This window comes from Streptomyces sp. NPDC085524, from assembly GCF_044541755.1.
In the GTDB taxonomy this organism is placed as follows: domain Bacteria; phylum Actinomycetota; class Actinomycetes; order Streptomycetales; family Streptomycetaceae; genus Streptomyces.
Genome location: NZ_JBITTH010000017.1, coordinates 1 through 55182 on the forward strand (window position 1 = coordinate 1; position 55182 = coordinate 55182).

57 protein-coding genes (1 of these 57 only partly in view) are annotated in these 55182 nt (G+C 71.9%); 18 read left to right on the forward strand and 39 right to left on the reverse strand.

All coding sequences use genetic code 11. The annotated features are described in order from the left end of the window. Positions 1–1027: 1027 nt before the first annotated feature. The gene (locus ACIGFK_RS24970) at positions 1028–2143 is read right to left on the reverse strand and encodes an ROK family transcriptional regulator (RefSeq protein ID WP_400053743.1); all 1116 of its coding nucleotides are present in this window, start codon (positions 2141–2143) and stop codon (positions 1028–1030) included. Between the two features lie 85 nt (positions 2144–2228). On the opposite strand from ACIGFK_RS24970, the gene ACIGFK_RS24975 reads away from it, so the two are divergent. The 4 genes from ACIGFK_RS24975 to ACIGFK_RS24990 all read left to right on the forward strand — a co-directional run bounded on the left by ACIGFK_RS24975 (position 2229) and on the right by ACIGFK_RS24990 (position 6327). Then, positions 2229–3467: an MFS transporter gene (locus tag ACIGFK_RS24975; protein WP_376659856.1), complete on the forward strand. Its 1239-nt coding sequence runs from the start codon at positions 2229–2231 to the stop codon at positions 3465–3467. A gap of 102 nt (positions 3468–3569) precedes the next feature. Next, positions 3570–4982 carry a uracil-xanthine permease family protein gene (locus ACIGFK_RS24980; protein WP_400053650.1) on the forward strand — a complete coding sequence of 471 codons (1413 nt, stop codon included), beginning with the start codon at positions 3570–3572 and terminating at the stop codon, positions 4980–4982. A gap of 76 nt (positions 4983–5058) precedes the next feature. Continuing rightward, the gene (locus ACIGFK_RS24985; RefSeq protein ID WP_400053652.1) at positions 5059–5733 is read left to right on the forward strand and encodes a DUF5995 family protein; all 675 of its coding nucleotides are present in this window, start codon (positions 5059–5061) and stop codon (positions 5731–5733) included. Positions 5734–5742: 9 nt separating this feature from the next. Next, positions 5743–6327, forward strand: coding sequence for a hypothetical protein (locus ACIGFK_RS24990; protein ID WP_400053654.1), 585 nt, complete (start codon positions 5743–5745; stop codon positions 6325–6327). 90 nt (positions 6328–6417) lie between these two features. On the opposite strand, the gene ACIGFK_RS24995 is transcribed toward ACIGFK_RS24990, so the two are convergent. From ACIGFK_RS24995 to ACIGFK_RS25005, 3 genes are all read right to left on the reverse strand, one after another. Beyond that, on the reverse strand, positions 6418–8115 hold the full coding sequence (locus ACIGFK_RS24995) for a flavin monoamine oxidase family protein (RefSeq protein WP_376659852.1): 1698 nt from the start codon (positions 8113–8115) through the stop codon (positions 6418–6420). Positions 8116–8169: 54 nt separating this feature from the next. Then, positions 8170–8970, reverse strand: coding sequence for a carbon-nitrogen hydrolase family protein (locus ACIGFK_RS25000; protein WP_400053656.1), 801 nt, complete (start codon positions 8968–8970; stop codon positions 8170–8172). Positions 8971–9168: 198 nt separating this feature from the next. After that, on the reverse strand, positions 9169–9678 hold the full coding sequence (locus tag ACIGFK_RS25005; RefSeq protein WP_400053658.1) for a hypothetical protein: 510 nt from the start codon (positions 9676–9678) through the stop codon (positions 9169–9171). 406 nt (positions 9679–10084) lie between these two features. On the opposite strand from ACIGFK_RS25005, the gene ACIGFK_RS25010 reads away from it, so the two are divergent. Beyond that, positions 10085–10801 (forward strand): GNAT family N-acetyltransferase, encoded by a 717-nt coding sequence (locus tag ACIGFK_RS25010; RefSeq protein ID WP_376659849.1) that lies wholly within the window; start codon positions 10085–10087, stop codon positions 10799–10801. An 81-nt stretch (positions 10802–10882) separates the two neighbouring features. Next, positions 10883–11182 carry a WhiB family transcriptional regulator gene (locus ACIGFK_RS25015; protein ID WP_376659848.1) on the forward strand — a complete coding sequence of 100 codons (300 nt, stop codon included), beginning with the start codon at positions 10883–10885 and terminating at the stop codon, positions 11180–11182. Between the two features lie 50 nt (positions 11183–11232). Here the strand turns inward: ACIGFK_RS25015 and ACIGFK_RS25020 are convergent, their stop codons facing one another. The 3 genes from ACIGFK_RS25020 to ACIGFK_RS25030 form a co-directional block, all read right to left on the reverse strand. After that, positions 11233–11664, reverse strand: a complete 432-nt coding sequence (locus ACIGFK_RS25020; RefSeq protein ID WP_400053660.1) for a hypothetical protein — start codon at positions 11662–11664, stop codon at positions 11233–11235. A gap of 128 nt (positions 11665–11792) precedes the next feature. Next, on the reverse strand, positions 11793–12248 hold the full coding sequence (locus tag ACIGFK_RS25025; protein WP_030027017.1) for an Lrp/AsnC family transcriptional regulator: 456 nt from the start codon (positions 12246–12248) through the stop codon (positions 11793–11795). A 10-nt stretch (positions 12249–12258) separates the two neighbouring features. After that, positions 12259–13731, reverse strand: a complete 1473-nt coding sequence (locus ACIGFK_RS25030) for an amino acid permease (RefSeq protein ID WP_376659846.1) — start codon at positions 13729–13731, stop codon at positions 12259–12261. Between the two features lie 309 nt (positions 13732–14040). On the opposite strand from ACIGFK_RS25030, the gene ACIGFK_RS25035 reads away from it, so the two are divergent. From ACIGFK_RS25035 to ACIGFK_RS25065, 7 genes are all read left to right on the forward strand, one after another. Beyond that, positions 14041–14475 carry an SDR family NAD(P)-dependent oxidoreductase gene (locus tag ACIGFK_RS25035; RefSeq protein ID WP_400053662.1) on the forward strand — a complete coding sequence of 145 codons (435 nt, stop codon included), beginning with the start codon at positions 14041–14043 and terminating at the stop codon, positions 14473–14475. Then, positions 14472–15494, forward strand: coding sequence for a GDSL-type esterase/lipase family protein (locus ACIGFK_RS25040; protein ID WP_400053664.1), 1023 nt, complete (start codon positions 14472–14474; stop codon positions 15492–15494). Before ACIGFK_RS25035 ends, ACIGFK_RS25040 begins: the two co-directional genes overlap by 4 nt. A gap of 127 nt (positions 15495–15621) precedes the next feature. Next, entirely contained in the window at positions 15622–16557 is a 936-nt protein-coding gene (locus ACIGFK_RS25045) for an SCO0930 family lipoprotein (protein WP_386473268.1), read from the forward strand. Between the two features lie 108 nt (positions 16558–16665). After that, a complete protein-coding gene (locus ACIGFK_RS25050; protein WP_386473261.1) occupies positions 16666–17466 on the forward strand; it encodes a LytR/AlgR family response regulator transcription factor in 801 nt (266 codons plus the stop codon). A gap of 158 nt (positions 17467–17624) precedes the next feature. Further along, entirely contained in the window at positions 17625–17900 is a 276-nt protein-coding gene (locus ACIGFK_RS25055; protein ID WP_376659842.1) for a hypothetical protein, read from the forward strand. Between the two features lie 158 nt (positions 17901–18058). After that, complete coding sequence (locus ACIGFK_RS25060) at positions 18059–19873, forward strand: cation acetate symporter (protein WP_400053666.1); 1815 nt, start codon at positions 18059–18061, stop codon at positions 19871–19873. Further along, positions 19870–21105 (forward strand): sensor histidine kinase, encoded by a 1236-nt coding sequence (locus tag ACIGFK_RS25065; RefSeq protein ID WP_376659840.1) that lies wholly within the window; start codon positions 19870–19872, stop codon positions 21103–21105. The genes ACIGFK_RS25060 and ACIGFK_RS25065 overlap by 4 nt, the downstream gene beginning before the upstream one ends. Before the next feature lie 96 nt (positions 21106–21201). On the opposite strand, the gene ACIGFK_RS25070 is transcribed toward ACIGFK_RS25065, so the two are convergent. From ACIGFK_RS25070 to ACIGFK_RS25205, 28 genes are all read right to left on the reverse strand, one after another. Beyond that, positions 21202–22644, reverse strand: a complete 1443-nt coding sequence (locus ACIGFK_RS25070; RefSeq protein ID WP_376657710.1) for a GuaB1 family IMP dehydrogenase-related protein — start codon at positions 22642–22644, stop codon at positions 21202–21204. 137 nt (positions 22645–22781) lie between these two features. Then, on the reverse strand, positions 22782–23918 hold the full coding sequence (locus tag ACIGFK_RS25075; RefSeq protein ID WP_386471714.1) for an XdhC family protein: 1137 nt from the start codon (positions 23916–23918) through the stop codon (positions 22782–22784). Beyond that, entirely contained in the window at positions 23918–25234 is a 1317-nt protein-coding gene (locus ACIGFK_RS25080) for an IS701 family transposase (protein WP_400053669.1), read from the reverse strand. The genes ACIGFK_RS25075 and ACIGFK_RS25080 overlap by 1 nt, the downstream gene beginning before the upstream one ends. Positions 25235–25306: 72 nt before the next feature. Beyond that, positions 25307–25957 (reverse strand): TMEM175 family protein, encoded by a 651-nt coding sequence (locus tag ACIGFK_RS25085; protein WP_376657707.1) that lies wholly within the window; start codon positions 25955–25957, stop codon positions 25307–25309. 104 nt (positions 25958–26061) lie between these two features. Continuing rightward, the gene (locus ACIGFK_RS25090) at positions 26062–26403 is read right to left on the reverse strand and encodes a nuclear transport factor 2 family protein (RefSeq protein ID WP_376657706.1); all 342 of its coding nucleotides are present in this window, start codon (positions 26401–26403) and stop codon (positions 26062–26064) included. A gap of 38 nt (positions 26404–26441) precedes the next feature. Continuing rightward, positions 26442–27974, reverse strand: coding sequence for an ATP-binding protein (locus ACIGFK_RS25095; RefSeq protein WP_400053672.1), 1533 nt, complete (start codon positions 27972–27974; stop codon positions 26442–26444). Beyond that, complete coding sequence (locus ACIGFK_RS25100) at positions 27971–29227, reverse strand: MFS transporter (protein WP_376657704.1); 1257 nt, start codon at positions 29225–29227, stop codon at positions 27971–27973. Before ACIGFK_RS25100 ends, ACIGFK_RS25095 begins: the two co-directional genes overlap by 4 nt. Positions 29228–29253: 26 nt before the next feature. Further along, positions 29254–30084, reverse strand: a complete 831-nt coding sequence (locus ACIGFK_RS25105) for an FAD binding domain-containing protein (protein ID WP_386471707.1) — start codon at positions 30082–30084, stop codon at positions 29254–29256. Next, positions 30081–32525, reverse strand: coding sequence for a xanthine dehydrogenase family protein molybdopterin-binding subunit (locus tag ACIGFK_RS25110; protein ID WP_376657702.1), 2445 nt, complete (start codon positions 32523–32525; stop codon positions 30081–30083). The genes ACIGFK_RS25105 and ACIGFK_RS25110 overlap by 4 nt, the downstream gene beginning before the upstream one ends. Positions 32526–32529: 4 nt before the next feature. Further along, positions 32530–33042 carry a (2Fe-2S)-binding protein gene (locus tag ACIGFK_RS25115; protein WP_386471704.1) on the reverse strand — a complete coding sequence of 171 codons (513 nt, stop codon included), beginning with the start codon at positions 33040–33042 and terminating at the stop codon, positions 32530–32532. Continuing rightward, complete coding sequence (locus tag ACIGFK_RS25120) at positions 33027–33641, reverse strand: NADPH-dependent F420 reductase (RefSeq protein WP_400053675.1); 615 nt, start codon at positions 33639–33641, stop codon at positions 33027–33029. The genes ACIGFK_RS25115 and ACIGFK_RS25120 overlap by 16 nt, the downstream gene beginning before the upstream one ends. Positions 33642–33706: 65 nt before the next feature. Next, a complete protein-coding gene (locus ACIGFK_RS25125; RefSeq protein WP_376657699.1) occupies positions 33707–35191 on the reverse strand; it encodes an aldehyde dehydrogenase family protein in 1485 nt (494 codons plus the stop codon). A 34-nt stretch (positions 35192–35225) separates the two neighbouring features. Next, positions 35226–35966 carry a type 1 glutamine amidotransferase domain-containing protein gene (locus ACIGFK_RS25130; RefSeq protein ID WP_376657698.1) on the reverse strand — a complete coding sequence of 247 codons (741 nt, stop codon included), beginning with the start codon at positions 35964–35966 and terminating at the stop codon, positions 35226–35228. Between the two features lie 69 nt (positions 35967–36035). Further along, a complete protein-coding gene (locus ACIGFK_RS25135; RefSeq protein ID WP_376657697.1) occupies positions 36036–36800 on the reverse strand; it encodes a P-loop NTPase in 765 nt (254 codons plus the stop codon). Beyond that, a complete protein-coding gene (locus ACIGFK_RS25140; RefSeq protein ID WP_376657696.1) occupies positions 36800–38065 on the reverse strand; it encodes a PP2C family protein-serine/threonine phosphatase in 1266 nt (421 codons plus the stop codon). Before ACIGFK_RS25140 ends, ACIGFK_RS25135 begins: the two co-directional genes overlap by 1 nt. Then, positions 38047–38520 (reverse strand): ATP-binding protein, encoded by a 474-nt coding sequence (locus tag ACIGFK_RS25145; RefSeq protein WP_376657695.1) that lies wholly within the window; start codon positions 38518–38520, stop codon positions 38047–38049. The genes ACIGFK_RS25140 and ACIGFK_RS25145 overlap by 19 nt, the downstream gene beginning before the upstream one ends. Then, a complete protein-coding gene (locus tag ACIGFK_RS25150; protein WP_376657694.1) occupies positions 38517–38828 on the reverse strand; it encodes an STAS domain-containing protein in 312 nt (103 codons plus the stop codon). The genes ACIGFK_RS25145 and ACIGFK_RS25150 overlap by 4 nt, the downstream gene beginning before the upstream one ends. Position 38829: 1 nt before the next feature. Next, on the reverse strand, positions 38830–40977 hold the full coding sequence (glgX, locus tag ACIGFK_RS25155) for a glycogen debranching protein GlgX (RefSeq protein ID WP_386471697.1): 2148 nt from the start codon (positions 40975–40977) through the stop codon (positions 38830–38832). Continuing rightward, entirely contained in the window at positions 40974–41324 is a 351-nt protein-coding gene (locus ACIGFK_RS25160; protein WP_376657692.1) for an STAS domain-containing protein, read from the reverse strand. The genes glgX and ACIGFK_RS25160 overlap by 4 nt, the downstream gene beginning before the upstream one ends. 61 nt (positions 41325–41385) lie before the next feature. Further along, on the reverse strand, positions 41386–43206 hold the full coding sequence (locus ACIGFK_RS25165) for an AGE family epimerase/isomerase (protein WP_376657691.1): 1821 nt from the start codon (positions 43204–43206) through the stop codon (positions 41386–41388). A 1-nt stretch (position 43207) separates the two neighbouring features. After that, complete coding sequence (locus tag ACIGFK_RS25170) at positions 43208–43639, reverse strand: VOC family protein (RefSeq protein WP_386471691.1); 432 nt, start codon at positions 43637–43639, stop codon at positions 43208–43210. Beyond that, on the reverse strand, positions 43639–44253 hold the full coding sequence (locus tag ACIGFK_RS25175; protein WP_376657689.1) for a DJ-1/PfpI family protein: 615 nt from the start codon (positions 44251–44253) through the stop codon (positions 43639–43641). The genes ACIGFK_RS25170 and ACIGFK_RS25175 overlap by 1 nt, the downstream gene beginning before the upstream one ends. Further along, positions 44246–45850: a GMC family oxidoreductase gene (locus ACIGFK_RS25180; protein ID WP_376657688.1), complete on the reverse strand. Its 1605-nt coding sequence runs from the start codon at positions 45848–45850 to the stop codon at positions 44246–44248. The genes ACIGFK_RS25175 and ACIGFK_RS25180 overlap by 8 nt, the downstream gene beginning before the upstream one ends. 9 nt (positions 45851–45859) lie before the next feature. Further along, on the reverse strand, positions 45860–46237 hold the full coding sequence (locus ACIGFK_RS25185) for a nuclear transport factor 2 family protein (RefSeq protein ID WP_376657687.1): 378 nt from the start codon (positions 46235–46237) through the stop codon (positions 45860–45862). A 15-nt stretch (positions 46238–46252) separates the two neighbouring features. Next, positions 46253–46708, reverse strand: a complete 456-nt coding sequence (locus ACIGFK_RS25190) for a nuclear transport factor 2 family protein (RefSeq protein WP_376657686.1) — start codon at positions 46706–46708, stop codon at positions 46253–46255. A gap of 23 nt (positions 46709–46731) precedes the next feature. Next, positions 46732–47166, reverse strand: coding sequence for a nuclear transport factor 2 family protein (locus tag ACIGFK_RS25195; protein ID WP_376657685.1), 435 nt, complete (start codon positions 47164–47166; stop codon positions 46732–46734). A 32-nt stretch (positions 47167–47198) separates the two neighbouring features. Continuing rightward, complete coding sequence (locus ACIGFK_RS25200; RefSeq protein WP_386471683.1) at positions 47199–48851, reverse strand: thiamine pyrophosphate-binding protein; 1653 nt, start codon at positions 48849–48851, stop codon at positions 47199–47201. Between the two features lie 16 nt (positions 48852–48867). Then, the gene (locus ACIGFK_RS25205) at positions 48868–49692 is read right to left on the reverse strand and encodes a type 1 glutamine amidotransferase domain-containing protein (protein WP_376657711.1); all 825 of its coding nucleotides are present in this window, start codon (positions 49690–49692) and stop codon (positions 48868–48870) included. A gap of 281 nt (positions 49693–49973) precedes the next feature. Between ACIGFK_RS25205 and ACIGFK_RS25210 the strand changes: the two genes are divergently transcribed. The 5 genes from ACIGFK_RS25210 (at position 49974) to ACIGFK_RS25230 (ending at position 53422) form a co-directional block, all read left to right on the forward strand. After that, a complete protein-coding gene (locus ACIGFK_RS25210) occupies positions 49974–50246 on the forward strand; it encodes a UBP-type zinc finger domain-containing protein (protein ID WP_376657683.1) in 273 nt (90 codons plus the stop codon). Next, positions 50243–51967, forward strand: a complete 1725-nt coding sequence (locus tag ACIGFK_RS25215) for an FAD-dependent oxidoreductase (RefSeq protein WP_376657682.1) — start codon at positions 50243–50245, stop codon at positions 51965–51967. The genes ACIGFK_RS25210 and ACIGFK_RS25215 overlap by 4 nt, the downstream gene beginning before the upstream one ends. A 55-nt stretch (positions 51968–52022) precedes the next feature. Next, on the forward strand, positions 52023–52547 hold the full coding sequence (locus ACIGFK_RS25220) for a hypothetical protein (protein ID WP_376657681.1): 525 nt from the start codon (positions 52023–52025) through the stop codon (positions 52545–52547). Between the two features lie 72 nt (positions 52548–52619). Further along, the gene (locus tag ACIGFK_RS25225; protein WP_376657680.1) at positions 52620–52949 is read left to right on the forward strand and encodes a putative quinol monooxygenase; all 330 of its coding nucleotides are present in this window, start codon (positions 52620–52622) and stop codon (positions 52947–52949) included. Next, positions 52946–53422, forward strand: coding sequence for a group II truncated hemoglobin (locus ACIGFK_RS25230; protein ID WP_376657679.1), 477 nt, complete (start codon positions 52946–52948; stop codon positions 53420–53422). The genes ACIGFK_RS25225 and ACIGFK_RS25230 overlap by 4 nt, the downstream gene beginning before the upstream one ends. A 31-nt stretch (positions 53423–53453) precedes the next feature. Here ACIGFK_RS25230 and ACIGFK_RS25235 read toward each other — a convergent pair whose 3' ends face one another. The 4 genes from ACIGFK_RS25235 to ACIGFK_RS25250 form a co-directional block, all read right to left on the reverse strand. Beyond that, positions 53454–53915 (reverse strand): barstar family protein, encoded by a 462-nt coding sequence (locus ACIGFK_RS25235; RefSeq protein WP_376657678.1) that lies wholly within the window; start codon positions 53913–53915, stop codon positions 53454–53456. After that, positions 53912–54346, reverse strand: a complete 435-nt coding sequence (locus ACIGFK_RS25240; protein WP_376657677.1) for a ribonuclease domain-containing protein — start codon at positions 54344–54346, stop codon at positions 53912–53914. Before ACIGFK_RS25240 ends, ACIGFK_RS25235 begins: the two co-directional genes overlap by 4 nt. Before the next feature lie 48 nt (positions 54347–54394). Next, positions 54395–54616, reverse strand: coding sequence for a CarD family transcriptional regulator (locus tag ACIGFK_RS25245; RefSeq protein WP_329387870.1), 222 nt, complete (start codon positions 54614–54616; stop codon positions 54395–54397). 87 nt (positions 54617–54703) lie between these two features. Further along, positions 54704–55182 carry the 3' portion of a sugar-binding domain-containing protein gene (locus ACIGFK_RS25250; RefSeq protein WP_329387868.1) on the reverse strand. 568 nt of this gene lie beyond the right edge of the window, so only the last 479 of its 1047 coding nucleotides appear in the window; the start codon falls outside the window, past its right edge; its stop codon occupies positions 54704–54706.

Sequence of the window (55182 nt, forward strand, 5' to 3'; positions counted from 1 at the left end):
TCGCTACGCGCTTCTCGCCAAAGGCGTCTGCGGCCCGTCTGGGGCTGGTCATAAGCCGCCATCGATCGCTACGCGCTCCTCGACGACGGCGGCTGGCCCCCGTCTGGGGCTGAGAGACCGCGAAATGGCGCCGATCAGGGGCCCAAAGGGGCGAATGCTCGCCCTGGCCGAGGTGTAGTCGTGTCAGGACGAGACCGTCCCCACCAACCCAGACCCATAACATCCCAATTAGGGCATAATGTCAGGCGTTTTGGTCGCCGACCGGCTCTGACGTGAGTACACCTCGGCATAGCCGCTGTCTGGTCGCTTTTCTCCTCTCGACGGCCGTCGGACGCGGTCATGGAGGAGGAAACCGGGCCCTTGGGCGGCCTATGACCAGCCCCGGACGGCCGTCGGACGCCGTCATCGAGGAGCGCGTAGCGATCTGGGGCGAGACCAGCCCCAGACGGGCCGCAGACGCCGAGAAATGAGGAGCGCGTAGCGATTTGATGCGCCTGTCGGGGGCTGAGGTGCTTGTGGTCGAGGTGTGGGGGTGGGTGGCCGACTGCCCGGTGCGGATGGCGGCCTGTGAGGGCCCGAGGGGAGGGTGGGGGCCGGAGCAGGGCTGGACATCGCTGACATGGCCGTTTGTCGTCGTCTCCCCCGGCCCGTTCTTTTGGGGGTTTCCCGGCAGTCCTTGTCTTTCCGGGGCGGGACGGCCTGTCAAGGGTCGCCGTAGGCGATCGCGAAGCGACGCGACGAAGGAGCGCCCTTGACAGGCCGTCCCGACACGGAAGGACTATGGGACTGACGGGAAATCCCCAAGACCTCTCTGATTCCGCCCAGCCGATGTCCCGCCATTGCCCCGACCCGCCCATCAGGGAAAGGGGTTCATGGCAACCGCCCCAGAGCAGCGCCCGAAAAGGCGAAGCCCCCTCCCTCCAGGCCGCCGGCCCCACCCCCACCCGCACCCAGCGGGCGAGTGGGCCAACGCCGCCCCGGAGCGGGGCCCGCGGGGGGAGAAGTCCCGCGCGCGTGAGCCCGTACCTCACCCCCCGAACAGCACCTCCTGCGCCGCCTCCCGTGCGGCCAGTTGGGCGCCCGCCAGGACTGCCGGGTCGCCCAGGGTCGTGGCGCGGACCTCCGTCGGGATCGGGGTCAGGGACGCCAGGCGGCGGGCCACCCGGGCCGCCAGGGCCGGGCCGCCTGCGCGGCCGAGTTCGCCGGCCAGGACCACGCAGCCCGGGTCCAGCAGCGCCGCGGCGGCAGCCGCGCCCAGTGCGAGGCGTTCGGCGTAGGCGTCGAGGAAGTCCTCCCCCGCGGCGCCGGCCGCCGCGTCCTCGACCGGGCCCTCGAAGCCGTGCAGGCGCGCCAGCGCCTCGACCGCGTCCCGGCCCACCAGGGCGTGGAAGCCGCCCGCACAGCCGGTGGCCGACGGCAGTCCGCCGGTGCCCGGGACCGGGAGGAAGCCGATCTCGCCGGCCCCGCCCGAGGCGCCCCGGCGCAGCCGGCCGTCCAGGACCACCGCCGCGCCCACGCCCGCACCGAGCCACAGCAGGACGAAGGAGTCCAGATCGCGTGCCGCGCCCAGGCGCTGCTCGGCGAGGGCGGCCAGGTTCGTCTCGTTCTCGACCACGACCACGGCGGGCAGGCTCCGCTGCAGGGCCGCGACCAGCTCCCGGTGCCAGGCCGGCAGGCCCGAGGTGTCGCGGAGCTCGCCCGTCGCCGGGGCCACCAGGCCGGGGGCTCCGATGACGACCGTGTGCAGTTCTTCGGCACCGGCTTCGCGGGCGGTGCGCAGCAGGGCCCCGACCGCATCCTCGGGGGCTCCGACGGGCAGGGCCGCGCGGGCGATCGGGGTGCCGAGCAGGTCGGTGACCACGGCGGTGACGCTGTCGGTCCGCACGTCGAGGGCGGCCAGGTGGGCGCGGCGGGCGACGATCCCGTACAGCTTCGCGTTGGGGCCGCGGCGCTGTTCGCCGGACTCCCCGACGACCTCGATGAGTCCTGCTCCGGTGAGGCGCTCGACGAGGTCGGCGACCGAGGGGCGGGAGAGTCCCGTCCTGGCCTTGAGCTGGGTGGCCGTCAGCGGTCCGGAGTCCTGGAGCAGTTGCAGCGCGAGGCGGTCGTTGATGGCTCGCGCCGTGCTGGGCGAGGCGGGCACCGGGGTCAGGGCAGAAGTCACGGCGCCCATCCTAGGCAGTCGGAGGAGTTATCTATCAGGCAGGGTCCCTGATAGTTTATCGTCCATGACCGGGGAACCAGACCTCAGCCCGGCGCGTCTGCGCCATGCCCGCTTCGCGATCGCCGCCGTCTTCTGCGCCCACGGCGCCGTCACCGGCTCCTTCGCCACCCGCATCCCGTGGATCCAGGAGCACGCCCAGCTGAGCGCCGGGACCCTGGGGCTCGCCCTGGCCTTCCCCGCCGTGGGCGCGGCGCTCGCGATGCCGCTGGCCGGGCGGATCAACCACCGGTTCGGCGCCCGTTCCGCGCTGCGCGGGCTGCTGGCGATGTGGACCCTCGCGCTCGTCCTCCCGAGTCTCGCCCCGAATCTGGCGACGCTGTGCTTCGCGCTCTTCCTCTACGGGGCCGCCGCCGGGATGTCGGACGTGGCCATGAACGCACTGGGCGTGGAGACCGAGAACCGGCTGGGCCGCTCGATCATGTCCTCGCTGCACGGCATGTGGAGCGTGGGCGCCCTGCTGGGATCGGCCGCCGGTACGGTCGCCGCGCACACCGGCGCCGATGCGCGGCTGCACCATCTGATCGCTGCGCTCGCCCTCACGGCGGGCGGGCTGATCGCCGTACGGGGCGTCCTCGACCTGAAGGCCGGGCCGGACGGCGATGCGCCTCCGCACTTCGCGCTGCCCCCCAAGTCGGCGCTGCTCATCGGCGCCATCGGCTTCTGCGCGGTGTTCGCGGAGGGGGCGAGCCTGGACTGGTCGGCCGTGTACCTGCGGGACGTCCTCGACACGGACGCCGGGCTCGCGGCAGCCTCCACCACGGCCTTCGCGCTCACCATGGCCGTCGCCCGGCTGGTCGGGGACCGGGTGGTCGACCGGTTCGGGCCGGTGCGCACCGTCCGGACCGGCGGCCTCGTGGCCACCGCCGGTGGGCTGCTCGTGGTCTTCGTCCAGCACCCCGCCGCCGCGCTGGCCGGCTTCGGGCTGATCGGGCTCGGCATCTCGGTGGTGGTCCCGCTGACGTTCGCGGCCGCGGCGCGCAGCGGGCCCGCCCCCGCGCAGGCCCTGGCGGGCGTCGCGACGATCACGTACACCTCCGGCCTGATCGCGCCGTCGGCGATCGGCGCGGTGGCCGACGCGACGTCGCTGGTGTGGTCCTTCGGGCTGGTCACCCTGCTGGCCTTCGCGCTGACGGCGGGGGCCGCGGTACTGCGCCGGAGGACGCCCGTGGGGCACCCTGGGGCCACACCCGCCGAGCAGGCCTCCGGGCTCAATCGGGACGAACCAGCCCGTATACAGCCGTAACATGTCGATCGACCGGCCGCAGCGGCATCCCTCGCGCTGCGGCCTCGACGTGTGACCGGCGCCGGGCGCGACCTCCGGCCGGCCGGAGAAGTGGAGTGGAACATGGGCCTCGGCGTGCGCTGGACCCTGCACGGTGACGGGCGGACGCCCGCACCCGGCGCGGTGGTACGGCCGGACGAGCGGCTGTCGTGGCCGCGGACCGCGGGGCTGGGCGCCCAGCACGTCGTGGCGATGTTCGGTGCGAGCTTCGTCGCCCCGGTCCTGATGGGCCTGGACCCGAACCTGGCCATCATGATGTCCGGCATCGCGACGATGGTCTTCCTCCTCGCGACCCGCGGCCGGGTCCCCTCCTACCTGGGCTGCTCGCTCTCCTTCGTGGGCGTGGCGGCCGCGATCCGGGCGGGCGGCGGGGACAGCGCGGTGGTCACGGGTGCCGTCTTCGTGGTCGGCGCGGCCCTGTTCCTGGCCGGTCTGGCCGTCCACCGGTTCGGCGCCCACATCATCCACGCCACGATGCCGCCGGTGGTGACGGGCGCGGTCGTGATGCTGATCGGCTTCAACCTGGCGCCCGTGACGGCCTCGACGTACTGGCCGCAGGACCAGTGGACGGCGCTGCTGACGATGCTGTTCACCGGGCTGGCGGTGGTGTGCCTGCGCGGCTTCTGGTCGCGCATCGCGATCTTCCTGGGGCTGCTCTTCGGCTACGGGCTCTCCTGGGTCCTCGACCGGATCTTCGGCATGATCCACTCCACGACGGGCGGGGCCGAGGCCGTGGACCACTGGCGTCTGGACCTCTCCGGGGTCTCCAAGGCCGACTGGATCGGCCTGCCGTCCTTCCACGCGCCGGCCTTCGAGTGGTCGGCGATCCTGATCGCGCTGCCCGTGGTGATCGCGCTGATCGCCGAGAACGCCGGGCACATCAAGGCCGTGGCCGAGATGACCGGGGACCGGCTCGACGACAAGCTCGGCACCGCGATCGCGGCCGACGGCGCGGCGTCGATGCTGTCCACGGGGGTCGGCGGTCCGCCGAACACCACGTACTCCGAGAACATCGGCGTCATGGCTGCCACCCGGGTCTACTCCACGGCGGCGTACTGGGCGGCGGCCGTCTTCGCGCTGCTCTTCGGGCTGTGCCCCAAGTTCGGGGCGGTCGTCGCCGCGATCCCGGGCGGTGTCCTCGGCGGCATCACCGTCATCCTGTACGGCATGATCGGCCTGCTCGGCGCGCAGATCTGGATCAACGGCCGGGTGGACCTGCGCAATCCGCTGAACCTGGTGCCCGCCGCGGCGGGCATCATCATCGGCATCGGCGGGGTCAAGCTGCAGATCACCGACAGCTTCGAGCTCGGCGGCATCGCGCTGGGCACCATCGTGGTGATCACCGGCTACCACACGCTGCGGTTCTTCGCCCCCGCGCACATGAAGGTCGAGGAGCCCCTGCTCGACGAGGGCACCTCGACGTACGACGAGGACGCGACCGGCGGGGACACGCCCCCGGGCGACAAGCGGGGTTGACGCCGCTTCGCCCGAACCGGGGAAGCGCACGGCCAAGTTCCCCGGATCCGGGGCGGCGGCTGCGACGCTGCCTGACATGGAAGCGGTGCTGGCGCGGATGCGCGCCCTGGACGAGCGGCTCCCCGCGCAGGACGGTGTCGCCGTCTTCAACCGGGTGTACCTGACCGTGACGGAGACCCTGTACGAGCGGATCTCCCACGGCGGTTTCCCCGCGCCCCGCAGGGCAGCCGTGCTGAGCGCGCGCTTCGCCGAGCGCTACCTCGCGGCGGTGGAGGCGGACCGGCCGCCGGCCTGCTGGCGGCCGCTGCTCCAGTACCGCCGCCACCCGGGGGTGCGTCCGCTCCAGCACGCACTGGCCGGGATCAACGCGCACATCGGGCACGACCTGGCGCTGGCGGTGGTGGCCACCTGCCGGGCCCTGGACTGCGAACCCCGGGCCCTGGAGACGGACTTCGACCGGGTCGGCGACACCCTGGTCGCCCTGGAGGAGCGCATCCGCGAGGACCTGATGCCGGGTCCGGACCTGCTGGAGATCGCCGACCCGCTGACCCACTTGCTCGGCTCGTGGAGCCTGGAGCGCGCCCGCGCGGGCGCCTGGGCGGCGGCCCGCCTGCTGTGGACGCTGCGCTGCTCCCCCGAACTGGCCGAGGAGTTCACCGAGTCCCTCGACTCGGGCGTCGGCCTGGTGGGCCGGTGCCTGCTGACGCCGACGGGGCCGAAACCCCGTGCGGCCTGGGCCTTCGCCCCCTAGCCTGACGCCGTGACCAGCTTCGCCACGCACCGCCGACGGGTGCACGACACCGCGCTCCCGCCGTACCGGCGGCTGTCGGCGCTGCGCACCTGCCTGACGGAGTTCGCCCCGTACGGGTTCCGGGCGACCTATCACCACCTGTGCCGCAGCGCGGGGATCCCCCGCGACCTGGAGCGGGATCCTGGAGCGTTGGTGTGGGCGGTGGAAGAACTGCACGCCGCCCGGGCGCTGTGGCTGACCGAGCAGACCGGGTGGGAGTCGCGCCGCCGTGCCCAGAAGCGTGCCGGTGTCCGTGTTCCCGATCCACCCCCGCCCACGGTCCGGCTGTGGTGCCCCGATCCGGAGTTCCACCCGGCCGCACCGCTGCCCGCCGTGATGCCCCGCCTGATGTCCGCCCCGCGGGCCGGTGACCTCGCGGTCTGCCCGCTGTGCGAGACGGACCGGGGCACGACGCCACTGCGCGACGGGTACTGGCTCCATCGGCTGTGCGCGGGCTGCGGGGTGAGCCTGGGGCGGCGCGAGCAAGGCCACGCCCGGGCCGTGCAGGACGCGCAGAAGGCCCGTTGGAAGCTCGTGTGGAGCCGGACGGTGTGAACGGGACGGCATGAGAACGGGCCGCCGCAGCGCTCGTGCGCGGGGGCGGCCCGTGATCATGGGGGGCCGGGATCTCAGTCCTCCGGGAGGTCAGTCCTCCGGGAGTTCGACCGGGGCGATCTCGTCGTAGACGTCGCCCGGGCCCGGGTTGGCGGCGTCCGTGGAGCCGCCGAGGTGGTGCATGACGCCCCAGACCGCGTTGAGGGCGGTCTGGACGGCGCCCTCGGCCCAGCCGGCCGTCCAGGAGATGTCGTCGCCCGCGAGGAAGATGCCGCGCTTGTCCTCGGGGAGGCGGTCCTGCATGAAGTGGGTGAACAGGCGCCGCTGGTAGCGGTAGTGGCCCGGCAGGTTGGCCTTGAACGCGCCCATGAAGTAGGGCTCGTCCTCCCAGGAGACGGTGACCGGGTTGCCGATGATGTGGCGGCGGATGTCGACCTTCGGGTAGATCTCGCCGAGGGACTTCAGCATGACCTCCATCCGCTCGTTCGCGGAGAGCGGCAGCCACTTCAGGCTGTCGTCGCACCACGTGTACGAGAGGCAGATGACGGCGGGCTTGTCCGGGCCGTTGTCCAGCAGGTAGGTGCCGCGGGTCATGCGGTCCGTGAGCGTCATCGACATGACGTCGCGGCCGGTCTCCTCGTCCTTGTCCAGCCAGAAGGGGCGGTCGACGGGGACGAAGAGCTTCGAGCTCTCCATGTAGTGGGTGCGCTCGATCGCCGTCCAGTGGTCGATCGGGAACAGCGTGTCGTCGCACGCGATCTTGGACAGGAGCATCCAGGACTGCGCGGTGAAGATCGCGGCGCGGTACGTGCGGATGTCGCCCGAGGCGTCGGTGACCGTGATGCGGTTGCCGGCCGTGCGGTGCAGGCGGGTGACGGCCGGACGCGGGGTCCCGTCGTGCAGGGTGGACAGGGAGGTGCCCTGGGCCCAGTGGACGATCTTCTCGGGCTCGCGCTCCCACAGGCGCAGCGGGAGCTGCTGCGAGCCGCCCACGATGCCGCGGTGGTGGTCGTCGGCCTCGGTGTAGACGACGCGCAGGATCTCGAGGATGGAGTTCGGGAAGTCGGTGTCCCAGCCGCCCGTGCCGAAGCCGACCTGGCCGAAGATCTCGCGCTTGCGGAAGGACTTGAAGGCCTCCGACTTGCACAGGAACCCGTAGAAGGTCTCGTCGTCGAGCTTCTCGACGAGCTTGGCCCAGATCTCGCGGATGCGCGGGACGTCCCGCTCGCGCATCGCGGTGTTCATGTCGGAGAAGTCGGCGCCCTCGTCGAGGCAGGCGTTCCACGCGTCGGCGACGTCGCGGTAGATCTGCGGGAGGTCGGCGATGGTCTCGGCGTAGTGCGTCTCGCCCTTGAGGTCCACGACCGTCGAGGGGGTGGCCTCGGCGAGCGGGTTCGGGAAGGGCTCGGTGACCAGGCCGACGAGGTCGATGTAGTGCTGGAGGGCGGTGGAGGAGGGCGGGAAGCGCATGGCGCCCATCTCCGCGGTGAGGCCCTCGGTCTCGGCGCCCTCGAAGCCGACGGTGCGCAGTCGGCCGCCGATCTGGTCGGCCTCGTAGACGACGGGCTTGAGGCCCATCTTCATGAGCTCGTAGGCCGAGATGATGCCGGACAGCCCGCCGCCGATGACGGCGACCTCGGTGCCGAGCTCGGTCGCCGGTATCTGGCCGAGCCCCGCCGGGTGGGCCAGGAAGTCGTCGTACGCGTAGGGGAAGTCCGGGCCGAACATGGTGATCGGCGGCTGTCCGTCGCCGTGCGGGACGGCGGTGGTGGGCACCGTGGACGTCATGGGGTACGACTCCTTGCGGGGGTGGGGCAGGGGGGAGGGCGGTGCGGGCGGGTCTCAGACGAGGGAGGCGTAGAGCCCCGGACGGCGGTCGCGCAGGTAGGGGTTGGTCGTGCGCGAGGCGCTGAGCAGCTCGGGGTCGGCCTCGCCGAACACCAGCTCCTCGCCGCGGCCGGCCCGGGTCCGGGTGACCCCGTCGGGGCTCGCCAGGCAGCTGAGTCCGACGAACTCGAACTCGCCTTCCGGGCCGGTGCGGTTGACGTACGCGATGTACATCTGGTTCTCGAAGGCCCGTACGGGCACCAGCTGTTCGGCGACGAACTGGAACGGGTGCATCTGCGCGGTCGGCACCAGGAGGAGGTCGGTGCCGGCGAGCGCGTGCGCCCGGACGTTCTCGGGGAACTCCACGTCGTAGCAGATCATGATGCCGATGCGGAGGCCGCCGAGGTCGGCCTGGACGACGGGGGTGTCGCCGGGGGTGAAGGCCTCCTGCTCGAAGCAGCCGAAGAGGTGGGTCTTGCGGTAGTTCGCAAGCGGGGCACCGTCGGGGCCGATGAGCTGCGCCGAGTTGTGGACGGCGTCGCCCGAGCGCTCGGGGTAGCCGTACAGGACGGCGATCCCGTGGCGGCGGGCGATTCCGCCGATGGCGTGGGCGGACTCGCCGTCGGCCGGTTCGGCGCGGTCGGCGATCTCCTGGGGGTCCAGGGCGTAGCCGGTGAGGAACATCTCCGAGGTCACGAGGAGCCCGGCCCCGCTCTGTGCGGCGCGCGCCGCGGCCTCGTCGAGCGCCTTCAGGTTCTCGGCGGTGTCGCCGAGCCGTCCGGAGCTCTGGAGGAGGGCGGTGCGCAGCGGGGCCATGGATAACCTCTGTGGCAGGAGGGGTGGGGGTCGTAAAACGGTACGTTCGGACGTTCGACCCGGACAAGCCGTGACCGTTGCGCTCGGAGCATCGATTCGTTGCGCGTTCCGCCGGAAGGGCGGCGATTCGTTGCGCGGCCCCGGTGCGGCCTCCGCGCGGCCCCGGTGCGGCCTCCGCGCGGCCCCGCCGTGCCTCTCCTAGGAGACCGTGCGGAAGGCCGGGTGGGCCCCCAGGAATCGCAGGTCGTCGAGGATTCCGGCGGTGTGGTTGGAGACCACGCGGCCGCTCCAGGTGTCGACGAGGGCGGGCACGGTCAGTATGCCGTCGAAGTGGTGGCCTGCGGCCTCGTAGGCCCGGTGCAGGGCGGCGTGTGCGCCTGCGTCGCAGCGGCCGGTGTCCGCCGGGAGGACGGTGGCGGCGACCGAGCCCTCCAGGCCGAGCGCGGCCAGGGCGGCGGCCACCCGCAGGGAGCGGGGACAGTCGGGGGCGAGGTAGAGGCGGTAGCGGTGCGGGACGGGCGAGAACCCGGCACCGATGCGGCCGCGCAGCTCGGTGCGGGGCGATCCGGTGGGCGGGGTCGGGACGCCGACGACGGCGGGCTCCGCCGGTGCGGCACCGATGGCGGGCTCGGCCGGCACCGCGGCGGCGGGCGGCAGGGAGGTGACGGAGGGCAGGACGGTCACTGCGGGCACGGCGATGGAGGACATGGCGCTCCCGGGGCGGAAGAAGGGCACGGCGGGCTGCCGGGTCGCGCGGTGCGCGCCCGGTCGTCTCCAGGGGGTGCCCCGTCGGGGGCCGCCCCTGCGGGGTCAGCGGCCGAAGGCGCTGCAGACCCGCAGGAGGTCGATGTGGAGGCGCCGGGTCAGCCACCAGCGGCGGGGCGTGCGGGCCTGCGCGTACGCCGTCGTGGCCGTGTCCACCGGTCCCGCCCCCGTCCCGTACGCGTCGCCTCTGCACTCGTCGCCTCTTCGGCGGCCCGGCTCGCCGTGGTTAGGCTTCCCGCGGCGGCCCTGCTTCATGCGGCCGTGTCCCGCAGTCTCGTGGCGGCGTCCGGGGCCGTCAAGAAGGCGGTCGCGGCCGGTTTCCCGCCCCCGAGGAAGGAGCCCCGCGCCGATGTCCCCCGAGAGCGGCACCGTGCCCGCGGAAGAGGTGCTAGACAATCCGGTCTGGGCCGCGCTGACCGGGCCGCACCGCGGCTTCGCCGAGCACGGGCCCGCGGGTCTGGCCGCCCGCTACGCACAGGACGCGAGCCCGTTCGCGGCCCTCGCCGACCCGGCGGACCCCCGTGCGTGGGCGGATCTGGCGGCGCTGGCCGGGCCGGACGAGGGGGTCTGGGTGACCGGGCTGCTGACCCCGCCACCGGGGTGGAAGACCGTGATGACCATTCCCGGCGTGCAGCTGGACGGCCGGGCGGTACGGGCCGAGGCCGCGCCCGGGGCGGTCCTGCTGGGGCCCGGCGACGTACCGGAGATGCTGGAGCTGGTGGAGCTGACCCGGCCGGGCCCCTTCATGGACCGGACCGTCGAGCTGGGCACGTACCTGGGGATCCGGGACGAGGGGCGGCTGGTCGCGATGGCCGGGGAGCGGATGCGGCCGACGGGCTGGTCGGAGATCAGTGCAGTGTGCACGCACCCGGAGTTCCGGGGCCGCGGCCTGGCGGCCCGGCTGATCCGGGCGGTCGCCGCGGCGGTGCGCGAGCGCGGAGAGGTCCCGTTCCTGCATGCGGCGGCGGAGAACACCGGGGCGGTGCGGCTGTACGAGTCGATGGGATTCACGCTGCGGCGGCGGCCTGACTTCGTGGGGCTGCGCACCCCGGCCGGGGAGGCCTGATCCCGGATCCGCCGGCCACGGCGGGGTTTCGCGGGGCGCTGCGCGGTCAGACGCGTGGCACACCCACGGAAAGGAACAGCCATGACCGACGTCTCGCGCCTGCCCGGCACCGCGCTCCACCACTGGCAGTGGCAGCTGCACGCCGCCTGCCGGGAGCTGGGGCCCGACCGCTTCTACCATCCCGCCGGCGAGCGGGGGCAGGAGCGGGAGGAGCGGGACGCCGCCGCCAAGCGGGTCTGCTCCGGGTGCCCTGTCCGGGCCGCCTGCCTCGATCATGCCCTGCGCACGCGGGAGCCGTACGGGGTCTGGGGCGGCCTGACGGAGGAGGAACGGCACGCCCGGGCCCGGAACACCCGGGCCCGGGCGGGTCGGCGGATCTAGTGCTGTGGCCGGAGCAGGCAGGTCAGGCCGGCTCGGAGCGGCCTGGCCGGTCAGGTCATGTCGATCTCGCGGTGCGCGCCGTGGAGCAGCGCCCAGATGATGAAGATGTTGACGGCGACCAGCGTCATCGCCCAGAAGGGGTAGTACGGGATCGACAGGAAGTTGGCGAGGGCGCCCAGCCCTGCGACGACCACGCCGAAGTACCGCGCCCACAGGGTTCCGCTGAGGACGGCGCAGCCGGCGATGACGAGGACGATGCCCACGATGAGGTGGACCCAGCCCCAGCCCGTGAGGCTGAACTCGAAGACGTAGTGGCGGGTCCTGAGGAAGATGTCGTCCTTGGCGATGGCCGCGATGCCCTCGAAGGCCGCCATCGCGCCACCGAAGATCATCAGTGCTGCGGCGAAGGCGGTGGTGCCGGAGACCGGCGCTCGCCACGATTGGGTCCCGGCCGCATTGGGGCGGGTGGTGTCACTGGCCATGCAGGCCTCCTCGGGCGACGGGCCCGTCCGGCCGGTCGACCTTGCCGGACCGGCGCATGATCCCCCGTCCCAGCGTGGCACGGGGGGATCGCGTCGGCATTCCGACCGCCCGGCGTGGCCGCGGAGGGTTACGCCGGGGCGCCCGAGGTGAAGCGGCGCAGGAGCGGGGAGAGGACCAGGACCGACTTGGTGCGCTCCACGAAGGGCTCGCCCGCGATGCGCTCCAGTACGCGCTCGAAGTGCCTCATGTCGGAGGCGAAGATCTGGACGAGGGCGTCCGCGTCGCCGGTGACGGTCGACGCGGACACCACCTCGGGGTACCGCTCCAGGCCTCGCCGGATGTCGTCCGGCGAGGTGTTGTGGCGGCAGTAGATCTCGATGAAGCCCTCGGTCTCCCATCCCATGGCGGCGGGGTCGACGCGGACGGTGAAGCCGGTGATGGCTCCTTCCGCGCGCAGCCGGTCCACGCGCCGCTTCACGGCGGGGGCGGAGAGTCCGACCTCGGAGCCGATGTCCGCGTAGGAGCGGCGGGCGTCCTCGGCGAGGGCGTGCACGATGCGTTCGTCGAGATCGTTCAGTCGCACTGCGGGTGGATCACTTCTCTGCTGTGGCCACGTCTGCTTCGGTGGCGAGGCGGGACCGGCGGATGCCGTACAGGAAGTAGACCACGAGGCCGACGGCCATCCAGCCACCGAAGACCATCCAGGTGGCGCTGTCGAGCTCGAACATCATGTAGCCGCAGGCGATGGCACCCAGGATCGGGGTGACGGGGAAGAGCGCCACCTTGAAGGTGCGCGGCATGTCGGGCTTGGTGCGGCGCAGGATGATCACGGCGACGTTGACCAGGCCGAAGGCGAAGAGGGTGCCGATGCTGGTGGCGTCGGCGAGCTTGCCCAGCGGGATGAAGGCCGCGAGGACGCCGCAGAAGAGGGAGACGATCACCACGTTGGCGCGGGGGGCGCCGGTCTTCTCGTCGACCTTGGCGAAGACCTTGGGGACGAGGCCGTCGCGGGACATCGCGAAGAGGATGCGGGTCTGGCCGTAGAGGACGGCGAAGACGACCGAGAAGATCGCGACGATGGCACCGGCGGCGAGGACGACGCCCCAGACGCTGTTGCCGGTGACGTCGGTCATGATCTGGGCGAGCGCGGCCTCGGTGCCCTCGAAGTCCTGCCACGGCATGGCGCCGACGGCGACGAAGGCGACGAGCACGTAGAGGACGGTGACGATGGCCAGCGACAGCATGATCGCGCGCGGCAGGTCCTTCTTCGGGTTCTTGGCTTCCTCACCTGCGGTGGAGGCGGCGTCGAAGCCGATGTAGGAGAAGAAGAGGGTGGAGGCGCCGGCGGCGATGCCGGTCATGCCCAGCGGGGCCAGCGGGGTGTAGTTGCCGGCCTTGATGCCCATGACGCCGATGCCGATGAAGAGCAGCAGGGTGACGATCTTGACGCCGACCATGATCGAGTTGACCGTGGCGCTCTCCTTGGCGCCGCGCATCAGGAAGACCATGGAGAGCAGGACGACGACCAGCGCCGGCAGGTTGATGAACCCGCCCTCGCCGAGCGGTGCGGAGACCGATTCGGGGATGGTGACGCCGATGGTCCCGTCGAGGAACTCGTTGAGGTACTGGCCCCAGCCGACGGCGACCGCCGCGACGGAGACGGCGTACTCCAGGACCAGGCACCAGCCGCAGATCCAGGCGATGAGCTCGCCCATGGTGGCGTACGCGTAGGAGTACGAGGAGCCGGAGACCGGGACGGAGCCGGCCAGCTCGGCGTAGGAGAGGGCCGAGAACAGGGCGGTCAGGCCCGCGAGGATGAAGGAGATCGTCACGGCGGGGCCGGCCTTGGGGGCGGCGGTGCCGAGGACGACGAAGATGCCGGTGCCCAGGGTGGCACCGATGCTGATCATGGTCAGCTGCCACATGGTGAGCGAGCGGCGCAGGGTGCCGCCCTCGCCCTGCCCGCCCTCGGAGACGAGCCGCTCGACCGGCTTGCGCCGCATCAGCGGGTTCACGGGCCTGCGGGGCTCGGTCGTGGCGGGGGACGCCTGGCCGGTGTCGAGCACTCGGGAACTCCTTCTCACTGCGGATGGGGACTGTCGGCGTCGACCGCAGCGGTCCGGAGCGAGGATCAGGCAGAACTCTGCCTGGGCATGCGGACCGCCGAGCAGGCGGTCACGCCACTCCACGTACAGGGGGTGAGCCTACGAGCTGAGCGATACCGCCCGTAATGCACCTTCCTTGCACATTGGCGAACGATCGTTGCGCGGATCCGTCCGGAATGGTCCTTTGTTGCGCGCGGACGATCGATCACTGCGCAGAACACCCGAACCCCCTTTCTTGACACTTCGTCAGATCTGCCGCAGCGTGCCGCCATGGATCAGGACGTGCTCTACGAGATCGACGTACCCGAGCCCTGGAGCAGGTCCCACCCGCACGTCCGGCGGGCCGCCGAGCAGCGCGCCCACCGGGAGGTCCGTCCGGGGCCCCCGGTCGGCGGGATGGCCGGCATCGACTGGGCCGCCAAGGCCGGCCTGATGGCATTGGTGTGCTCCGCGGCGGTGGAACCGGGCCCGCGCGGGGTACGGGTGAACGCGGTGGCGCCGGGCGTGGTGTGGACCCCGCGGGTCGCCGCCCTGCTGGGCGCCGAGGGGCGGCGGCGCAACGCGGAGAACGCCCCGCTGGGCCGGGTGGCCGAGACCTCGGACATCGCGGCCGCCCTGTACTTCCTGGCCTCGCCCCTGTCCTCGCACGTGGACGGCGAGGTCGGTGTGAAGTTCCCGTATCCGACGACCGGAGGCGAACAGTGAGCTCCCCCAGCGCCGACAGCACCGGTGCGCCGTGGCAGGACCCGCAGCCGTTCCTGCGCGGGGTCGCCTGGCTGGACAAGGGGCGCCCGGTGCGCGCCGATCCTGCGGACACGATGCGGCTGCCCTGGGACACCGGGGAGCGGGCCACCCTGCCCATCGGGGTCCGGCTGGAGTTCACGACGGCGACCGCGCACGCGGTCGAGATCCGCTACCGGGCGACGGTGCCCGGCCCCACCGACTCGCTGCGCGACCTCTCGCACCTGTTCTCCCTCTGGGACCGGCACGGGGTGGTGACCGAGGTGTTCACCGAACCCGCCGCGGAGTCCGTCGTACGGATCGAACTGGGCGGCGGGAACGGCCCCTTCACCATCTACCCGCCCGAGGCCCAGTCGCCCCTGATACTCGGCCTGCGCGGGCTGGGCGGCGATCTCGCCCCGGCGCCGCCCGCCCCGCGCTGGGTGGTGCACGGCGACTCCATCACCGAGGGCTGGTGGTCGACCCGGCCCGCGCACGGCTGGCCCGCGGTCACCGGCCGGGCGCTGGGCTGGGACACCGTCAACCTCGGCTACGCGGGCGCCGCACGCGGTGAACTCGCCACGGCCGAGCAGCTCGCGGGGCTGCCCGCCGACGTCCTGACCCTCGCCTTCGGCACCAACTGCTGGTCCCGGGTGCCGTTCTCGGCGCCGATGCTGTACGAGACCACGCGCGCGTTCCTCGAACTGGTCCGCCAGGGCCACCCGCGGACCCCGCTCCTGCTGGTCTCCCCCGTCCTGCGGCCCGACGCCGAACGCACCCCGAACCGGCTGGGCGCCACGCTGGGCGCGCTGCGCGACGCGATGGAGCGCGCCGCGCGGGACCGGATCGCCGCCGGGGACGAGCGGCTGGCCGTGCTGCCGGGGCGGGGCGTGCTCGGTCCGGAGCACCTGGAGGACGGTCTGCATCCCAACGACGCCGGACACCGGGTTCTCGGCCTCGCTGTGGTCACGGCTCTGCGGCGGGCCGGGTTCGCCGTGGGGTAGGTGAAACAGCCCACACCGGCCGCGGTGAACGGTTCGCCGCCTCCGGGGCGTGTCCTGTGCACAGTTGCCGCCGCTGCGGAGGATCGCGGGCGGCGGACACGACGGACACGATGTGGGAGAGATCGAGATGGGCATCAAGCGCGGAACCACCCTGGCCACGGCCGTGATCGCCGTCGCCCTCGCGGCGACGGCCTGCGGCCCCACCGACGACAAGGCCGCGGACTACGTCAAGCCGGCCGGCGCCGCCGACTACCAGGCCCCCGCGGCGGACGGCGCATCGGCCGCCAAGCCGGGCGGGCAGCTGGCCACCGGCGAGAACGCGCAGCTCGGCCCGGTACTGACCGACGGTGCCGGCCTGACCCTCTACCGCTTCGACAAGGACACGGCCAAGCCGCCGAAGTCGAACTGCGACGGGGACTGCGCGAAGGCCTGGCCGGTGGTCGCGGCCGGCGACGTCACCGCCGCCGCGGGCATGGACCCGGCGCTGCTGGGCGAGGTGGTGCGCAGCGACGGCACGAAGCAGCTGACGGTGGCCGGCTGGCCCGCGTACCGGTTCGCCAAGGACGCGAAGGCGGGCGACGTGAACGGCCAGGGCGTCGGCGGGGTGTGGTTCGCCTTCGGGCCGGACGGCAAGAAGGCCGCGAAGGCGGCGCCGGGCGCGGGTGCTCCCGCCGGGGCGGGCGCGGGCGAACCGGCCGGGGCGAGCGGGGGGCTGTCGGTGGCGAAGGACCCGAAGCTGGGCGACCACATCGTCGACGGCAAGGGCATGACGGTCTACCGGTTCAAGCCGGACACCGCGTGGCCGATGGAGTCCAAGTGCACCGGTGACTGCGTGGCGAAGTGGCCGGTGGTCCCGCCGGTCGACAAGGCGTTGGCCAAGGGCATCACCGAGCGGAACTACCTGGTGCTGGACCGGCCGGACGGCAAGAAGCAGCAGACCGTCGACTGCTGGCCCGTCTACACCTTCACCGGTGACAAGAAGCCCGGCGACGTCAACGGCCAGGGCGTCGGCGGCACCTGGTACGCCGTCTCCCCCGACGGCAAGCTCATCACCGTCCAGTAGGACCCTGCCCGCTCCCCCGAACCGCGCGGCCCTCCGCCCCCGCCTCCCCCCAGGGGCGGGGGCCGCGCACCGTTCCGCCCCGGCGGGCCGGTATCTACACTCGGCCGCATGCTGCGCGTACTGGCCGTCGACGACGAGAAGCCGCTCCTGGAGGAGCTCCTCTACCTGCTGCGTTCCGATCCCCGGGTGCACAGCGCGGAGGGCGCCTCGGACGCCACCGAGGCCCTGCGCCGGATCACGCGGGCGCTGGAGGCCGGCCCGGACGGGGCCGACGGCATCGACGTGGTCTTCCTCGACATCCACATGGCCGGGCTGACGGGGCTGGACATCGCGCGGCTGCTGGCCGGGTTCGCTCGGCCGCCGCTGATCGTGTTCGTCACGGCGCACGAGGGGTTCGCCGTACAGGCCTTCGACCTCAAGGCCGTGGACTACGTACTCAAGCCCGTGCGCCCGGAGCGGCTCGCCGAGGCCGTCCGCCGGGCCTGCGCGCAGCTGGGCCGGGCGCAGCAGCCGGCGCCGGCGGTGCCGCTGCGGCAGCCTTCGGCTCCGCCCGAACCGGCCGTGTCCGAGCGCGGCGCGGACCAGATCGCCGTGGAGCTGGGCGGGGTCACCCGCTTCGTGGCCATCGCCGACATCCTCCACGTCGAGGCCCAGGGCGACTACGCCCGCCTGCACACGGACGAGGGCAGCCACCTGGTCCGGATCCCGCTGTCCACGCTGGAGGAACGCTGGGCGGCGCGCGGGTTCGTCCGCATCCACCGCCGCCACCTGGTGGCGCTGGCCCGCATCGACGAACTGCGCCTGGACGCGGGCGCCACGAGCGTCCGGGTCGGCTCGGCCGAACTCCAGGTCAGCCGTCGGCATGCGCGCCAGCTCCGCGACCTGCTGATGCGTCAGGCCGCAGGCTGACGGCGGGCCTTGCCACGCCGTCCGACCGTCCGGCGGCGTCCGGGCGCCGTTCGTCGCACGATGAACGGCGTACGGCGATCCGCCGGAGTGAACGGCCCGCCTGTGGCACGCGTGCTGCGTATCGTGCATATTCCGGCGCGGGACGCGGGAGGCGCGAGATGTCCGAAGTACAGGCGCTGCTCGACGCGCTGACCGGACTGTCCCGCACCCGGCCCGCCGGGCCCGCCGAGGCCGAGGCCCTGCTGGCCGGGCTGCGCAGTGCGGCCGCCCACTGGGCCGATGTCCTCTACGAGGCCAGCGAGGGCGTGCGCGAGCAGGTGCCGCCGCGTGCGGAGGCGGCGCTGACGCTGGCGTTCCGGCGGGCGGAGGAGTCGTACGTGGAACTGGAGATCGCCCTGCGGGACTGCGCCGACCACCACGACCCGGCCGTCTGACGCTCCGCGGGGCCGTCCCGAAGGGGCGGGGCGGGGAAAAGGCCCCGCGCAGCGGCTCCCCCGCAGGCACCGGCAGCGGGCCGGATGATGCCTGTTGCAGGCCGTCGGGGGTGCATAGACTCCGGGTCACCCCCGTCCGGCCGAAGGAAGAACCGCCCGTGAACCAGACGTACGCGCTGACCGCGGTCACCGTCGTCGTCCTGGTCACGGTCCTGCTCGGTGCGCTCGGCCTGCGGATATCGCGGACCACCTCCGACTTCTACGTGGCCTCCCGCACCGTCGGCCCCCGGCTGAACGCGGCGGCCATCAGCGGGGAGTACCTGTCCGCGGCCTCCTTCCTCGGGGTGGCCGGGCTGGTGCTGCTGCAGGGGCCCGAGATGCTCTGGTACCCGGTCGGCTACACGGCCGGCTACGTGGTGCTGCTCGCGTTCGTCGCGGCCCCGCTGCGCCGCTCGGGGGCGTACACGCTGCCCGACTTCGCCGAGGACCGGCTGGAGTCGCAGGCGGTGCGCCGGACCGCGGTGCTCCTGGTGGTCGGGGTCGGCTGGCTGTACCTGCTGCCGCAACTGCAGGGCGCCGGGCTGACCCTGGAGATCCTGACCGGTGCCCCGCACTGGGCCGGCGGGGTGGTCGTCGCCGTCGTCGTGACCGCGGCCGTGGCGGCCGGCGGGATGCGCAGCATCACCTTCGTGCAGGCCTTCCAGTACTGGCTCAAGCTGACGGCCCTGCTCGTTCCGGCCTTCTTCCTGGTCGCCGCCTGGGCGGGGGACGGCGCGCCGCGCGTCTCCTTCGACGCCCCGGCCGTGTTCCGCGAGCACACCGTCGTCACCCTCGCCGAGGACGTCCGGCTGTCCCTGGAGGCGCCGCTCACCGTGTCGGTGACCGGCCAGGTGGACGGGCGTGCGTACGACGCCGAGCAGGTGACCCTCGCCGCGGGTCCGCATTCCGTACGGGCCCACGCGCGGCTGGAGTTCGCCCCGGACACTCCCGTGCCCGACACCCGGGCGGAGGCCGGGATGGGGGTGTCCAGCTGGTCGCAGCCGCTGTCCGGGGACCACGGGGGGTACCGGCTGTACGCGACGTACGGGCTGATCCTGGCGACCTTCCTCGGCACGATGGGCCTGCCGCACGTCGCGGTGCGCTTCTACACGAGCCCCAACGGGCGGGCCGCGCGCCGCACGACGCTGGTGGTGCTCGGGCTGGTCGGGGCCTTCTACCTGCTGCCGCCGCTGTACGGGGCGCTGGGCCGGATCTACGCCCCCGAGCTCGCGCTGACCGGTGACGCGGACGCGGTCGTGCTGGTGCTCCCGGAGCGGATGCTGGGCGGGGCCCTCGGGGATCTGCTGGGGGCGCTGCTGGCCGGGGGCGCCTTCGCGGCGTTCCTGTCGACGGCTTCGGGGCTGACCATGGCGGTGGCGGGGGTACTGCACCAGGACCTGCTGCCCTCGCGCGGGGTGCGCAGCTTCCGCATCGCGGTGCTCGTGGCGATCCTGGTACCGCTGGCCGGCAGCGTGGCGGCCCGGGACGTGCCGGTGGCGGACGCCGTGGGGCTGGCCTTCGCGGTGTCGGCCTCCTCCTTCTGCCCGCTGCTGGTGCTCGGCATCTGGTGGCGCGGGCTGACCCCGCCGGGTGCGGTGGCGGGGCTGGTCACCGGGGGCGGGGCGGCGCTGAGCGCGGTGCTGGCGACGCGGGCGGGGCTGGGCCCGGCCGGCTGGACGCACGCGCTGCTGGCGTGGCCGGCGGTGTGGTCGGTGCCGCTCGGGTGCCTCACGATGGTGGCGGTGTCGCTGGCCACCCGCTCGCGGATCCCGGCCGGGACGGCGGCCACGCTGGCCCGGCTGCACCTGCCCGAGAACCTGGCCGTGGACCGCGCCGCGGACCGGGCCGCGGACCGCTCCGGGGGCGGGACGCGCGGCGGGGCCCGCGGCGGGGCCCTGGGCCGGGATCACGGCCCGGCCGGGGGTGCGCGGTGACCGCGGCGGCGCTCGCGGTCCTCGGGGCGGCCGGGGCGGCAGCACTGCTGGGCGCGGGCTGGGCGGCGGGCCGCCTGCACGCCCTGCGCGGCGAGCGCGCGGCGGGGCTGGACCTCGGCACCCCGGTGGAGCGGGCCACGTTCCACACCCTGCACACGGCTTCGCTGGCCGCTCCCCCGCTGCGGGCCGGGCTGACGGAGGACGCCGCCCGCAAGGCCGCCAAGCGGCTGCGCTCCCTGCTGGGCACGGAGGCGCTGTGCCTGACCGACCGGGAGTCGGTGCTGGCCTGGGACGGCCCGGGCGCCGACCACCACCAGCGGCGGGCGGTGGAACGGGTGGCGGTGATGCTGGAATCGGGGCGCAGCCAGAGCGTGCGGACGGAGTGCCAGCGGCCCGACTGCCCGCTGAAGTGGGCGGTGGTGGCTCCGCTGACCGGTGAGGACGGGATGCTGGGCGCGCTGGTGGCCTACGGGTCCCGGGAGTCGGCGGTGCTGGTGCGGGCGGCCACGGAGGTCGCGCGGTGGGTGTCCGTACAGCTGGAGCTGTCCGAGCTGGACCGGTCGCGGACCCGGCTGATGGAGGCGGAGATCAAGGCGCTGCGCGCGCAGATATCCCCGCACTTCATCTTCAACTCCCTGGCCGCGATCGCGTCGTTCGTCCGGACGGATCCGGAGCGGGCCCGGGACCTGCTGCTGGAGTTCGCGGACTTCACGCGCTACTCCTTCCGGCGGCACGGCGACTTCACCACCCTCGCCGACGAGCTCCGTTCCGTCGAGCAGTACCTGGCGCTGGCCGGGGCCCGGTTCGGGGACCGGCTGAAGGTGACCTTGCAGGTGGCCCCGGAGGTGCTGCCGGTGGCGCTGCCGTTCCTGTGCCTGCAGCCGCTGGTGGAGAACGCCGTCAAGCACGGGGTGGAGGACTCCACGCAGGAGTGCCGGATCACCATCACCGCGCAGGACGCGGGCCCGGATGCGGTGATCACCGTGGAGGACAACGGCATCGGGATGGATCCGGCCCTGCTGCGCCGGATCCTGGCCGGGGAGCGGGCCGGCTCCTCCTCGGGGATCGGGCTGCCCAACGTCGACGAGCGGATCCGCCAGGTGTACGGCGACGCGTACGGGCCGGTCATGGAGACGGGGCCGGGCGCGGGCATGAAGGTCACCCTGCGGATCCCGAAGTTCCGTGCGGGCGTGCACAGTTCGCCGGCGGACCGGCAGCCGCCCCGGCCCTGAGGCCGTCCCACGGGCTTCCGCGGACACGACCGTGTACACGACCGCGGCCCCGGCCCGCCCCGGGAGGGGCGGGCCGGGGCCGCGGGAAGCGGGGTACTAGCTCCAGCTGGCGTGCAGCGGCTTGCCCTCGGCGTAACCGGCGGCGGACTGGATGCCGACCACGGCCTTCTCCTCGAACTCCGCCAGCGAGCCGGCGCCCGCGTACGTGCAGGAGGAGCGGACGCCCGCGATGATCGAGTCGATCAGGTCCTCGACGCCCGGGCGGGCCGGGTCCAGGAACATGCGCGAGGTGGAGATGCCCTCCTCGAACAGACCCTTGCGGGCCCGGTCGTACGCGGACTCCTCCGACGTGCGGTTCTGCACCGCGCGCGCGGAGGCCATGCCGAAGGACTCCTTGTACAGGCGGCCCTCGGCGGACTGCTGGAGGTCGCCCGGGGACTCGTACGTACCGGCGAACCAGGAGCCGATCATCACGTTCGAGGCGCCGGCGGCCAGCGCCATCGCCACGTCGCGGGGGTGACGGACGCCGCCGTCGGCCCACACGTGCTTGCCGAACTTCTTGGCCTCCGCCGCGCACTCCAGCACCGCGGAGAACTGCGGGCGGCCCACGCCGGTCATCATGCGGGTGGTGCACATGGCGCCGGGGCCCACACCGACCTTGATGATGTCCGCGCCGGCCTCGATCAGGTCGCGCACGCCCTCGGCGGCGACGATGTTGCCCGCGACGATCGGGACCTGCGGGTCCAGCGCGCGGACGGCCTTGATCGCGTTGATCATCGACTCCTGGTGGCCGTGGGCCGTGTCGATGACGAGCGTGTCGACGCCCGCGTCGAGCAGCTGCTTGGCCTTCTGCACGAAGTCGCCGTTGATGCCGACGGCCGCCGCGATGCGCAGCTTGCCGTTGGCGTCGGTCGCCGGGGTGTACAGGGTCGCGCGCAGGGCGCCCTTGCGGGTGAGGATGCCGACGAGCTTGCCGTCCTTGTCGACGGCCGGGGCCAGCTTGCGGTGGCCTGCGTCGAGCTGGTTGAAGGCCTCGCGGGGGTCGATGTCGGCGTCGATGAGCAGCAGCTCCTTCGACATGACCTCGGAGAGCTGGGTGAAGCGGTCGACGCCGGTCAGGTCGTGGTCGGTGACGACGCCGACCGGGCGGCCCTCTCCGTCGACGACGACGCCGGCGCCGTGGGCGCGCTTGGGCAGCAGGGACAGCGCGTCGGCGACGGTCTGGGTGGGCGCCAGCGTGATCGGGGTGTCGAGCACGTGGTGGCGGGTCTTGACCCAGGAGATGACGTCGGTGACGACCTCGATCGGGATGTCCTGCGGGATGACGACGATGCCGCCGCGGCGGGCGACCGTCTCGGCCATCCTGCGGCCCGCGATGGCGGTCATGTTCGCCACGACCAGCGGAATGGTGGTGCCGGTGCCGTCGGGCGAGGAGAGGTCCACGCCCTGGCGGGAACCCACCGCGGAGCGGCTCGGCACCATGAACACATCGTCGTACGTCAGGTCGTACGGCGGCTTCGAGTCATTGAGGAAACGCACGTGCTGAACATCCCAGTCGATCGGAGGTGCCCCGACCCTGTCAGCCGAGGAAACGCACGTACTTCATTCTCCCATGGCCCGGCGTTTATGCCGCCCGGGCCGATCGTCCAGGACATTCCGGGCCGGGTGGTTCTTTCCTACGGGACTTTGGTCCTCCGGTGCACCGGACCGGCGCCCCGGGCCAGTGGGCGGACGGTTCCGCCGTGCCGGACGGCGGTGAGCTCGGCGGCGATGGACAGGGCCGTCTCCTCGGGCGTGGCGCCGCCCAGGTCGAGCCCGATGGGCGAGCGCAGCCGGGCCAGTGCGGAGTCCGGCACCCCCTCCTGCCGGAGCCGCCGGGCCCGCTCGGTGTGGGTGCGGCGCGATCCCATGGCCCCCACGTAGGAGAGGGGCAGCCGCAGGGCCAGCTCCAGCAGCGGTACGTCGAATTTGGCGTCGTGGGTCAGGACGCAGACGGCGGTACGCGGGTCCAGCCGGCCCGCCTCCCATTCCGCGGCCAGATGGCGGTGCGGCCAGTCGACGACCACCTCGTCGGCGTCGGGGAAGCGGGCGGGGGTCGCGAAGACGGGCCGGGCGTCGCACACGGTGACCCGGTGGCCGAGGAAGGCTCCGATCCTGGCCAGGGCGGCGGCGAAGTCGATGGCTCCGTAGACCAGGAGCCGGGGCGGCTCGGCGGCCGACTCCACGAGCAGGGTCAGGGGCTCCCCGCACAGTCCGCCGGCCGTGCCCAGCTCGGCGGTGCCGGTCCGGCCGGCCGCGAGCAGCCCCCGGACCCGCAGGGCGGCGGCCCGGTCCAGTGCGGGGCCCGCGCCGAGCCCGCCCTCGTAGGAGCCGTCGGCCTGGACGGCCAGTGCCCCGCCGAGCTGGGCCGCAGGGCCGGAGACGACCCGGGCGAGGGCCGCTCTGCCGCCGCCCGCGGTGGCGTCGAGCACGCGGTGGATGACGGGGCGCACGGGGTCGCCGCCGCGCACGGGGGTGATCAGTACGTCGAGGACTCCCCCGCAGGTCAGGCCCACGGCGAAGGCGTCGTCGTCGCTGTAGCCGAAGCGGTGCAGGCCGCCTTCGCCGGAGGCGATGGCGTCCAGGCAGAGCTCGTGCACGGCGGATTCGACGCAGCCGCCGGAGAGGGAGCCGAGGGCGGTGCCCCGGTCGTCGACGGCGAGCGAGGCACCGGGGCCGCGCGGGGCGCTCCCGGTGACGGAGACGACGGTGGCGAGGGCGAATTCCCGCTGCGCGGCGTACCACGCGCGTAGCTCGTCGGCGATGTCGAGCATCAGCGGATGTATTCGCGGCGGGCGGTCTGGCCTGGGCTGTACGGGCGTGCGGGCAGGGCGGCCGGGGGCCCCGGGCGGGTGGCGGGGGGCCGGGCCGCGAGCGGTGCGGGCGCCCGGGTGGCGGCGGGCCGGGCGGCCGCGGGGTGGGGCTCCGGTCCGGGGCCCCGCGCGCCGAGGAGCTTCGCGGCGTGGGCGACGCTGGCGAGGGTGGCGTGGTGGTGCCAGCCCCGGAAGGAGCGGCCTTCGAAGTCTCGGATGCCCACGGCTTCGCAGGTTTCCGTGAAGTCGAGGGAGACGCGGTCGGTGAGTTTGGCGAGGAGGAAGAGCTGGGCGAGGGGCCGGTCGCCGATGTTGGTGATCCAGAACTCGGTGGGCAGCAGGGCGGCCTCGCTCCAGGCTCCGACGAGCAGCAGCGGGGTGGCCGGGGCGGGCAGGGGCCTCTCCTCGCAGGGGGTGGCGAGGATGGAGGCGGAGGTGAGGAGGGTGACGGCTCCCTCGGCGCGGCCGTGCCGGGTCCATTCGACGACGCGGCGCTGGGAGCGCAGGGAGTCGATGAGCTCCCGGGCGGGCGCGGTGTGCGGTCCGGGTTTGTGCCGGCCGGCGCCGCCGAAGGAGACGGGCAGTGAGCCGTCGACCTTGAAGACGAAGGGGATGTCCTGGAGGACGAAGGACTCGATGCTCTGCGGGAGGTCGGAGTTGGCGACCTCCATCACCACGGGCCGGCGCTGGAGTTGCCAGGTGGAGGCCATCCGCTGGACGGCGTGCACGGCGTCCTGGGCGGGGGTGAGCGAGCGGGCGGTGTCGGGGATGCCGGCGCGGCGGCGCAGGAGCTCGGTCGTCCAGGGCCCGGGGAGGGTGAGGGTCCATTCGACGGGGAAGCTGGCCTCGCTGGAGGCGAGCCAGATCCCGCTCGCCTGCTGGCAGTTGGCGGTGCGGCCCAGCTGGGGTACGAACTGCCGGCCGACGCCGACCGAGCGGTCCCCGGCCTTCTCGATGACCATGGGCTGGAGCACCCAGGCGAGGGGGCGCTGGGCGGTGCGTTCGAGGTGCTGGGCGAGGGAGCGGCGGACCGGGGTCCAGTCCCAGGGGGACTTGCTGATGAACTGCTGGAGGCTCTGCTCGACGGAACTGGCCCCTGTTCCGGCGATGTTACGGATTGTTTTCTTCCCGCTGGTCCGCACGAGGCCGTTCAGATAAACGCGGGCCCAGTTTCGCTGGTCCCGCCGGGGTAAGGACTCGAAGAGCAGAGAGATCAGTACGTCGATCAATTCGGAGATTTCCTCCGCGGAATCCTCCGGCAGAACTACGCGAGCCATCTGGGCCTCCCCCGCGACCAGCTAGATCCAATACCCTACTTGACCGTGAAGAACGGCCGTAGGCCTCGGCGGCTACTTCCTGAGGTCTCCGGTGGTTTCGAGCCGCTCTTCCTCTACCACGAGCGGGATGGGGATCTGGTTCGCCGCATAGTAGAGCGCGATCAGGAAGTGGGCGACGAGCGTGAGCGGAGCCGAGAAGAAGGCGAGGACCACGGTGAGCGGGTAGGCGATGGCGCCGAGGCCGAACCGCACCCGTGTGGCGCGGGCGCCGTCCTTGTCCACGTGGTCGTGGAAGAGGTGGCCGACGCGGGTGACGTACCACCAGAAGAGCAGGAACGCCAGGGCGTAGGCCACGGTGACGGCGCTGTAGAGGACCGCGGCGGCACTGGCGGACCCGCCGTCGTCCATGAGGTGTTCGGCGAGGACGTTGGTGGTGTACGGGATCACCGACACCACCATCAGCACCAGGAGATTCAGGAAGAGCAGGGGCCTGTCGACCCGCTTGAGGTGACTGAAGATGGTGTGGTGGTTCACCCACATCACGCCGATGATGAGGAAACTCACGACATAGGCGGCGTAATGCGGCCACTGTTCCCGGACACCGTGCCAGAAGCCCGACCAACCCTTTTCCTCCGGAGCCTCCAACTCCAGGACCAGGATGGTGATGATGATGGCGAATACGCCGTCGCTGAAAGCCTCGACCCGCCCGGTTTCGCGTTCCATGACCTCCCCATTTCCGCTCCGTGCATATATCTACGCTGCCGACAGATGCGGGGAGGGCGCACACATCCCCGCCCTCCCCGCACACGCTACCCAGATTTCGGAGTTCAGCCGCCGAATCCGGCGGTCTGCCGCCAGATCCGGCCATCGCGGACCACGAGCGTCCCGAACGCGTGCTCCGGTTCACCGTTCAGGTTCATGATCGCCCGGTAGAAGATGGTGTCTTCGGTCTCGATGTACTCCTGGAGTTCGACGAGGGTGGGCTTCACGGTCAGATAGCCGGTGAACGTCTCGCGGACCGCTTCGATGCCGGCCGAGACCCCCTCGAAGCGGAGCAGCACGGCGTCGTCGGTGTAGTTCTTCATCACCGCCTCGATGTCGAGGGCGGCGAGGGCCTCCATCTGGCGGACGAACACCGGGTGCAGCTTGGAGATGTCGTACTTGGCCATGTCGACTCCATTCCTTCAACGGGTGGTGGAACTGTCCTTCAGCGGGTGGAGGCAGGTGGTGCGCCGGCGGGGCCGTCGGCGGGCGCCCCCGCAGGCGGGGCGCACGCCCGGGTGCTGCCGGCGAAGGGCAGCCGGACGACCATCCGGGTCTCGCCGGGGCGGGAGCGGGCCGTGAGGGAGCCGTGGTGGCGCTGGGTCACGATCCGGTAGCTGAGGTGCAGCCCCAGGCCCGTGCCCTTGCCCACGTCCTTGGTGGTGTAGAAGGGCTCGAAGATCCTCGGCAGGGATTCCTCGGGGATGCCGCTGCCGGTGTCGGCGATCTCCACGACCATGCAGACGCCCTCGGCCCGGGCCCGCAGGGTGAGGACTCCGGCGCCTTCCATGGCCTCGGCGGCATTGGCGACCAGGTTGGTCCACACCTGGTTCAACTCGCTCGGATAGCCCGTCAGTTCGGGCAGGTCCGGTTCGTACGCGCGCACGATGGTGATCCCCGCGAGCTTGGCACGCAGGACGACCAGGGTGTTCTCCAGTCCGTCGGTCACCTTGAACTGCTGCTCGGGGGCCCGGTCGAGATTGGCGTAATCCCGGGTGGCGGAGACGAGCTGGGAGATCCTGGGGCCGGCGGCCCGCAGCTCCGCGGCGAGGGAGCGGATCTCCAGCAGCGCCGCCAGGTGGTCCAGGGCCGGGGCCAGCGCCTGCTCGCCGATCCCCTCGAGCCGCTCGAGGAGCCAGCCGAGTTCGAGCCCGAGGTCCGAGATCCCCGAGCCGAGCAGACCGGGCCGTTCGGTGCCGGCCTCCTCCGCCCAGTCGGCGATCTCCTCTTCGGCGTCCGCCTGTGCGAGCGGGTCGGTGGTCACCGGCGGCGGCAGCTCGTCGAGTTCCCCGGTGAGCCGGTCGAGTACGGTGCGCTCCGCGCCCGTGGCGGCGGCGCCCCAGGCGTGGGCGGTGCCGGTGAGCCGGTCCAGGGCCGGGGCCAGTTCCTGGGCGGCGCGGGCCACGGCGGCCGCCGGGTTGTTCAGTTCGTGCGCGAGACCGGCGGCCAGGGTCCCCAAGGCCTCCACGGTGGCCCGCTTGCGGGCCTGGACCTCGGAGGACTTGATCCGCCAGGCCAGCACGGGCAGCAGGACGGCGGCCACCCCGTGGCAGCGGGACAGCATCTCGAAGAAGACCGGCCTCGTGTACGCCACGACGGTGGTCGACGGACCGCTCGCGGCCGCGGTGGCCACGTAGGAGCCCTCGGTCAGCAGGGGCAGCTCCCCGGTGAACCGGTGTGCGGCGGAGGGCTTGCCGTCGTGGTCCTCGGCCGCGGCGCTCTCCTCCTCGGTGGAGTGCCGGGTCAGGACCTCCTCGCGGCCGTCGACGACCTTGGTGACGACGAGCCCGCCCGAGAGCAGGACGTGGAAGCGGTCCGCCTCCTCGCCGTCCCGGAACAGCACCTCCCCGTCGGCGAGGACCCGCGGCTCGGAGACCGAGACCAGCCAGTCCAGCTGTTCCCCGGTGAGTCCGGCGAAGATCTCCAGTCCGTGCAGGGCCGACCTCAGACCCGCCCCCTCGATGCCCGCGCCGCTCATGCGGTGCCCCCCTCGGACCTGGCGCGGGCGGCCAGCCGCAGGGTGGCCGCCAGAGCGAGCGCGCACACCGCGGCGACGGCGGCCATGAAGCCGACGGAGGTGCGGTGCAGCCCGTGGATGTTGGTGAGCATCCCGGCGAGCACCGCCGGCACGCTCATGGCCAGGTACGCGAACACGTACACGGCGGCGGTCAGTTCGCCGCGGTGCGCCGGGTCGGCGAGCGCGGACAGCGCCCGGAAGGACCCGAGGAAGGCGGCTCCCCACCCGCTGCCGAGCACCGCGGTGGCCACCAGGAACACGGTGGCCGAGCCGATGCCCAGGGCCAGCAGGACGAGGGCCAGCCCGGCGAGCAGCCCGAGCAGTCCGAGGACGGCGGTGCGCAGCGCCTCGGTGCGGCCGAGCACCAGCTGGGCGACGGTGGCGGCGCCCGCGAGCAGGGCGACGGTGGCGCCGCCGACGAGGTAGTTGGTGGAGCGGAGCAGGGAGAGGGCCAGGTGCGGGCCGAGCGAGAGGTAGAAGCCGCCGACGGACCACACCGCGACGATGGTCAGGACGAGGATGCCGAACCGGCGGCGGGCTCCGGGCGGCACCGAGATCCGGTGCGGGACGATCCGCAGGCGCCCGCCCGCCCCGGGAGCGCTCTCACGCATCCGGACCACGCCCACCAGGGTGACGGCGAAGGCCCCCACGAGCAGCAGGTAGCTCAGGACGGTCGGCGCGGGCGCGTACTGGACGAGCAGTCCGGCCCCGAGCCCGCCGAGCCCGATGCCCACGGTCGGACCGGCACTGTTGACCTGGGCTCCGAGCGCGGGGCGGGTGCGCGGGCTGAGTTCGAGGAGGGCGGCGCCCATGGCCCCGGTGGCGAGGCCCACGGCGAGCCCCTGCACGGCGCGGGCGGCGAGCAGCAGCCCGAGCCCCTGGGCCCCGGCGAACAGTCCCATCGAGACGATCGCCAGGACCAGGCCGGCGCCGAGCACGGGCCGCCGGCCGAGGGTGTCGGACAGGGACCCGAACAGCAGGAGTCCGGCGAGCACGGTGACGGCGTACAGGGCGAAGACCACCGTGATCGTGCCGGAGGACAGCCCCCATTTCTGCTGGTAGAGCACGTAGAGGGCGGAGGGCACGGAGGAGGAGAGCATCAGCAGGACGAGGACCGCTCCCACCACCCAGAAGCCCGTGCCTCCGGGCGGCGCTCCGGCCGCGTGCGCGGCCGGCTGCACGGCTGTCCCCGTGGTCGTCCGGTACGGTTCCACTGCTTCAACTCCCCCGTGACGGGCGGTCAGGCGAAGGCCCGTTCCGCCCTCTGCAAGGCGCGGGCCGTCAGGACCCCCGCGAGATGGCCGAGGTATTCGGCCGAGGTGCCGCGTCCGGGGACGAAGAGCTCCCGGGGCTCGGCACGGAAGGCCGCGAGCACCGCGTCCGTGGTGTACGGGCCGCCGCGCAGCCGGTCCTCGACCCGCCGCAGCCGCAGCGCCCGCGGGGTGGCCCCGGTGACCGCGATGCGCGGCCCGTCGGGGGTGATCCGTACGGCGGTGGCGGCGATCGGGTAGCGGGTGGCCCGGTCGGCGGTCTTCTCGAAGGCGCCGGCCGGTCCGGCGGCGGGCACCAGCAGTGCCGTGACGACGGTGGCCGCGGGCGCTCCGGTGGCCGCGAACTCCTCGGCGGTCACCGTCCTGCGGCCGCCGCGGCCGGCGAGTTCGACGGCCGCGTCGGCGGCGATGGCGGCGACGGGGAGGTCGGTGGCCCGCCCGCCGGCGGCGAGGTTGCCGCCGACGGTGCCGAGGTTGCGGACCTGCGGGTCGCCGTTGGCGCGGGCCGCGGCGGCCAGTTCGGGCGCCTGGGCGAGCACCAGGGGGTGCGCGGAGAGTTCGGCGAGCGTGGTGAGGGCGCCGATCCGCAGCCGCCGGCCGCCGGGGCCGCTCCCGATGCCGCGCAGCTCCTCCAGATGCCGTACGTCGACCAGCAGCCGGGCCCGCTCGGCGCCGGTGCGCAGGTCGGGCAGGAGGCTCTGGCCGCCGGCGAGGACCCGGGCGCCGCGGGTCCCGGAGAGCAGGGTCAGCGCCTCGTCGAGGCCGGCGGGCCGGACGTAGTCGAACGCGGTGAGGATCACCGTGCTTCTCCTCTCAGGGCGCGCCAGACCTTCTCGGGGGTGAGCGGCATGTCGATGTGCAGGACGCCCAGGTCGCCGAGGGCGTCGACGACGGCGTTGACGACGGCCGCGGCGGGCGGCACGGTGGCGATCTCGCCGGCGCCCTTGGCGCCGAGCGGGTTGTGCGGGGTGGGCGTGACGGTCTTGTCGATCGCGAAGAACGGCGCGTCGGCGGCGCGCGGCAGGGCGTAGTGGTTCAGGTCGGAGCTGATCAGCTGCCCGTCCTCGGCGTACTCGGCGGCCTCCATGAGGGCCTGGCCGAGGCCGTGCACGATGCTGCCCTCGATCTGGCCGTGCACGATCTTCGGGTTGCCGATGTGGCCGGCGTCGTCGACCGCGGTGTAGGCCACCACTTCGGTCTCGCCGGTGAGTTCGTCGATCTCGACGACCGCGACGTGGGTGCCGAAGGGGTAGTTGAAGTCCGGCGGGTCGAAGTGGGTGGTCTCGTCGAGGGCGGGTTCGATGTCGGGGGGCAGCCCCCAGCCGTACCACATGGCCATCGCGAGCTCGGCGAAGGTCTTGGCGTTCTCCGCGTTGCCCTCTTCGTGGACCCCGCCGCCCTCGTAGACGACCTTGTCCTCGGGGATGCCGAGGAAGACGGCCGCGGCCCGGACCAGTTTGGCCTTGATCTTGCGGGCGGTGAGGGCGACGGCGGGCGCGGCCATGCTGTAGGAGCGGGAGCCGTAGGTGCCCTGCCCGTACGGGGCCTTCTGCGTGTCCCCTTCGAGGACCTGGACGTTCGAAGGGTCGATGCCGAGTTCGTCGGCGGCGACCTGGGCGAAGACGGTGCCGTGGCTCTGGCCGGTGGAGGCCGAGCCGACGGTGACGGTGACCTCGCCGGTCGGGTGGACGCGGATGTTGGCGCTCTCCCAGGTGCCGCCGAGCATGCCCTCCTGGGACATCCGGGTGGAGGGGCCTACCCCGCAGATGGCGACGTAGGTGGCGATGCCGACGCCGAGGCGTTTGCCGCGGGTGCGGGCCTCGGCCTTGCGGGCGGGCATGTCGGCGTAGCCGGACAGCTCGATGGCCCTGTCGAAGTTCGGCCGGTAGTCCCCGGAGTCGTAGGTCCAGCCGAGGCCGTTGTCGTACGGGAACTTCTCCTTCGGGACCAGGTTCCTGCGGCGGACCTCTGCCGGGTCCATGCCGATCTCGGAGGCGTACCGGTCGACGAGCCGTTCCATGAGGAAGGCGGCCTCGGCGCGCCCGCTGCCGCGCTGGGCGCCGAGGGAGACGGTGTTGGTGAAGGCGGCGTAGACCTCGCAGAAGGCGGCGGGGATCTCGTACATGCCGCTGATGGAGCGTCCCATCAGGGCGGTGGCGACGCCGGGGCCGATGGTGGAGGGGTACGCGCCGAGGTTGGCGTGGCTGGTGGCGCGGACGGCGGTGATGCGGCCGTCGCGGGTCCCGGCGAGGACGGCGTGCTGGCGGTGGTCGCGGCCCTGGACGGTGGAGTTCATCAGGCCGGTGCGGGTGTCGACCCATTTCACGGGCCGGCCGAGTGCCTTGGAGAGCAGCAGGACCAGTGCCATGTCGGGATAGAGGTAGCCCTTGGTGCCGAAGCTGCCGCCGACGGTCGGGGCGATCACCCGGAGTTTGTTGAAGGGGATGCCGAGGACCAGGGCGGAGAGCAGGAAGCGGTGGTTGTGCGGGCCCTGGGTGGAGGCGTACAGCGTGTACTCGCCGGTGGCCGCGTCGTAGTCGCCGACCGCGCCGCGGGGCTCGATGGGGCTGTTGATGGTCCGCTGGTTCACCAGGTCGAGTTCGACGGTGACCTCGGCCTCGGCGATGGCCGCGTCGGTGCGGTCCTTGTCGCCGCAGGTCCAGTACGCGTTCAGGTTGCCCGGGACGGCCTCGTGGAGCTGGGGCGCGCCGTCGGCGAGGGCCTCGTCGGCGCGGGTGACCACGGGCAGCGGCTCGTACTCGACGGAGATGGCGGCGAGTGCGGCGGCGGCCTGGCGCGGGGTCTCGGCGACGACGACCGCGATGGGGTCGCCGACGTGGCGCACGGCGTCGCCGGTGAGCACCGGGCGGGCGCCCGGAAGTCCGTAGGGATGGGGCGGGAAGTGGCTCTCGACGCCGCCGGGTATCCAGATGCAGGGCAGCGGCATCACGTCGGTGAAGTCCGCGGCCGTGGCCACCTTGAGGACGCCGGGCATCTGCTCGGCCGCCTTGGTCTCGACGGACAGGATCTTCGCGTGGGCGACCGGGCTGCCCAGGATCGCCATGTGGGCGGTGCCGGGAAGGTCGATGTCGGCCACGTACTTCGCTTCGCCGCGCAGCAGCTGCGGATCCTCCCGGATGTCCATGGGCTTGCCGAGCACGGTGTGTCCCGGGTCCGCCGGGACCTCGTGTCTGTCCGTGGAGACGGACTCCTGAGTCCGCTCCCCCGTCTCTGCGGTCATGTCCTCACACCTCCTGGCCGGCTGCGGCGGCGACGGTCCCCGCGTGCTGTTCGGCGGCGCAGGCGCGCTGCACGCCGCGGACGACGCTGTGGTAGCCGGTGCACCGGCAGAGGTTGCCGGTGAGCCATTCGCGGATCTCGGGCTCGGTGGGGGCCTCGCCGCCGGCGGTGGAGTCGACGAGCTCGCCGAGTGCCATGACCATGCCGGGGGTGCAGAAGCCGCACTGGGTGCCGTGTTCCTGGCGCAGCGCCTCCTGGAGGCCGGTGAGTTCGCCGCCGGGGGTGGTGACGCCCTCGATGGTGGTGACCTCGGATCCGGCGGCCGCGGCGGTGAGGATCAGGCAGCTCTTGACGGACTTGCCGTCGAGCCGGACCACGCAGGAGCCGCACTGGCCGGTGTCGCAGCCGACCTTGGTCCCGGTGAGGCCGAGGCCTTCGCGGAGGCGTTCCACGAGGAGTTCGTTCGGCTGCGCCGGGAACTGCTCGGGTCTGCCGTTCACATTCAGTGTGATGTCCATTCCAGCGCCTGCGCTTCCGTGAGCGGCCGGTTGAAGAGGGGCCCGCCGGGCTGCTGGAGAATTCCTCCGGAGTGCAGCGGGCCGGTGTCGACGGGTGCGAATCCCAGGTCCGAGATGATTCCCGCGACTATTTCCTTGGCTTTCGCGTCGTCGCCCGCGGTGAAATGCGCCAGGCGCTCTCCGGGTGCGGTGCCGGCGACGGCGAGTGTTTCGAAATGCATGGTGTTGAGGGATTTCACGACCTGGGCGCCGGGATACCACTCGGCGACGAGGTCGCTGGAGCCGCGGCCGCCGAGATCGGCCGGGGCGCCGGGGCCGCCGAACGCGTTGGTGGCGTCCACGAGCACCTTGTCCTGGACGGTGTGCGGGGGCAGGAGTCCGCGTACGCCGTCGAAGGGCACCATCAGCACCAGGAGGTCGGCCCGGGCGGCCGCCTCGGCGGGGTGCGCCGCCGAGGCCTGCGGTCCCAGTTCCGCGAGCAGCGGGGTGAGGCTCCGGGGGCCGCGGGCGTTGGCGACCACGATCTCGTGGCCCGCCGCCACGAGGATCCGGGCGAGGGTGGAGCCGATCCGGCCGGTGCCGATGATGCCTGTCCGCATGACGCTCCTCGGGAAGGGGTGACCGGGTGACCGGGGGGACCGGGGTGACCGGGTCGACGCCGGTCTCAGTCCATGCCGATCCAGACCGACTTGGTCTGGGTGTAGCTCTCCAGGGACTCCGGGCCGCATTCGCGGCCGTAGCCGGAGGCCTTGTAGCCGCCGTAGGGCACGGAGGGGTCGTACTGGTTGTAGCAATTCACCCAGACCGTGCCGGCCTTGATCTGCGAGGCGACCCGGTGGGCCCGCCGCAGGTCCTTGGTGTGGACCCCGGCGGCGAGGCCGTACGCGCTGTCGTTGGCGATGCGCACGGCGTCCTCCTCGGTGTCGAAGGGGATGATCGACAGGACCGGGCCGAAGATCTCCTCCTGCGCGATCCGCATGCCGTTGTCGACCCCGGTGAAGACGGTGGGCAGGAAGTACAGGCCCTGGCTGGAGGCGCCCTCCGGGGTCCAGCCGGCGCCGCCGGTGCGCAGGACCGCGCCTTCCTTCTCGCCCACCTCGATGTAGGAGCTGACCTTGTCGAACTGGCCGCGGTGGGCCAGGGGCCCGAACAGGGTGGCCGGGTCGCGCGGGTCGCCGGGCTTGAGTGCGGCGGCCCGGCGGACGAGGCGTTCGACGAGTTCGTCGTGGACGGGCCGCTGGAGCAGCAGGCGGGAGCCGGCGGTGCAGATCTCGCCCTTGTTGTAGTAGATGCCGAAGAAGGCGAGTTCCTCGGCGGCGTCGAGGTCGGCGTCGGCGAAGACGATGTTGGCGGACTTCCCGCCGAGTTCCATCGTGACCTTCTTCAGGGTGCCGGCGGCCTTGCGGATGATGGACTGGCCGACGGCGGTGGAGCCGGTGAACGCGATCTTGTCGATGTCCGGGTGGTCGGTGAGGGTCTCCCCCAGTTCCACGCCGGGACCGGTGATGACGTTCAGCACGCCGTCGGGTATTTCCGCCTCCTGGAACAGCTCCGCGATCTTCAGGGCGGTGAGCGGGGTGGCCGGGGAGGGCTTGTGGACGACCGTGTTGCCCGCCGCGAGGGCCGGCGCGATCTTCGTCATCGACAGCAGCAGCGGGAAGTTGAACGGGGTGATCGCGCAGACCACGCCGAGCGGTTCGCGCAGGGTGTAGGCGAGCTGCCCGCCGGCCGGAGCCCGCGAGGAGCCGTCGACGCGGGTCACGGCGCCGGCGTAGTAGTGCATGAGCTGGGCCGCCATGGGGGCGTCGACCGTGCTGGAGAAGGCGAACGGCTTGCCCATGTCCACGGTCTCCAGGAGGGCGATCTCCTCCAGGTCGCGCTCGATGAGCTCGCCGACCCGGTTCAGCCTCAGCGCGCGCTCCTGGGCCGACAGTCTGCTCCACGGACCTTCCTCGTACGCCGTGCGGGCGGCGGCCACGGCCGCGTCCGCGTCGGCGGCGGTGGCCTGGGCCACCGGCACGATCTCCTGGCCGTCGACGGGGCTGATGTCCGGTTCGGTGCGGCCGTCCCGGGCCGGGACCCATTTGCCGCCGATGAACAACTTCCCGGGGTTGGCCAGGGGCTGGTCGCTGAGCGCGCGCTGTGTCATGGCTGCCTTCCGGATTCGGGTGCGGGGGCTGCGGTCAGCCCTTCGCGAGCTGTGTCAGGAACGTCTCGGCGAGGGCCTTGGAGGAGTACGGGTTCTGGCCTGTCGTCAGCTTCCGGTCCACGACCACGTGCGAGTCCCAGATCGCCTCGGCCTTCTCGTAGCGGGCGCCGAGCCGGGTGAGCTCGACCTCCAGGATCAGCGGGAGCCGGCCGGCCATGTTGGTGACCAGTTCCTCGCTGTGCGAGAAGGCCGTCATCCGGTAGCCCTCGAAGGGCCAGCGGCCTTCGCCGTCACGCAGGGCGAGCAGCGAGGTGTGGCCGTGGCAGACGGTGGCGAGCGGCTTGTCCTGGGCGATGACCCAGCGCAGGATCTGGGCGAGTTCGTCGGACTTGGGCAGGTCACCGATGGCGCCGTGGCCGCCGCTGACGTACACGCCGTCGTAGTCGGCGATGTCCTTCTCGGTGAGCGACTCCAGGGCGATCGGGGCCTTCAGCCCCGGGGTGTTCTCGATGACCCGGACGTACTCGGCGGCGTTGGCCGCGTCCTCGTCGGGCGAACCCTGGGGGCGGACCCACTGGAGGAACTGGGGGTCGATGCTCGTCCGGTCGACCGTGGGCGCCTGACCGCCGATGGTCGCGACGTCCACGGCGTGCCCGGCGGCCTTGAACAGCTGATAGGGGACGACGAATTCCTCGGCCCAGAATCCCGAGGGGTGCTGTTCGCCGTCCAGCAGGTGGAGGGTGGCCTTGGCCGTCATGACGACGAGAATCTTCATGATTCTCTCCTTGTTCTGGATTCGCTGCCGATTCAACACGCCCATCGCAAGGGGCGTAAGGGGACGACGTCAGGCCCGCGATACTTCGTCACGTGCGTCCAACGCCGAGATGATGGTGCGGAATTCACCGACCAGGGGGTGGTCGGGATGGGCTTCTGCGAATATGCGCTCCCCGTACAGCGCCGCCATTTCCGGCGAGTACGGAATGATTCCGGCCAGCGGCGCCCCATAGACCTCCTGCGCCCGCCGGTGGGCCCCTTCCCGGTCGAGGCCGGCGGGGGCCATGCTCAGCACCAGGGTCCGCCGGCAGGGCAGGCGCCCGGCGAGGGCGATGGTCTCCTCGACGCCGGAGACGTCGATCCGGTCCGCCCGCGCCATGATCATCAGTACGTCGGCGCTGGCCATGGCCGTCACCGACTCGTTGTTGAGCCCGGCGTGGGTGTCGAGGAGCAGCACGTCGAGGGCGAGGTGCCGGGCCAGCCGGTCGAAGCCCTCCGGGAGCAGTCCCACGTCGTACCCGCTGGCCATGATCTCGCGCAGGGCCGCCGTTCCGGTCCGGGCCGGTACGACGTACAGCCCGCCCGCCCCGTCCGGGCCGCGGTCGGTGCCCACCTGCTGGGCCGCGGCTTCGATCTCGCAGCGGCCCAGCAGGTAGTCGGCCAGGGAGAAGCCCGGCCCGAGCCGGAAGAGCAGGTCGAGGGTGGGTGACTGGATGTCGGTGTCCACCACCCCGACCCGGCGCCCCCCGGCCGCCAGCAGCAGCGCGAGGTTCGCGAGTACCGAGGACTTTCCCGTGCCACCTCGGTGCGAGTGCACCACGATGGTCCGGGTCATCAGGCCACCACCCGGTAGCCGGAGCCGTCCCCGTGCGGCCCCCGCGCCGCACGGGGATCGGGCCGGTGCAGGGCCAGCATGGTGACGTCGTCGTGCTGTTCGGCGGTGCCGGTGTGCTCGCGCACCGCCCAGTCCATCCGGTCGACGACCTCCCTGCCGCTGGCCGGAGGGCCGGCGAGCAGTTCCAGCATGCGTTCGTCGCCGAGGAAGCTGCCCTGGGGGCAGCGGGCCTCGGGGACTCCGTCGGTGAAGACGAAGAGGGTGTCGCCCGGGTTCAGCTGGGCGTAGCCGAGGGTGTAGACGCAGTCGGGCAGGACCCCGACGGCCGGTCCGGTGATCTCCAGTGCGACGGGCGGGCTGCCGTCGGCGGGCAGCATCAGGGGCGGGTTGTGACCGCCGTTGATGTAGACGAGGCTGCCGGTGAGCGGGTCCAGCACCCCGAAGAAGAGGGTGGCGAAGTAGCCCTGCCGCAGGTGGTTGCGGGTGAGGTAGCCGTTGGTGGCGGTGACCGCGTTGAGCAGCGGGGTGGCGCCGACCACCGGGATGCGGCGGCTGCCTCCGGTGCGTCCGGCGGCGACCAGGTGCTGGAGTCCGCTGTTCTCGGCGGTGTGCCGCAGCAGGGAGCGGATGAGGGCCATGAAGAGTGCGGCGCCGACCCCCTTGTCGCAGACGTCGGCCACGACGAAGGCGAGCCGGCGGCCGCGGGATATCTCGAAGACGTCGTAGAAGTCCCCGGCGACCTGGCGGGCCGGCCGGAACCGTACGTCGATCTCCCAGCCGTCCGGGACGGGCAGCCGTTCGGGCAGGAAGCCGGCCTGGATCTCCCGGCCGATCTCCAGTTCCTTCTCGTAGCCCATGAGTTCGGCGCGGGCGTCGGCTTCGCGCAGGGTGCGGCCGAGTCCGGCGCGCTCCGAGCAGCTGTGCAGGCGGGCTCCGACGAGGGCGGGCAGGAAGGGCGGGACGAGGTAGTCGTGCCCGAGCCGTACGTGTTCCTCGAGCGCGGCGAACTCCGACACGGTCCAGACGACCACGATGGGTTCCCCGGCCCAGCGGCGCAGCCGGCGCACGGCCATCCGTACGGACTCCCCGTCGGCCTCGGCCGGGGCGAGCAGTACGTCCGCGACGGGCAGCTGTGCCTGCGGGCCTTCGCGGAGCTCCGTGAGGGAGCGGGTGACGAGGTGCGCGTCCATCGTCCGCAGCGCGCCCCGCAGTTCGGGCGGCGGGGGCGGGTACGCGTCGAGGATGATCACGGTCGTGGAGGGCATGGGTCCGTCCCCTCGGCTCTCACGGTCAGCGTGCTGATGTTGCGGCCGTCCGTGCGCCGGTAGCCGAACCCGTCCACGCTGGTCAGCGCCAGGTGGATGCCGAGGCCGCCGATCCGCCGTTCCTCGGGGCGGACGCCGGGGGCGGGCGGGAGGCGGCCTTCGACGGGGTCGAAGGCGGGTGCGCCGTCCTCGATGACGATGCACACCTCGCCCGGGCCGGAACGGCCGCGGACGGTGATCCGTCCGTCGCCGCCCCGGTACCCGTGCATCACGATGTTCGTGGCGAGTTCGTCCACGGCCAGCCGGATCCGGTAGGAGGCGCGCTCGTCCAGGCCCGCCCGTCCGGCCAGCCGCAGGACGAAGGAGGCGATCTCGCCCAGTGCCCCCACCGTCGCGGGCACCTCCAGTGCGGCGGGCTCCCTCGCCAGTTCGACCATGTCGGTCACGGTGGTCACTCGTCGGCGAGGACGATGCTCCGGTCGAGGCCGGCCGTCCGGATGGTCCGGGACACGGGCTCGATGGCACCCACCACCTTGATGGTGACGTGGTCGGCGACCTTCTGCTGGGCGAAGACCAGCGAGCGCAGTCCGGCGCTCGCCATGTAGCCGACGCCGGCCATCCGGATCTCCACGGTGCTGGTGCCGTGCCCGGCGGCCTTCTCGATCGTCTGGTGGAAGTCCGGCGCGGTCTTGGCGTCCAGCTCGCCCGCCAGTTCGATCACGGTGGTGTCGCCGTCGATGCTCAGGGATACGGAAAGGGGCATCTCACGTCTCCTTCTGCTCTTCGGGATCGTTCGTGCGGCCGACCAGGATCACGACCGAGCGCGGGCCGATCAGGTACTTCCCGGCGTTGTCGAGTTCCTGCTCGGTGCCCGGGGTGCGGATGTCGTGCGGCGCCTCCGCCCCGGTGTCGGCGAAGAGGTGCCAGCTGCGTCCGCCGGGCAGGGCGGGCAGTTCCAGGTCGTGGGACTCCCAGTGCGAGTTCATCGCCACGTACACCACGTCGTCGTCGCCGGTGCCGCAGCGGGCCACCGCCAGCAGCCGGCTCTCCGCCGACCAGTCGGGCTGCCAGGCCCGCTCCCCGTGCCAGCTGATGTCGGGCAGACCCAGGTTCTCCCGGATCCGGCCGGTGGGGTGGGAGGTGGCCCGCAGTTCCCGGTGGTGCTTGCGGAAGGCGATCATCTGCCGGGTGAACCGGAGCAGTTCGGCGTTGTCGTCGACCTGGTCCCAGTCGAACCAGGACAGTTCGTTGTCCTGGCAGTAGGTGTTGTTGTTGCCGCCCTGGGTCCGCGCGACCTCGTCCCCGGCCAGCAGCATCGGGATGCCCTGGCTGGTGAACAGGATGGCGAGGGCGTTCTTCATCTGCCGGGTGCGCAGCGCGTTGATCTCCGGGTCGTCGGTCGGCCCTTCGGCCCCGCAGTTCCAGCTGTTGTTGTCGTTGGCGCCGTCGTTGTTGCCCTCGCCGTTGGCCTCGTTGTGCTTGTCGTCGTAGGAGACCAGGTCGGCGAGGGTGAAACCGTCGTGCGCGGTCAGGAAGTTGACCGAGGCGGCGGTTCCGCGGCCGGAGTAGAGGTCGGGCGAGCCGGCGATCCGGGTGGCGAGCTCCCCCGTGACTCCGGGGTCGCCCTTCAGGAAGCGGCGCACGGTGTCGCGGTACTTCCCGTTCCACTCGGCCCAGCGGCCGTACGCCGGGAAGTTCCCGACCTCGTAGAGGCCGCCGGCGTCCCATGCCTCGGCGATGAGCTTGGTGTGCCGCAGGACCGGGTCGTAGGCGAGCATCTCCAGCAGCGGCGGGTTGGGCAGCGGGGTGCCGTCCAGGTCCCGGCCGAGGATGGCCGCGAGGTCGAAGCGGAAGCCGTCGATGTGGTAGTCGGCGACCCAGTGGCGCAGGCAGTCGAGCACGTAGTTGCGCACGACGGGGTGGTTGCAGTTGACGGTGTTGCCGGTGCCGCTGAAGTTGAAGTAGTACCCCTCGGGCGTGAGCATGTAGTACGTGGCGTTGTCGAGGCCCTTGAAGGAGATCGTGGGGCCCTGCTCGTTGCCCTCGGCGGTGTGGTTGAAGACGACGTCGAGGATGACCTCGATGCCGGCGGCGTGCAGGTCCTTGATGAGGGTGCGGAACTCGTCGCCCTGCATCCCGTAGCGTCCGGTGGCGGCGTAGCCGGCCTTCGGCGCGAAGAACGAGACGGTGTTGTAGCCCCAGTAGTCGAAGAGCCGCTCGCCCGTCTCGGGGTTGCTGCGCGGGTTGTCGCTCTCGTCGAACTCGAACACGGGCAGGAGCTCGATGCAGTTCACGCCGAGTTCCTTGAGGTACGGGATCTTCTCGCGCAGCCCGGCGAAGGTGCCGGGCGCGGTGACCTGCGAGTTGGGGTGCCGGGTGAAGCCGCGCACGTGGGTCTCGTACACGACGAGGTCCTCGGCGGGGATGCCCAGCGGCGTGTCGTCGCCCCAGTCGAAGTCCTGGAGGCAGACGCGGGAGCGGTACTGGTAGCCGCGGCTGCGGTCCGGCTCCACGCCCCACACGTCACGGCCGGCGATCAGCCGGGCGTAGGGGTCGGAGAGGACCTGGCGGGCGTCGAAGCGGTGGCCGGTGACCGGGTCGTAGGGGCCGTCGGCCCGGTACCCGTACTCGATGTTCTCGTGGTCGAGGCCGAAGACCGTCATGGCGAAGACGCTGCCGGTGCGGAACTCCTCGGGGAATTCCAGCTCGGCCATCGGCTCGGGTTCTCCGCGCTTGTAGATGACCAGGGTCATGGAGGTGGCCTGGTCGGAGAAGACGGAGAAGCTGACCCCGCCGGGGACCACGTTGGCCCCGAAGGGGAACGGTTTGCCGGCGCGGACGCGGTACCCGCCCACTTCGTGGGTCGGGTACGCGTCGACGCGCAGGACCTGCTCGGACCGGGTCTCGCTCATCGCGCCGCCTTGGCCTTGGCCTTGGCTTCCGCGGCGGCCGCCTCGCCGGTCTCGAAGAAGTCGAGGAAGCCGGTGGCCGACATGACGAACCGGACTTCCTCGCTCACCCCGTACAGGGTGACGGCGACGCCGGCGTGCTGGGCCTCGCGGTAGACGACGAGCAGGGTGCGCAGGCCGGCGCTGGAGACGTAGGTGACCGCCGTGAGGTCGATCCGCAGCGGCCTGCCCTCGCGGACCAGCGGCAGCAGCGACTGGAGCAGCGAACCGGAGGTCTCGCTGTTGATCTCCCCGGTGGCGACGAGCACGGTGCCCGTCTTGTTGCGGCGTTCCTTGACGTTGAGACTCATTGCTTGCTTTCCCCTCTGGTTGGGGCGCCCCCCGTTGAGCGCGCGGTGAGCCCCCGTGGAACTACTTGGCCACGGGCCGGAGGCGGACCTTGACCTTGACCCGCCCCTGGACGTCGGGGAGGTGGACGGTCAGTTCGTCCGCGTCGAACTCCTCGTACGGCTTCTCGTCGATCTCCACGGACGCGATCCGCACGGAGCCCGCCGGGAGCAGGTCGGGCGAGACGCGCAGGATCCGGTCGGGAAGGCCGGTCGGGTCGGGCTGGAAGTGGAAGTCCATCTCCCGGCCGTTGATGAGGAGGTTGTTGTAGACGGCGGCGAGGTAGCACAGCTCCGCCGAGTGGTACATGGACATCGAGTGGCTGCCCTTGAGCCGCTCGGTGCCGAGCAGGTACGGCGTGCCGCTGGCGAGCACGTTGAAGTAGACGGCTCCCTCGTCGTGGTCGAGGAAGAAGGTGTTGTAGAAGGACTGCGCCTGCCGTGCCTCGCGCAGGTTCGCGTCGCCGCCGACGGTGCCGTTCAGGATGAGGTAGGCGAGGATCGCCTGCTCCTGCTGCCACCACGCCTTGCGGTCGTGCCAGGCGAATCGATACGCCTCCTGGTCCCCGGACTTGGTCCGCTCGACGACGTCGTACCAGCCGCCGCGCTGCACGTCGCTGCCGACGGCCGGCATGATCTCGCCGATCTTCTTGGCGAGCTCCTCGTACGCCGGCTTGGCCTTCAGCGAGTTCATCCGCATCAGGTTCCAGGCGATCTTCAGGTTGTGGCCGACCACGGCCCGGTCCTGCTGCCAGCTGTGCGCCTTGTCGTGCGACCAGTCCCGGTTGAACCGCTCCTGGACGAAGGGGCTGTTCTTGTAGTCCGGGAAGCGGTCCGCGATGGTGTCGAAGGTGTACTCCAGGAAATCGGCGTACTTCTGCTCGCCGGTCGCCAGGTACAGGTTGATCAGGTACGCGGGCGCGTGGTCGCCGACCGAGTTCCAGTTCTTGCGCTCGGCGTTCTCGCCGAGGGACTCGTGGTCGGCGCTGAAGAGGATCGGGTCGATGTGCGAGTAGTAGCCGCCCTGCTCCGGGTCGAAGAAGAACTTGTCGAACAGCCGGATGGTGGCGTCCGCGTCGTTCTTGATCCGGACGTCGCCGGTGACCCGGTACGTCTGGATGGGGCCGGCCAGCGCGTAGATCTGCTCGTACATCGGGATCGCGTCGTAGTCGTCGGAGAACTCCGAGGTGAACAGCTTGCGCTCGCTGTCCCCGTCCACGCTGATGCCGTGGTACCAGAAGACCACGTCCTCCTCGCTGTCCACGACGCGCATGTGCTTGCGCAGGTACTCGGTGCCGCGCTCGGCGACCTCCAGGTACTCGTCCTTGCCGGTCAGCAGGTAGGCCGAGGCCATGCCGTAGACCAGGCGGGAGATCGTGTCGGTCTCCTGGACGTGGCTGGCGGTCTTGTCGCCGCCGAGCCGGATCTCGGTGCGGTACTCGGTGAAGTCCACCGGCCCGTCGCCGAACTGGGCGCGCTTGTAGAAGTCGGCCAGCGACTCGATCTGCTTGATCCACCAGCTGGGTTCCTCGAAGCGGTAGTCCTCGGCGCCCCGGCCCAGGAACACCAGGCGCTTGGCGTCGAAGCGCCCGCCGTGCTCCGGGTAGTGGATGCCGTAGGCGAAGAGGAACCGGCCGGGCGAGAGCATCTCGTCGATGTGCCCGGAGGCGTCGATGTAGGGCTCCTCCAGGTTGCGGACGAGCTCGGCGCTCGGGCCGCCGGCCAGCGAGACGTCGAACTCGCGGCCGTCGGAGGTCTTCAGCCGCAGGAGGCGCGTTCCGGAGTCGAAGCGGACGACGTAGCCCGCGATGGTGTCGGAGAAGGAGAAGCTCACGGCATCCGCCATGTCATGCACCGTCCTTGTCGTGAGAGCGGTCGTCCTCGTATCCCTGGCTGACCTCGACGATCACGCCGTCGGGGTCGCGGAGCCACACGGTCCGCCAGCCGCAGATGAAGTCGTCGAAGTCCAGCGGCCCCAGCGTCACTTCGGCCGCGTCGCCCAGCTGCGCCAGGAACGCGTCCACGTCGTCGGTCTGGAAGGCCAGGTGGCGCATCCGGCCCGGGGCCTGCGGCCCGTCGTCGTGCGCCGGACGGGCCGGTTCGGCGCCGGCCGCGAAGAGCTCCAGGTACGCGTCCCCCTTGCGCAGGAACACGATCTGCGCGTCCCCGAGGTCGACCACCCGGGCCCGGGCGAAGCCGAAGTGGCGGGTGTAGAACTCCTCGGTGGTCTTCTGGTCCGTGCAGTTCAGGCCCACGTGCGACCAGCGCGGCCCGGCCATCAGCCGGCGCCCCGGCCGCCCCGCCCGGCCGCGATCAGCTCGATGATCCGGCGGGCGAAGAGGTGGTGGTGCGCGCCGGTGCGGCCGGTGACCAGGTCACCGTCGACGACCACGTCCTCGTCCACGTACTCGCCGCCCATGTTGCGGACGTCACCGATGAGGTTGTTGTGGCAGACCACCTTGCGGCCGCGGATCTTGCCGGGGATCGAGGAGGCCAGCCACATGCCGTGGCAGATGATCCCCTTGAGGACCGTGGGCTCCTCGAAGGCTCGGCGCAGCAGCTCCGTGGCGGGCGCGAGTACGTCCACGTCCTCGGTGTAGCGCAGCCGGTCGGCCACCATGCCCGAGGGCACGATGATCGCCGCGTACCGGCGCAGCTCCTCGTCGCTCATCCCCTCCAGGGACTTGTCGGCGGTGAACGGCGCCCGGAACTCGTGCCCGGAGAAGGTGAGGGAGTCGTTGCCCCACAGCCGGGTCAGGAAGTCGACCTCGGCTCCCTCCTCCGCGAACCGGTGCCGGTAGTAGAAGATCTCCGGCTCGTAGAAGTCGCTCTCGACCAGGACCGCGATCCGGGTCCCGGTCAGCGCGCCCTCGCGCAGCACGGCGTCAGGCACGGGAGGCCCCCTTCAGGAAGTCCGCCGCGCGCTCGGCGATCATCGCGATGGCGGTGTGGCAGTTGCCCGACGGGACGGCGGGCATCACGCTCGCGTCGACGACGCGCAGGTTCCGTACGCCGTGCACCCGCAGCTCGGGGTCGACCACGGAGAGGTCGTCGATGCCCATGCGGCAGGAGCCGGCCTGGTGGTGGTAGCTCTCCGACTTCTGCTTCACGAAGCTCCGCAGCTCGGCGTCGCTCAGGTAGCCCGGGCCGGGCTGGAGCTCCTGCTTGTACCAGGGTGAGAAGGCCGAGGTCGCGAAGAGCTCCCGGGCGGTCTTGACGCCCTGCACCATCCGCTCCAGGTCCCAGCGGTCGCCCAGGTAGTTCGGGTTGATCAGCGGGTGGGCCAGCGGGTCGGCGCTCGCCAGCCTGATCCAGCCGCGCGAGACCGGGCGTACGACACCCGGCAGGATGGACACGGTGTTCGGGTGGTCCTGGCCGACGATCACGTCGAACGGGACGTGCACGAAGGCGATCTGCAGGTCGGGGGCGGGCAGCCCCGGCCGCGAGGACAGGAACAGAGCGCTCTCCGACAGGTTCTGCGTCGGCGGCGGGAGCTCCTGGGTGACCTCGGCCATCAGCCCGGTCAGCACGTGGTTGTGAAAGTTCTCGCCGACCCCCGGCAGCTCCGCGGTGACCGCGATGCCGTGCTCGCGCAGCTGGTGCGGGTGCCCGATGCCGGAGAGCAGCAGCAGCTTCGGGGACTCGATCGCCCCGGCGGCCACGATCACCTCCCGGCGGGCCCGGGCGGTGTGCAGGCCGGGCTCCGGGGCGCTGCTGTGGCCGTCCCGGACGGTCCGGCCGGGGAACTCCGCAGGGGCCTGGAGCTGCACGTACTCGACGCCCGTGCAGGTGTCCCCGTCGAAGAGCAGCCGGGTGCTCTGCGCGCTGGTGCGCAGGGTCAGGTTGGAGCGGTCGAGCGCGGGCTCCAGGTACGCGGCGAGGGTGCCCTGGCGGCGGCCGTCGGCCACGTCGATGTGGTGCCAGCCGGTCCCGAAGAGGCCGCGCCGCGGACCGTCGGTGTTGAAGTCGGCGATCTCCTGGTGGCCCAGCTCGACGGCGGCGTCGATGAAGGCGCGGGAGACCGGGTTCGGGGCGTGCCGTCCGGCGTTGGTGATGCGCTGCGGGCCCCGGGTGCCGGTGGTGTCGGCGGTGGCGTCCTCCTGGCCCTCCAGCAGGGCGAAGTACGGGAGCACGTCCTCGTACGCCCAGCCGGCCGCGCCCTGGTAGGCCCAGTTGTCGAAGTCCGAGGCGTGGCCCCGGATGTGCATCATGATGTAGAGGTTGCTGCTGCCGCCGGGGGCCTTGCCGCGCGGTTCGTACGTCCGGCGGCCGTCGAGGCCGGGCTGCGGGGTGCTGGTGTAGCCCCAGTCGACGGGTCCGCCGAGCAGCTTGTACCAGGAGGACGGGTCGTCCACCTCGGGCGGGATCCGGGAGCCGCCCGCCTCCAGGACGAGGACGGAGACGTCGGGGTCCTCCGAGAGCCGGTTCGCCAGCACGCTGCCTGCGGTGCCGGATCCCACGACGACGTAGTCGTACTCTTCGGCGCTCACGGGTCCCCCTCAGTCCTGGCTCAGGACCTGGAAGGGGGCCGTGTCGTGGTAGTTCGCCATGTAGGCGATCTTTCCGTCCACGATCCGGAAGAAGTTCATGACCTCGGCTTCGACGGGCTCGCCGGAGGCGCTGACGGCCGTCAGGTGCGAGACGGCCGCGGCCTTCTCCCCGCCGCCGTCGACGATGAAGTGCACGGGCTCGTTCCGGAAGACCCGGTACATGGTGCCCATGCCCTTCATCATCGAGCGCAGCACCTCCAGGCCCTCGATGTGCCCGGCGAGCTGCTCGTCCATGACCTGGTCGTCGGCGAACAGGTCGCACCAGCGGTCCCAGTCCCCGGCGTTGGCGTACTGGTAGTACTTCGTGAGGATCTCTCGCGGTTCCATGGCGTCGCTCATCCCCTAGCCGTCCCGTCGGGTTCCGTCGGGCGCGAAGGGCGCCCAGAACCGGCTGAAGGCGGAGGCCGTGTCGCCGAAGAGGCCGTCGCGGCCCTCGACGATCCGGCCGTCCCGCCACTTCATGAAGTGGAAGACCGGGTAGTCCATCCGCTCGTACGGCGACACGCTCGCGGCGTCCGCGCCGTCCCGCAGGGCGACGTTGCGGCACACGTCCGCGCTGCAGTCCTCGCCGGTGAGGACCGCCTCCAGGTCCATCCGGAAGCTGCCGCCCGTGAGCTTGTGGGTCTGCCCCATCAGCTCCAGGAAGGCGTCGAGGCTCTCGTACCACCCGGCCAGCGGGTGGTTGCCCGGCACCAGCCAGCGCAGGTCCTCGGAGTAGTACTCCAGGATGCGCGCCCGGTCTCCGGAGCCGAGGGCGGCGTAGGCCGCCCTGACCCGCTCCGGCGTCACTTCGGTCATCGTCGCTTCTCCTTCGCCGGCGGTCAGAGGGAGCCGGAACCGGGCATCGGGGCCAGGTCGTTGACGGTGTACTGCTTGATCAGCGGTCCGTGGGGACCGGCCACCACCGTCCAGGTCTGGTCGGCGTCGAAGCCGAGCCATTCGCTGCGGGCGGCCGGCGGGTCCCAGATCTTGGCCTGCCAGTTGACGAGGACCCGGACGACCGCCCGGTCGCCCTCGATGACCGGCTCGACCTTGGTGACCGTGTGCACCTCGTCGAAGAACCGGTTGGTCACGGCCTCGTACCAGCGGCCGAAGCCCCGGTGGCCGAGGAAGGTGTCCTCGGGGACCTTGAACTCCAGGTCCTCGGTGATCAGGGCGAGCACCTGGTCCGCCGGCACGTGCCGGTCCAGCGCCACGTACCAGTCCTCGGCGAACCTGCGGATCGCGTCCTCGGTCAGCTGCCGCTCGGCGGGCATGCGGTCTCCTCCTGTCCGGTCGGGTGTGTCGCTCAGATCTGGATGTCGACGAGGAACGGTCCGGGGTGGGCCAGCATCCGGTTCACGGCGGCCGCCGCCTCGTCCGGCTTCTCCACCCGCATTCCGCCCGCGCCCAGTGACCGGGCCAGCCCGGCGAAGTCGATCTCGGGGTGGGAGAGGTCGAAGGAGCCGGGGAAGCCGTGCTCCGGGATGTCCCGCTCCCGCCAGTACTGGGCGATGTTGTCGTCGAGCAGCCGGTACTTGCGGTTGTTGCAGACCACGAACTTGGCGTCGATGCCGTGCCGGACCGCCGTCCACAGCGCCTGGTAGGTGTACATCGACCCGCCGTCGCCCGCGAAGCCCACGACGAGCCGCTCCGGCCGGGCCAGCTTCGCGCCGACCGCGCCGGGGAAGCCCACGCCCAGCGAGCCGCCCCGGGTGAGGTGGTAATCGCCCGGGCGTTCCGGGGGCAGGTACCGGGTGACCAGCGGGGAGGTGGTCAGGGCCTCGTCGAAGACGATCAGGTCCCCCCGGGTGCGCTCGGCCAGGGTCCTCAGGAAGACGGCCATCGGCGTGCCGTCGTCCGCCTGCGCCCGCTCCCCGCGGGCCCGCTCGCGGGTCCGCACGTCGAGCCGGGCGGCCGCGGCGGCCCGCTGCTGCGGGGTCTGCTGCCGCTCCAGTGCGCCGGCCAGCGCGCGCAGCGCCTGCCGGGGGTCGGCGGCCAGGCCCAGGTCCACCGGGTGGTTCTTGGCGATCTCGTAGGCGTCGAGATCGATGTGGACGGTCTTGGCGCCGTCCCGGAAGGGGCTCTCCAGCTCGGGGAACACCTCCGGGAAGACGTAGGTGCCGACGATGAGGACCCCGTCGGCGTCCCCGATCAGCTCCTTGCTGTGCGGGCCGAACATGTGGCCGGTCTGGCCGCGCCTCAGCGGGTGCGAGGCCGCGATGTTGACCTCGGAGGAGTCGACCTCGTACACGTCGGCGCCCAGCAGTTCGGCGACGGCGGTGAGCTCGCGCTGGGCCCCGGAGAGCGAGACCCCGTCGCCGACGAGGAGGACCGGCCGCCGGGCGGAGGCCAGCAGCTGCGCCGCCCGGCCCACCGAGGCCGGCGAGGGGGCCACGTCCGTGAGCGGAACCGTGGCGGGCAGCACGGGTTCGGAGTTGGGCTCGTCCAGCACGTCCATCGGCAGTGCCACGAACACGGGCCCGCGGGGCGGCGTGAGCGCGATCTTCACGGCCCGCCGGATGGTGCGCAGTACGGACCGCGGGTCGGTGACCCGGGTCGCGTACTTGGTCACCGGCTTCGCCATGGCCACCAGGTCGCAGGCCATCTGCGCGTCCATGGCGTCGTAGCGGACCCCGGCGTCGCCGGCGACCACGACGAGCGGGGTGTGGCCGCGCAGCGACTGGTAGAGCATGCCGATGCCGTTGCCCAGCCCGACCCCGGAGTGCAGCTGGAGCAGGGCCGCGCCGCCGGTGGCCCGGGCGTATCCGTCGGCGATGCCGGCGGCCACGGTCTCCTGGAGGGCCAGGACGTAGGTGAAGTCCTCCGCCGCGTCGACCGCGTCGAGGAATCCCTGTTCCACGGTTCCCGGATTTCCGAACATCACATTCAGGCCGTCGGCCTTGAACTGCTCGATCAGCCTTTCCCGTCCCGGACGCGCCGGACTGGCTTCGGCATTCATCGGACTCCCCCTGAAATCACCAGCCGTACCGGATGAGACCGTCCTCCAGGACTTCCACGACCTTCTGCCCCGTGAGGTACGAATCCGGGGTCGAGCGGCCGGTGACGAACGGGAAGTCGACGATGACGGAAACCGGCTTTCCGAAATTGCCGTGGTACGCGCCGTCCGGCCCGGTGGCATCGCGCAGGATGTACTCCAGCGGATACGGCGGCGGGCCCATGTTGAAGTCGGTGCCGAGGAATCCGGTGCCGTCCTTGTAGTCGTACTCCTTGCAGTGGCCGGTCACGTGCTTGCCCCGGATGATGCTCCTGCGGTCGCTCCAGTCCCGGGCGAAGGCCAGGCAGGCGACGCCGTAGCACTCGGCGGCCACGACCTTGCCGGCCTTCTCGAAGGCCAGGATCAGGGCGTGCACGCGCTCGTTGTTGGCGAGGTCGGCGATGGGGCCGCTGCCGCCCACGATGAGGATCGCGTCGTATCCGGCGACGTCGGCGTCGAGCTTGTCCAGATCGCGGTGGTACTGCTCCAGCTTCCGCAGGTAGCCCTCGTCGCTCGTGTACGGGCGCTCGGGGACCCACGCCTCGATGTCGAGCGGGGAGTCCAGCCGGCTGGACTGCTCGAACTCGCGGCCCAGCCGGGCGTTCTCCTCGGTGGTGACCGAGCGGCCCAGCGGGGGGTCGATGTAGTTCGCGTCGAGGCTCGGCGGAAGAGCGTGCGCACGCTTTCCGGTCGGCGTGGCGAATACGACCTCGTAGCCCCGCTCGTCGAACTTCGACACGGGGCCTATCAGTTCCTCGGCCCAGTAACCGTGTTCGGAGACAATGACCAGAATCTTTCTGCTCACGAATTCCTCCAGGCGCCGCCTGTTGTCGTTGGCGTCCACCACACTGGCCGCGCCCGGGGCATGCGTCAAAGCGTCGGTGTGCGACTTGGTGAGGTAGCGGCCATGGTCATTGCGGCACTTCAGGAAGTCTCTCCGGGAGGTCATGAAGTCGCCTCAGGACTACCTGACTTCGGCCGAATCGCTGAACCATTCCGAGGGCCGCGACCTATGGTCTGGACGCGCCGCCCAGCACGGAATGCACGGGACACCGGCGCGAGGACGCGACGAGAGGGACGGGGACGATGGCGATGGACCTGTTGTGCACACACCTCGACCGGATACGTCCGGTGAAACCGGGCTCCGACGGCTGCGAGGAGTGCCTCGCCTCGGGTGACGGCTGGGTGCACCTGCGGATGTGCCTGAGCTGCGGGCACGTCGGATGCTGCGACTCCTCGAAGAACCGTCACGCCACCCGCCACTACCGGGTCACCGAGCACCCCGTCGCCGCCTCGCACGAGCCCGGCGAGGACTGGGCCTGGTGCTACGCCGACAAGCTGATGCTGGACCCGGCGTGAGTGCGGCCCGGGAGAGCGCGGCGGCCGTCACCTCCGGCGCCGCCCCGGCCGAGCGCGCCGAGAACCGCAAGCCGGTCATCCTGGCCGTGGACGACGATCCGCAGGTGCTGCGCGCCGTCCGCCGCGACCTGCGCAGCGCCTACGGAGACCGCTACCGGGTGCTCGGCGCCTCCTCGGCCGCCGACGCCCTGAAGATCCTGGACTCGCTGGACGAACGGGGCCACGACCCGGCCCTCTTCCTCGTCGACCAGCGGATGCCCGACGTCACCGGGGTGGAGTTCCTCCTCGAGGCCGTCAGCCGGTTCCCGGACGCCCGCCGGGTGCTGCTGACCGCGTACGCGGAGACCGATGCGGCGATCACCGCCATCAACCGGGTGCGGCTGGACTACTACCTGCTCAAGCCATGGGATCCGCCGCACGAGCGGCTGTTCCCGGTCCTGGACGACCTGCTGTCGGACTGGCTGGCCACCTACCGCCCGGCCTACGACGGGATCATCGTCGCCGGCCACCTGGTCTCCCCCGGCACCCACGCCGTCCGGGACTTCTTCACCCGCAACGGGCAGCCGTTCCGCTTCCTGAACGTCGAGCGGGACCCGGAGGCGCTGACCCTGATCGCCGCCCAGCCGGGAGGGGCGCTGCCCCTGGTCCGCTTCCCCGACGGGTCGGTGCTCTCCGCCCCCGGCGACACGGAACTCGCCCAGCGGCTCGGGCTGGCCACCACCGCCTCCCGCCCGCACTACGAGTGCGTGATCGTCGGCGCGGGCCCCGCGGGGCTGGCGGCCGGGGTCTACTCCGCCTCGGAGGGCCTGTCGACCCTGCTGCTGGACTCCCGCGCCCCTGGCGGCCAGGCCGGCACCTCCAGCCTGATCGAGAACTACCTCGGCTTCCCCTCGGGCCTCTCCGGCGGCGATCTGACCCGCCGGGCCACCATCCAGGCCTCCCGCTTCGGCGCGGAGATCCTGCACCCGGTGGAAGTGGTCTCGCTGACCCGCGACGACCCGGCGAAGATCCTCACCCTGGCGGACGGTACGGAGATCAGCGCGGAGACGGTCCTCCTGGCGACCGGCGTCTCGTACAACCGCCTGGAGGCGCCGGGCGCGGACCGCTTCGAGGGGGCCGGGCTCTACTACGGCGCGGCCACCACCGAGAGCTCGGCATGCATCTCGCAGCACGTGTTCATCGTGGGCGGGGCCAACTCGGCGGGCCAGGCGGCGGTGCACTTCGCCAAGTACGCGGCCCGGGTGACGATCCTGGTGCGCGCGGCCTCGCTGGACGCGAGCATGTCCCGCTACCTCGTCGACGAGATCGGCCGCACCCCGAACATCGAGGTCAGGGTCCGCACCACGGTGGTCCGGCTGGACGGCGACGAACACCTGGAACGGATCACGCTCCACGACGCGGACGCGGGCACCGACACCGAGGTCCCCGCCCGCTTCATGTTCACCTTCATCGGCGCCCGCCCGCACACCGACTGGCTCTCGGGGGTCGTCGAACGGGACGAGTACGGCTTCGTCCTCACCGGCTCGGACCTGATCGCGAACGGCGGCGAGCTCCCGGCGGAATGGAGCCTGGAGCGCGCCCCCTACCCCCTCGAGACGAGCGTGCCCGGGGTGTTCGCGGCCGGCGACGTACGGGCCCACTCGGTGAAGCGGGTCGCCTCGGGCGTGGGCGAGGGCGCGATGGCGGTCTCCCTCATCCACCGCTACCGCTCGATGGGCTGAGAGCGAACACCGAGACCCTTGCGATCAAGGAGCCGCCCGACGCAACGTTGATTACATGATTACAGCCGAACAGAGCGAAAAGCTCCGCGCATGGTTCGCCGAGCGTCTGCCGGTGGACGTGTACGAATCCCTCGTGTCGGTCACGGTCGACCGCGAGGAGATCACGGTCGTCGGCACCGTCCCGGCGAACGAGTCCGTCAGGGAGTTCCGCGAGCGCACCCGCGAGCAGCGCATCGAGGTGGCGCGCGAGGCCGAGGAGCTCTACCGCCGCAAGGTGGCCTGGGGCGTGCGGTCCGGTGAGGAGACGGCCCTCTTCACGCACCTGGCCGTGCCCGTCATGACCCGGCTGCGCCAGTCCGAACGCCAGGTCCTCGACACCCTGGTCGCGGGCGGTGTCGCCCGCAGCCGGGCCGACGCGCTGGCCTGGTGCGTGCGCCTGGTCGGGCGCAACACGGACGAGTGGCTCTCCGAGCTGCGCGAGTCGCTGGACAAGGTGCAGCAGGTCCGCGCCCAGGGGCCGGACGTCAGCGGAGCCGGCGACCCGGGCGGAACCGACTCCAGGAAGTCCGACTCCGAATGACGAAATCCGCCCACGACCGCCCATGATCGCGTAAGGCTGGCCCGGACCGACAACGAGGGAGAGGCACGCCCCATGACCACGACCGTCGAATACATCCGCTACCGGATCGCCTTGGACGATCAGCAGGCCTTCGAAACCTCGTACGCGAGGGCGGCCGAGGCGCTGGCCGCCGCACCCGAGTGCATCGACTACGAACTCGCCCGCTGCGAGGAGGAGAAGGAGCGCTACATCCTGCGCATCCGCTGGACCTCGGTCGACGCCCACCTGAACGGCTTCCGCAAGGGCGAGCACTTCCCGGCGTTCTTCAGCGCGATCCGGCCGTACGTGACGGCGATCGAGGAGATGCAGCACTACACGGTGACCGATGTAGCGGGCACCGGAAAGGCCGCCGGACAGTCATGAGCACCACACCGTCGACACCCACCATCTACGAGTGGATGGGCGGAGCGGAGGCGATGAAGCGCCTCACGGACGCCTTCTACGCGCACGCCCTGCAGGACGAGATCCTGGCCCCGGTCTTCGCGGGCATGGACTCCGAGCACCCCCAGCACGTCGCCGTCTGGCTGTCGGAGGTCTTCGGCGGCCCTGCGGAGTACACCGCCCACCACGGCGGCCACCAGCACATGGCCACCAAGCACCTGGGCCGCGCCATCACCGAGAAGCAGCGCCGCCGCTGGGTGGACCTGCTGATGGACACGGCCGACGAGGTCGGGCTCCCCACGGACCCGGAGTTCCGCGGGGTGTTCGCGTACTACATCGAGTGGGGCACCCGGATGGCCCTGATCTACTCGGGCCCCAACCCGCCCCCGGTGGACGCGGCCAAGATCCCGGTCTGGTCCTGGGGCCAGACCCCGCCCTGGATCCCCAAGAGCTGATCCCTCCGCCCCCGGGCCCCCGCCTGCCGGCTCAGCGCATGAACTTGTAGCGCCGAGGAGGCAGGCGCGGGGTCCGGGGCGGCATGCCTTCGGCGAGCAGCACGGTGAGCGGTACGGCACCGGCTCCGTCCTCGCGCTCGGCGTGCTGCCAGAACCCGACCGCCTGCTCCAGGATCTCGACGAGCTTCTCCCAGTCCCCGGGGCCCGCCTCCGCGCAGCCCCGCCAGGACGTCACCGTCACCAGCCGCCCCGGCGCCTGCGGCAGCCACGAGAGGTCACGCAGCACGTCGGCCAGCGCGTCCCAGTTCCCGCCGAACCACTCCGGGAGCTCCAGGGCCTCCTGGCAGCGCCGCATCAGCGCGGCCTTGCCGCGCACCCCGTCGAGGTCCAGCTCCAGCACCGTCCAGCCGGCCTTCTCGGCGGCGTCGAGCGCCGGGGCCAGGGGCAGCGGCTCCAGGGAGGTGGACGGGGACAGGGGTGAGATCGGGCTCATCGGAGAACCGCCTTGAACGTGTCGTAGTGATCGTCTGTGTAGTAGAACTCGCCGCCCTGCCCCGTCACGATCCGCCGGGCGCCCCTGTCCGGCTCCCCCGGCGTCTTGACCGTGAACTCGTGGTAGTAACCGCGCTTCTGCTTCGGCAGTGCCTTCTCGAAGTTGCCGAAGACCGTGCCGTCCTGGCGGTACGGGTACGGCCCGCCCTTGTCGATGAGCACGAGCACGTCCCGGGCCTGCTGCGGCAGCACGTCGGCCCGTACGGCGGCCATCCCCTTCGCCCACGACGGAGCGGGGGCGGCACTGCCGGTGACGGCGGCGGGCGTGGCGTTCGGACCGCCGCAGCCCACCGTGCCGCCGACCAGCGCGGCGCCGAGGAACAAGGCCCCCAGCAGCCGCAGGAACGATCGGGGCGCGTTCCGAAGGATCATGCGCCGATCGTGTCAAACATCCGATTCGCTCGCGAATCGTCCGATGCCCTAGAGGGCGGACATCTTGGTGTAAGGGCTCAGAACACGCTTCTGGACCGATCCGAAGTCGACGAGAACAGCGATCCCCTCCTCGATTCCGACGACACGGCCGAGGCCGTGCTCGTCGTGGGAAACCCGGTCGCCGACGGAGAACTGCCGGATCGGCTGCTCCACGGGCGCCTTGAACGGGCTGGACGGCAAATGGCGGCGAGGTACTGCAGATTTGGTCATCGGAACCAGTATGACCCCAGTGGCCCACGCCACGGCCCGACCTTCGGATCTCGATTGGGGCACCATCCGTCCCGGCGCCCTCACCGGTCAGTCGTCCGGGTCGGCCCGCTCCAGTGCCGGACGCAGCCCCGGCGCCGACTCGGTCAGCAGGTAGTCGGCCACGGCCGTGTCCGTGACCAGGCTGGTCACCAGGCCCGAGCGCAGCACCGCGCCGATCGCGGAGGCCTTGCGCAGCCCGCCCGCGATCGCCACGACCTCGGGGATCCGCCGCAGCCGGTCGGCCTCCACGGTGATGCAACGTTCTCCGAGGTCCCGGCCGACCCGCCGCCCCTCGGAGTCGAACAGGTGCGCCGACATCTCGGCCGCGACGCCGAGCGAGGCGTAGTGCGCCCGCTCCTCGTCCGTGAGCATGTCGTGGACGGTCGAGATGCCGGGCTCCCAGGAGCCGATGGAGACGGCCGCGACCGTCACCTTGTCGAAGTACTCGAAGGCGCGCGCGATCCCGGTCTGGCTCCGCAGCGCCGCCGCGGTCGCCGGATCGGGCAGCAGCATCGGCGCGTAGATGG

Bases quoted from the DNA above. Each gene is read 5' to 3' on its own strand.
- ACIGFK_RS25195 (WP_376657685.1), bottom strand. From the start codon at position 47,166: ATGCCCGCCGAGCGGCAGCTGACCGAGGACGCGATCCGCAGGTTCGCC.
- ACIGFK_RS25170 (WP_386471691.1), bottom strand. From the start codon at position 43,639: ATGGCCGGGCCGCGCTGGTCGCACGTGGGCCTGAACTGCACGGACCAG.
- ACIGFK_RS25190 (WP_376657686.1), bottom strand. From the start codon at position 46,708: ATGACCGAAGTGACGCCGGAGCGGGTCAGGGCGGCCTACGCCGCCCTC.
- ACIGFK_RS25085 (WP_376657707.1), bottom strand. From the start codon at position 25,957: ATGGAACGCGAAACCGGGCGGGTCGAGGCTTTCAGCGACGGCGTATTC.
- ACIGFK_RS24985 (WP_400053652.1), top strand. From the start codon at position 5,059: ATGGAAGCGGTGCTGGCGCGGATGCGCGCCCTGGACGAGCGGCTCCCC.
- ACIGFK_RS25210 (WP_376657683.1), top strand. From the start codon at position 49,974: ATGGCGATGGACCTGTTGTGCACACACCTCGACCGGATACGTCCGGTG.
- ACIGFK_RS25015 (WP_376659848.1), top strand. From the start codon at position 10,883: ATGACCGACGTCTCGCGCCTGCCCGGCACCGCGCTCCACCACTGGCAG.
- ACIGFK_RS25220 (WP_376657681.1), top strand. From the start codon at position 52,023: ATGATTACAGCCGAACAGAGCGAAAAGCTCCGCGCATGGTTCGCCGAG.
- ACIGFK_RS25050 (WP_386473261.1), top strand. From the start codon at position 16,666: ATGCTGCGCGTACTGGCCGTCGACGACGAGAAGCCGCTCCTGGAGGAG.
- ACIGFK_RS25080 (WP_400053669.1), bottom strand. From the start codon at position 25,234: ATGGCTCGCGTAGTTCTGCCGGAGGATTCCGCGGAGGAAATCTCCGAA.
- ACIGFK_RS25165 (WP_376657691.1), bottom strand. From the start codon at position 43,206: ATGGCGGATGCCGTGAGCTTCTCCTTCTCCGACACCATCGCGGGCTAC.
- ACIGFK_RS25140 (WP_376657696.1), bottom strand. From the start codon at position 38,065: ATGCCCTCCACGACCGTGATCATCCTCGACGCGTACCCGCCCCCGCCG.
- ACIGFK_RS25055 (WP_376659842.1), top strand. From the start codon at position 17,625: ATGTCCGAAGTACAGGCGCTGCTCGACGCGCTGACCGGACTGTCCCGC.
- ACIGFK_RS25130 (WP_376657698.1), bottom strand. From the start codon at position 35,966: ATGAAGATTCTCGTCGTCATGACGGCCAAGGCCACCCTCCACCTGCTG.
- ACIGFK_RS25150 (WP_376657694.1), bottom strand. From the start codon at position 38,828: ATGCCCCTTTCCGTATCCCTGAGCATCGACGGCGACACCACCGTGATC.
- ACIGFK_RS25090 (WP_376657706.1), bottom strand. From the start codon at position 26,403: ATGGCCAAGTACGACATCTCCAAGCTGCACCCGGTGTTCGTCCGCCAG.
- ACIGFK_RS25225 (WP_376657680.1), top strand. From the start codon at position 52,620: ATGACCACGACCGTCGAATACATCCGCTACCGGATCGCCTTGGACGAT.
- ACIGFK_RS25110 (WP_376657702.1), bottom strand. From the start codon at position 32,525: ATGACCGCAGAGACGGGGGAGCGGACTCAGGAGTCCGTCTCCACGGAC.
- ACIGFK_RS25240 (WP_376657677.1), bottom strand. From the start codon at position 54,346: ATGATCCTTCGGAACGCGCCCCGATCGTTCCTGCGGCTGCTGGGGGCC.
- ACIGFK_RS25125 (WP_376657699.1), bottom strand. From the start codon at position 35,191: ATGACACAGCGCGCGCTCAGCGACCAGCCCCTGGCCAACCCCGGGAAG.
- glgX (WP_386471697.1), bottom strand. From the start codon at position 40,977: ATGAGCGAGACCCGGTCCGAGCAGGTCCTGCGCGTCGACGCGTACCCG.
- ACIGFK_RS25160 (WP_376657692.1), bottom strand. From the start codon at position 41,324: ATGAGTCTCAACGTCAAGGAACGCCGCAACAAGACGGGCACCGTGCTC.
- ACIGFK_RS25135 (WP_376657697.1), bottom strand. From the start codon at position 36,800: ATGACCCGGACCATCGTGGTGCACTCGCACCGAGGTGGCACGGGAAAG.
- ACIGFK_RS25095 (WP_400053672.1), bottom strand. From the start codon at position 27,974: ATGAGCGGCGCGGGCATCGAGGGGGCGGGTCTGAGGTCGGCCCTGCAC.
- ACIGFK_RS25000 (WP_400053656.1), bottom strand. From the start codon at position 8,970: ATGGCCCCGCTGCGCACCGCCCTCCTCCAGAGCTCCGGACGGCTCGGC.
- ACIGFK_RS24975 (WP_376659856.1), top strand. From the start codon at position 2,229: ATGACCGGGGAACCAGACCTCAGCCCGGCGCGTCTGCGCCATGCCCGC.
- ACIGFK_RS25115 (WP_386471704.1), bottom strand. From the start codon at position 33,042: ATGGACATCACACTGAATGTGAACGGCAGACCCGAGCAGTTCCCGGCG.
- ACIGFK_RS25005 (WP_400053658.1), bottom strand. From the start codon at position 9,678: ATGTCCTCCATCGCCGTGCCCGCAGTGACCGTCCTGCCCTCCGTCACC.
- ACIGFK_RS25075 (WP_386471714.1), bottom strand. From the start codon at position 23,918: ATGCTCGACATCGCCGACGAGCTACGCGCGTGGTACGCCGCGCAGCGG.
- ACIGFK_RS25185 (WP_376657687.1), bottom strand. From the start codon at position 46,237: ATGGAACCGCGAGAGATCCTCACGAAGTACTACCAGTACGCCAACGCC.
- ACIGFK_RS24980 (WP_400053650.1), top strand. From the start codon at position 3,570: ATGGGCCTCGGCGTGCGCTGGACCCTGCACGGTGACGGGCGGACGCCC.
- ACIGFK_RS25035 (WP_400053662.1), top strand. From the start codon at position 14,041: ATGGATCAGGACGTGCTCTACGAGATCGACGTACCCGAGCCCTGGAGC.
- ACIGFK_RS25010 (WP_376659849.1), top strand. From the start codon at position 10,085: ATGTCCCCCGAGAGCGGCACCGTGCCCGCGGAAGAGGTGCTAGACAAT.
- ACIGFK_RS25245 (WP_329387870.1), bottom strand. From the start codon at position 54,616: ATGACCAAATCTGCAGTACCTCGCCGCCATTTGCCGTCCAGCCCGTTC.
- ACIGFK_RS25235 (WP_376657678.1), bottom strand. From the start codon at position 53,915: ATGAGCCCGATCTCACCCCTGTCCCCGTCCACCTCCCTGGAGCCGCTG.
- ACIGFK_RS25020 (WP_400053660.1), bottom strand. From the start codon at position 11,664: ATGGCCAGTGACACCACCCGCCCCAATGCGGCCGGGACCCAATCGTGG.
- ACIGFK_RS24995 (WP_376659852.1), bottom strand. From the start codon at position 8,115: ATGACGTCCACGGTGCCCACCACCGCCGTCCCGCACGGCGACGGACAG.
- ACIGFK_RS25120 (WP_400053675.1), bottom strand. From the start codon at position 33,641: ATGCGGACAGGCATCATCGGCACCGGCCGGATCGGCTCCACCCTCGCC.
- ACIGFK_RS25200 (WP_386471683.1), bottom strand. From the start codon at position 48,851: ATGAATGCCGAAGCCAGTCCGGCGCGTCCGGGACGGGAAAGGCTGATC.
- ACIGFK_RS25230 (WP_376657679.1), top strand. From the start codon at position 52,946: ATGAGCACCACACCGTCGACACCCACCATCTACGAGTGGATGGGCGGA.
- ACIGFK_RS25045 (WP_386473268.1), top strand. From the start codon at position 15,622: ATGGGCATCAAGCGCGGAACCACCCTGGCCACGGCCGTGATCGCCGTC.